The organism is Streptomyces sp. NPDC001941, from assembly GCF_040296945.1.
GTDB lineage: Bacteria > Actinomycetota > Actinomycetes > Streptomycetales > Streptomycetaceae > Streptomyces.
On the sequence record NZ_JBEOYE010000005.1, the window covers coordinates 1 to 57671 of the forward strand.

General features: G+C 72.6%; 49 protein-coding genes. 20 read left to right on the forward strand and 29 right to left on the reverse strand.

The genetic code is table 11. The annotated features are described in order from the left end of the window. Positions 1-47: 47 nt before the first annotated feature. The 5 genes from ABT160_RS06240 to ABT160_RS06260 all read right to left on the reverse strand — a co-directional run bounded on the left by ABT160_RS06240 (position 48) and on the right by ABT160_RS06260 (position 2841). Positions 48-410 (reverse strand): hypothetical protein, encoded by a 363-nt coding sequence (locus tag ABT160_RS06240; RefSeq protein WP_351644213.1) that lies wholly within the window; start codon positions 408-410, stop codon positions 48-50. Next, the gene (locus ABT160_RS06245; RefSeq protein WP_351644216.1) at positions 407-1087 is read right to left on the reverse strand and encodes an ABC transporter ATP-binding protein; all 681 of its coding nucleotides are present in this window, start codon (positions 1085-1087) and stop codon (positions 407-409) included. Before ABT160_RS06245 ends, ABT160_RS06240 begins: the two co-directional genes overlap by 4 nt. Then, entirely contained in the window at positions 1084-1608 is a 525-nt protein-coding gene (locus ABT160_RS06250; protein ID WP_351644218.1) for a PadR family transcriptional regulator, read from the reverse strand. The genes ABT160_RS06245 and ABT160_RS06250 overlap by 4 nt, the downstream gene beginning before the upstream one ends. Before the next feature lie 97 nt (positions 1609-1705). Then, positions 1706-1912: a type II toxin-antitoxin system antitoxin gene (locus ABT160_RS06255; protein ID WP_351644220.1), complete on the reverse strand. Its 207-nt coding sequence runs from the start codon at positions 1910-1912 to the stop codon at positions 1706-1708. Next, complete coding sequence (locus ABT160_RS06260; protein WP_351644222.1) at positions 1909-2841, reverse strand: SPFH domain-containing protein; 933 nt, start codon at positions 2839-2841, stop codon at positions 1909-1911. Before ABT160_RS06260 ends, ABT160_RS06255 begins: the two co-directional genes overlap by 4 nt. Positions 2842-3146: 305 nt before the next feature. On the opposite strand from ABT160_RS06260, the gene ABT160_RS06265 reads away from it, so the two are divergent. Then, complete coding sequence (locus ABT160_RS06265) at positions 3147-5459, forward strand: transglycosylase domain-containing protein (RefSeq protein WP_351644225.1); 2313 nt, start codon at positions 3147-3149, stop codon at positions 5457-5459. A 114-nt stretch (positions 5460-5573) separates the two neighbouring features. Here the strand turns inward: ABT160_RS06265 and ABT160_RS06270 are convergent, their stop codons facing one another. The 3 genes from ABT160_RS06270 to ABT160_RS06280 form a co-directional block, all read right to left on the reverse strand. Beyond that, on the reverse strand, positions 5574-7475 hold the full coding sequence (locus ABT160_RS06270) for a SpoIIE family protein phosphatase (RefSeq protein ID WP_351644227.1): 1902 nt from the start codon (positions 7473-7475) through the stop codon (positions 5574-5576). Between the two features lie 297 nt (positions 7476-7772). Next, positions 7773-8450 carry a cytidylyl-2-hydroxypropylphosphonate hydrolase gene (fomD, locus tag ABT160_RS06275; RefSeq protein ID WP_351644229.1) on the reverse strand — a complete coding sequence of 226 codons (678 nt, stop codon included), beginning with the start codon at positions 8448-8450 and terminating at the stop codon, positions 7773-7775. A gap of 95 nt (positions 8451-8545) precedes the next feature. Next, positions 8546-9940, reverse strand: a complete 1395-nt coding sequence (locus ABT160_RS06280; RefSeq protein WP_351644232.1) for a class II fumarate hydratase — start codon at positions 9938-9940, stop codon at positions 8546-8548. Positions 9941-10048: 108 nt separating this feature from the next. On the opposite strand from ABT160_RS06280, the gene ABT160_RS06285 reads away from it, so the two are divergent. Both ABT160_RS06285 and ABT160_RS06290 read left to right on the forward strand, forming a co-directional pair. Continuing rightward, complete coding sequence (locus tag ABT160_RS06285; RefSeq protein ID WP_351644234.1) at positions 10049-11572, forward strand: ricin-type beta-trefoil lectin domain protein; 1524 nt, start codon at positions 10049-10051, stop codon at positions 11570-11572. A gap of 90 nt (positions 11573-11662) precedes the next feature. Beyond that, positions 11663-12619: a trypsin-like serine peptidase gene (locus ABT160_RS06290; protein ID WP_351644236.1), complete on the forward strand. Its 957-nt coding sequence runs from the start codon at positions 11663-11665 to the stop codon at positions 12617-12619. Here ABT160_RS06290 and ABT160_RS06295 read toward each other — a convergent pair. From ABT160_RS06295 to ABT160_RS06305, 3 genes are all read right to left on the reverse strand, one after another. Further along, entirely contained in the window at positions 12559-14025 is a 1467-nt protein-coding gene (locus ABT160_RS06295) for a hypothetical protein (protein ID WP_351644239.1), read from the reverse strand. The genes ABT160_RS06290 and ABT160_RS06295 overlap by 61 nt on opposite strands. Positions 14026-14032: 7 nt before the next feature. Further along, positions 14033-15181, reverse strand: a complete 1149-nt coding sequence (locus tag ABT160_RS06300) for a hypothetical protein (RefSeq protein WP_351644242.1) — start codon at positions 15179-15181, stop codon at positions 14033-14035. 109 nt (positions 15182-15290) lie between these two features. Further along, positions 15291-16958, reverse strand: a complete 1668-nt coding sequence (locus ABT160_RS06305; protein WP_351644244.1) for a fumarate hydratase — start codon at positions 16956-16958, stop codon at positions 15291-15293. Positions 16959-17130: 172 nt separating this feature from the next. Between ABT160_RS06305 and ABT160_RS06310 the strand changes: the two genes are divergently transcribed. Together ABT160_RS06310 and ABT160_RS06315 are read left to right on the forward strand one after the other, a co-directional pair. Beyond that, positions 17131-17820: a DUF1707 SHOCT-like domain-containing protein gene (locus ABT160_RS06310; protein WP_351644246.1), complete on the forward strand. Its 690-nt coding sequence runs from the start codon at positions 17131-17133 to the stop codon at positions 17818-17820. Between the two features lie 158 nt (positions 17821-17978). Beyond that, positions 17979-18347: a WhiB family transcriptional regulator gene (locus ABT160_RS06315; protein WP_351644248.1), complete on the forward strand. Its 369-nt coding sequence runs from the start codon at positions 17979-17981 to the stop codon at positions 18345-18347. A 121-nt stretch (positions 18348-18468) separates the two neighbouring features. Here ABT160_RS06315 and glpX read toward each other — a convergent pair whose 3' ends face one another. Continuing rightward, complete coding sequence (gene glpX, locus ABT160_RS06320) at positions 18469-19500, reverse strand: class II fructose-bisphosphatase (protein ID WP_351644251.1); 1032 nt, start codon at positions 19498-19500, stop codon at positions 18469-18471. Positions 19501-19685: 185 nt separating this feature from the next. Between glpX and ABT160_RS06325 the strand changes: the two genes are divergently transcribed. Further along, complete coding sequence (locus ABT160_RS06325; protein ID WP_351644252.1) at positions 19686-20240, forward strand: DUF4245 domain-containing protein; 555 nt, start codon at positions 19686-19688, stop codon at positions 20238-20240. Between the two features lie 127 nt (positions 20241-20367). Here the strand turns inward: ABT160_RS06325 and ABT160_RS06330 are convergent, their stop codons facing one another. From ABT160_RS06330 to ABT160_RS06345, 4 genes are all read right to left on the reverse strand, one after another. Further along, on the reverse strand, positions 20368-20958 hold the full coding sequence (locus ABT160_RS06330) for a malonic semialdehyde reductase (protein ID WP_351644255.1): 591 nt from the start codon (positions 20956-20958) through the stop codon (positions 20368-20370). A 337-nt stretch (positions 20959-21295) separates the two neighbouring features. After that, positions 21296-21544: an exodeoxyribonuclease VII small subunit gene (locus ABT160_RS06335; protein ID WP_351644258.1), complete on the reverse strand. Its 249-nt coding sequence runs from the start codon at positions 21542-21544 to the stop codon at positions 21296-21298. A gap of 60 nt (positions 21545-21604) precedes the next feature. Next, positions 21605-22822, reverse strand: a complete 1218-nt coding sequence (xseA, locus tag ABT160_RS06340) for an exodeoxyribonuclease VII large subunit (protein ID WP_351644260.1) — start codon at positions 22820-22822, stop codon at positions 21605-21607. Positions 22823-22900: 78 nt separating this feature from the next. Further along, the gene (locus ABT160_RS06345; protein WP_351644263.1) at positions 22901-24307 is read right to left on the reverse strand and encodes an APC family permease; all 1407 of its coding nucleotides are present in this window, start codon (positions 24305-24307) and stop codon (positions 22901-22903) included. A gap of 53 nt (positions 24308-24360) precedes the next feature. On the opposite strand from ABT160_RS06345, the gene ABT160_RS06350 reads away from it, so the two are divergent. Beyond that, positions 24361-25350 carry a 4-hydroxy-3-methylbut-2-enyl diphosphate reductase gene (locus ABT160_RS06350; RefSeq protein ID WP_351644266.1) on the forward strand — a complete coding sequence of 330 codons (990 nt, stop codon included), beginning with the start codon at positions 24361-24363 and terminating at the stop codon, positions 25348-25350. A gap of 175 nt (positions 25351-25525) precedes the next feature. After that, a complete protein-coding gene (gene ppgK / locus ABT160_RS06355; RefSeq protein ID WP_351644686.1) occupies positions 25526-26266 on the forward strand; it encodes a polyphosphate--glucose phosphotransferase in 741 nt (246 codons plus the stop codon). Here ppgK and ABT160_RS06360 read toward each other — a convergent pair whose 3' ends face one another. Then, entirely contained in the window at positions 26267-26887 is a 621-nt protein-coding gene (locus ABT160_RS06360; RefSeq protein WP_351644268.1) for a DUF6542 domain-containing protein, read from the reverse strand. It lies immediately after the preceding gene. A 205-nt stretch (positions 26888-27092) separates the two neighbouring features. On the opposite strand from ABT160_RS06360, the gene ychF reads away from it, so the two are divergent. After that, positions 27093-28181, forward strand: coding sequence for a redox-regulated ATPase YchF (ychF, locus tag ABT160_RS06365; RefSeq protein WP_351644270.1), 1089 nt, complete (start codon positions 27093-27095; stop codon positions 28179-28181). A gap of 121 nt (positions 28182-28302) precedes the next feature. Here the strand turns inward: ychF and ABT160_RS06370 are convergent, their stop codons facing one another. The 5 genes from ABT160_RS06370 to ABT160_RS06390 all read right to left on the reverse strand — a co-directional run bounded on the left by ABT160_RS06370 (position 28303) and on the right by ABT160_RS06390 (position 34933). Further along, positions 28303-28884, reverse strand: a complete 582-nt coding sequence (locus tag ABT160_RS06370; protein ID WP_351644273.1) for a Uma2 family endonuclease — start codon at positions 28882-28884, stop codon at positions 28303-28305. 247 nt (positions 28885-29131) lie between these two features. After that, positions 29132-31012 (reverse strand): DNA/RNA helicase domain-containing protein, encoded by a 1881-nt coding sequence (locus ABT160_RS06375; RefSeq protein WP_351644276.1) that lies wholly within the window; start codon positions 31010-31012, stop codon positions 29132-29134. 110 nt (positions 31013-31122) lie between these two features. Continuing rightward, positions 31123-33180 carry a DNA/RNA helicase domain-containing protein gene (locus ABT160_RS06380; RefSeq protein WP_351644278.1) on the reverse strand — a complete coding sequence of 686 codons (2058 nt, stop codon included), beginning with the start codon at positions 33178-33180 and terminating at the stop codon, positions 31123-31125. Positions 33181-33344: 164 nt separating this feature from the next. Next, positions 33345-33473 (reverse strand): DUF6408 family protein, encoded by a 129-nt coding sequence (locus tag ABT160_RS06385; protein ID WP_351644280.1) that lies wholly within the window; start codon positions 33471-33473, stop codon positions 33345-33347. Positions 33474-33706: 233 nt separating this feature from the next. Next, positions 33707-34933 (reverse strand): MFS transporter, encoded by a 1227-nt coding sequence (locus tag ABT160_RS06390; RefSeq protein WP_351644282.1) that lies wholly within the window; start codon positions 34931-34933, stop codon positions 33707-33709. A 167-nt stretch (positions 34934-35100) separates the two neighbouring features. Here ABT160_RS06390 and ABT160_RS06395 point away from each other — a divergent pair, with 167 nt between their 5' ends. The 3 genes from ABT160_RS06395 (at position 35101) to ABT160_RS06405 (ending at position 38941) form a co-directional block, all read left to right on the forward strand. Continuing rightward, complete coding sequence (locus tag ABT160_RS06395; protein ID WP_351644285.1) at positions 35101-35607, forward strand: MarR family winged helix-turn-helix transcriptional regulator; 507 nt, start codon at positions 35101-35103, stop codon at positions 35605-35607. 322 nt (positions 35608-35929) lie between these two features. Continuing rightward, positions 35930-37504 carry a S8 family peptidase gene (locus tag ABT160_RS06400; protein WP_351644288.1) on the forward strand — a complete coding sequence of 525 codons (1575 nt, stop codon included), beginning with the start codon at positions 35930-35932 and terminating at the stop codon, positions 37502-37504. A gap of 273 nt (positions 37505-37777) precedes the next feature. Next, complete coding sequence (locus tag ABT160_RS06405; RefSeq protein WP_351644291.1) at positions 37778-38941, forward strand: DUF4190 domain-containing protein; 1164 nt, start codon at positions 37778-37780, stop codon at positions 38939-38941. A 98-nt stretch (positions 38942-39039) separates the two neighbouring features. Here ABT160_RS06405 and ABT160_RS06410 read toward each other — a convergent pair whose 3' ends face one another. Beyond that, positions 39040-40371, reverse strand: coding sequence for a glycoside hydrolase family 18 protein (locus tag ABT160_RS06410; protein ID WP_351644293.1), 1332 nt, complete (start codon positions 40369-40371; stop codon positions 39040-39042). Between the two features lie 268 nt (positions 40372-40639). On the opposite strand from ABT160_RS06410, the gene ABT160_RS06415 reads away from it, so the two are divergent. From ABT160_RS06415 to ABT160_RS06445, 7 genes are all read left to right on the forward strand, one after another. Beyond that, complete coding sequence (locus tag ABT160_RS06415; RefSeq protein ID WP_351644296.1) at positions 40640-41392, forward strand: GntR family transcriptional regulator; 753 nt, start codon at positions 40640-40642, stop codon at positions 41390-41392. Between the two features lie 228 nt (positions 41393-41620). Continuing rightward, complete coding sequence (locus tag ABT160_RS06420) at positions 41621-43321, forward strand: purine-cytosine permease family protein (RefSeq protein ID WP_351644299.1); 1701 nt, start codon at positions 41621-41623, stop codon at positions 43319-43321. A 236-nt stretch (positions 43322-43557) separates the two neighbouring features. Then, on the forward strand, positions 43558-43737 hold the full coding sequence (locus tag ABT160_RS06425; RefSeq protein ID WP_351644300.1) for an SPOR domain-containing protein: 180 nt from the start codon (positions 43558-43560) through the stop codon (positions 43735-43737). Positions 43738-43775: 38 nt separating this feature from the next. Further along, on the forward strand, positions 43776-44183 hold the full coding sequence (locus tag ABT160_RS06430; RefSeq protein WP_351644303.1) for a (deoxy)nucleoside triphosphate pyrophosphohydrolase: 408 nt from the start codon (positions 43776-43778) through the stop codon (positions 44181-44183). A 184-nt stretch (positions 44184-44367) separates the two neighbouring features. Then, positions 44368-44778 carry an ATP-binding protein gene (locus tag ABT160_RS06435; RefSeq protein ID WP_351644306.1) on the forward strand — a complete coding sequence of 137 codons (411 nt, stop codon included), beginning with the start codon at positions 44368-44370 and terminating at the stop codon, positions 44776-44778. A gap of 166 nt (positions 44779-44944) precedes the next feature. After that, complete coding sequence (locus ABT160_RS06440) at positions 44945-47485, forward strand: SpoIIE family protein phosphatase (RefSeq protein WP_351644308.1); 2541 nt, start codon at positions 44945-44947, stop codon at positions 47483-47485. 41 nt (positions 47486-47526) lie between these two features. Further along, positions 47527-48333: a putative protein N(5)-glutamine methyltransferase gene (locus ABT160_RS06445; protein WP_502984168.1), complete on the forward strand. Its 807-nt coding sequence runs from the start codon at positions 47527-47529 to the stop codon at positions 48331-48333. A 9-nt stretch (positions 48334-48342) separates the two neighbouring features. On the opposite strand, the gene ABT160_RS06450 is transcribed toward ABT160_RS06445, so the two are convergent. From ABT160_RS06450 to ABT160_RS06475, 6 genes are all read right to left on the reverse strand, one after another. Then, complete coding sequence (locus tag ABT160_RS06450) at positions 48343-49056, reverse strand: PspA/IM30 family protein (protein WP_351644311.1); 714 nt, start codon at positions 49054-49056, stop codon at positions 48343-48345. A gap of 70 nt (positions 49057-49126) precedes the next feature. Further along, on the reverse strand, positions 49127-51211 hold the full coding sequence (locus ABT160_RS06455; protein WP_351644314.1) for a TPM domain-containing protein: 2085 nt from the start codon (positions 51209-51211) through the stop codon (positions 49127-49129). Positions 51212-51295: 84 nt separating this feature from the next. Further along, positions 51296-52072: a succinate dehydrogenase/fumarate reductase iron-sulfur subunit gene (locus ABT160_RS06460; RefSeq protein WP_351644316.1), complete on the reverse strand. Its 777-nt coding sequence runs from the start codon at positions 52070-52072 to the stop codon at positions 51296-51298. After that, the gene (locus ABT160_RS06465) at positions 52069-54003 is read right to left on the reverse strand and encodes a fumarate reductase/succinate dehydrogenase flavoprotein subunit (protein ID WP_351644319.1); all 1935 of its coding nucleotides are present in this window, start codon (positions 54001-54003) and stop codon (positions 52069-52071) included. Before ABT160_RS06465 ends, ABT160_RS06460 begins: the two co-directional genes overlap by 4 nt. A gap of 58 nt (positions 54004-54061) precedes the next feature. Further along, positions 54062-54883, reverse strand: a complete 822-nt coding sequence (gene sdhC, locus ABT160_RS06470; RefSeq protein ID WP_351644322.1) for a succinate dehydrogenase subunit SdhC — start codon at positions 54881-54883, stop codon at positions 54062-54064. 32 nt (positions 54884-54915) lie between these two features. Continuing rightward, positions 54916-55143 (reverse strand): Rv0250c family protein, encoded by a 228-nt coding sequence (locus ABT160_RS06475; RefSeq protein ID WP_351644325.1) that lies wholly within the window; start codon positions 55141-55143, stop codon positions 54916-54918. Positions 55144-55417: 274 nt separating this feature from the next. Here ABT160_RS06475 and ABT160_RS06480 point away from each other — a divergent pair, with 274 nt between their 5' ends. Beyond that, the gene (locus ABT160_RS06480; protein WP_351644326.1) at positions 55418-57658 is read left to right on the forward strand and encodes an ABC transporter family substrate-binding protein; all 2241 of its coding nucleotides are present in this window, start codon (positions 55418-55420) and stop codon (positions 57656-57658) included. Positions 57659-57671: the final 13 nt, after the last annotated feature.

The following is a 57671-nucleotide window of genomic DNA, read 5'->3' on the forward strand; positions in this document are numbered from 1 at the left end:
TGGGGCCCCCGGGCCCCCCGCGGCGGCCGCGCCGCCCCGGGCCTCGCTTACCTGGGGGGGGGGGGGGGGGGGGGCGCCGGGCGGGGGGGGGGGGGGGGGGGGGCCCCCGCGGCGCCCACCACGGTGCCGTTGACCGTCTCGCCGCGGAACACCGTGTGCGCCTCGACGTAGCGGAAGGAGTGGTCCGAGCGCGGGGCCTCGTCGCCGCCGGTGTAGACGGCGCGGGCGTCGGTGCGGTCGCCGCGGTGCTGCTGGATCTGCGGCACCGAGGCGGCGACGAGCAGCACGGCGATGCCCAGGCCCGCGCCGAGCGCGGTGAGCAGGGTCCTGGTCCAGCCCTGGCGGCCGCCGGTCACGGCGAACCGGGCGCCCATCGACAGGTCGCGGGCCCAGGTGTTCAGCCGGTTCACGCCACGCCCGCCAGGTCGCGCACCGTACCGTCGCGCACCACGATCTCGCGGTCCGAGTAGGCGGCCACCCGCGCCTCGTGGGTGACCAGCACGACGGCCGCGCTGGTGTCCCGGGCCGCGTCCATCAGCAGCCGCATCACGCGCTCGCCGTTGAGCGAGTCCAGGGCGCCGGTGGGCTCGTCGGCGAAGACCACGCGCGGCTCGGTGACCAGGGCGCGGGCCACCGCGACGCGCTGGCCCTGGCCGCCGGAGACCTCGCCGGGCCGCTGGCGCGAGACGTCGTCGACCTCCAGGCGCTCCAGCCACTCCTTGGCCCTGCGCTCGGCCGGGCGGCGGCGCATGCCGTTCATCCGCAGCGGCAGCGCCACGTTCTCGGCGCAGGTCAGCTCGGGCACCAGCTGGCCGAACTGGAAGATGAAGCCGAAGTCGGTGCGGCGCAGCGAGCTGCGCTCGTGGTCGCCCATCGCCGACAGCTCGCGGCCGTCGTAGTCGATGCGCCCGGCGTCCGGGCGGACGATCCCGGCCATGCAGTGCAGCAGCGTGGACTTGCCGGAGCCCGAGGGGCCCATCACGGCGACGACCTCGCCCGCGCGTATGGAGAACGAGGCGCCGTTCAGCGCGGGCGTGTGCCCGTACGCCTTCTCGACGCCGGTCGCGCTCAGCAGCGGCCCGCTCACTTCGCCACCGCCCTGGCCAGGTCGTCCAGACGGGCCGCGGTCAGCTCCAGCCAGCGCAGGTCCGCCTCCAGGTGGAACAGCGCGTGGTCGCAGATGAGCTGGTCGGCCAGGTCGCCGGTCTGCTTGCGCTGGGTGAGCTCGCGCATCAGGCGCAGGTGCTCGGAGCGCTGGGTGTCCAGGAGTTCGGCGGCGCTGCGCCCGGTCAGCAGGGCGAGGACGACCTTGGTGTAGAGCGTGGACTGGAGGTACGGCTCCGGCTTCTCGGGCGCCCGCAGCCACTGCTCGACGTCGGTGACCCCGGCCTCGGTGATCGCGTACCGCTTGCGCTCGGGGCCGCCCCCGGCCTCCACCCCGTCGACCTCGACGAGCCCGTTCTTCAGCAGCCGGGACATGGTCGAGTAGACCTGCCCGTAGTGCAGGGGCCGGTCGTGCCCGAATTTCTCGTCGAAGGAGCGCTTGAGGTCGTAACCGTGGCGCGGGCCGGACTCGAGCAGGCCGAGGAGGGTGTGACCAATGGACATGCGCCCCACTGTACACGCGGTGTATAGCTGTACCGGTGGTACGGGGAGCGGGCCCCGGGAGCCCCAGGATCCCGCTCCCCGTACCGCGCCGTCCGCCCTACTCCGCCTTCGGCGGGCGCCCCCGCCGGGGGATCGGGCCGGTGCCGCCCGGCAGCCGGCCTGCGTCCGCGAGGGCCTTGCGCAGCAGGAACTCGATCTGGGCGTTGGCGCTGCGCAGGTCGTCGCCCGCCCAGCGCGCCAGCGCCTCGTACACCGCCGGGTCCAGCCGGAGCAGTACCTGCTTGCGCTCCTTGCGCTCGGTCACTGGTACAGCGTGCCCGTGTTCACGACCGGCTGGGCCGCGCGGTCACCGCAGAGCACGACCAACAGGTTGGACACCATCGCCGCCTTCCGTTCCGGGTCGAGCTCGACGACGTCCCGCTCCTCCAGCCGGACCAGCGCCGCCTCGACCATGCCGACCGCGCCGTCCACGATCTGCCGCCGCGCCGCCACGACCGCACCGGCCTGCTGGCGCTGGAGCATCGCGGAGGCGATCTCGGGAGCGTACGCGAGGTGCGTGAAGCGGGACTCGATGATCCGCACGCCGGCCGCCTTCACGCGGGCGTGCAGCTCCACCGCGAGCTTCTCGGTGATCTCCTCGGCGTTGCCGCGCAGCGAGAGGCCGTCCTCCTCGTGCGCGTCGTAGGGGTACTCGATCGCGATGTGCCGCACCGCCGCCTCGGTCTGGGTGGAGACGAACACCTGGAAGTCGTCCACGGCGAACATCGCCTGCGCGGTGTCCTCCACCTTCCACACCACCACGGCCGCCAGCTCGATCGGGTTGCCGTAGGCGTCGTTGACCTTCAGGACGGCCGTCTCGTGGTTGCGCACCCGGGTGGAGATCTTCGTGCGCGAGGTGAAGGGGTTCACCCAGCGCAGGCCGTCGGTGCGCACCGTGCCCCGGTAGCGGCCGAAGAGCTGGACCACCCGGGCCTCGCCCGGGGCCACCATGTTCAGCCCGCCCAGGGCGAACAGGGTGCCGACGCCCAGCAGGACGCCGACGACGACCAGGGCCGGGTTGCCGCCCGTGGCGCCGGTCACCACGAGGGCGACGCCGCCCGCGAGGCCCGCCAGGCCGAGCACCAGGGTCAGGGCGCCGCCCACGCTGCGCGCGGCGAATTCGCGGACCTCCGGATCGGGCATCACGGGCACGTCCGGGTCGGTCCGGTGGGCGTCGTGGCTGGTGGTGGGCATGAGGGCTCCCCGTTCCGCTCCGCGGCGGCCGGTTCGCCGCCGTCTCCACGACTCTAGCAAAGTGATATCACTTTTTTGAACGCGGCAACCCTCGGCCCTTTTCATGAGTCGGTTCCCTGAGAGACACACGAGTCGGTTCCCTGAGGGACGGGTGCTGATTCTCACGTCCGGAAAAGACCGGATCGGTTGTCCTTTGTCTGTACGGGCGGTGTTAGCTTGCTGAGCCGATCAGAGGGCGAGCACCAGCCGAAGGAAGCCGGACGACGGGTCCGGCGGACACACAGCGAGAGCGGAGCGGCGAAGAGATGGGTCGAGCGGACGACCGACGCGCCCGGCAGGGCGGGTCCCGCCGGGCGAAGAAGGACGGCGGAGGCATACGCCGCTTCTTCACCTGGAAGAAGCTGCTCGGCACCTTCTTCGTCTGCGCCCTGCTGGGCATGGGCGGCCTGTACGTCCTCTACCTGGTCACGCCCGTGCCCGAGGCCAACGCCCAGGCGCAGCTGGAGAGCAACGTCTACAAGTGGTCCGACGGCACCGTGCTCGCGCGCAGCGGCAAGGTGAACCGCGAGATCGTCGGCCTGGACAAGATCCCGCTGGAGGTCCAGCACACCTTCGTCGCCGCGGAGAACAAGACCTTCTACGACGACAGCGGCGTCGACGTGAAGGGCACCGCGCGCGGCGTCTGGAACACCCTCTCGGGCAAGGGCAAGCAGGGTGGCTCCACCATCACCCAGCAGTACGTCAAGAACTTCTACCTGAACCAGGACCAGACGGTCACCCGCAAGCTCAAGGAGCTGGTGATCTCGCTGAAGCTCGACAACGAGAGCAGCAAGCCCGAGATCCTGGCCGGGTACATCAACACCAGCTACTACGGCCGCGGCGCCTACGGCATCCAGGCCGCCGCCCAGGCGTACTACGGCGTCGACGCCGCCAAGCTCAGCGTCGCGCAGGGCGCGTACCTCGCCTCGCTGCTCCAGGCCCCCAGCCAGTACGACTGGGCCGTCGCCTCGGAGACCGGCAAGAAGCTGGTGACCGCCCGCTGGAACTACACGCTCGACAACATGGTCGAGATGAAGTGGCTGGACCCCGCCAAGCGCAAGGCGCTCACCAAGTTCCCGGTGCCGCACGCCCCGAAGGCCGCCCCCGGCATGGAGGGCCAGACCGGCTACCTGGTCGAGGCCGCCAACGAGGAGCTGGTCCGCTCCGGCGTCAGCGAGGAGCAGCTCAAGGCCGGCGGCTGGACCGTCACCCTGTCGATCGACAAGAAGCGCCAGGGCGACCTCACCAAGTCGGTCGAGGAGCAGCTGGAGAAGCGGCTGGACCGCAAGGGCGACAAGAAGGCCGCGACCGTGCAGGCGGGCGCCACCTCGGTCGACCCCAAGACCGGCCAGATCGTCGCCATGTACGGCGGCATCGGCGCCACCAAGCACTGGATCTCCAACGCCACGCGCCGCGACTACCAGCCCGCCTCGACCTTCAAGCCGGTCGTGTTCGCCTCCGCCCTGGAGAACGGCTCCAAGACGCAGGGCGGCGACAGGATCGGCCTGTCGACGATCTACGACGGCACCAGCAAGCGCCCGGTCGTCGGCAGCGACACCCCGTTCAACCCGGAGAACGAGGACGACGTCAGCTACGGCGACATCAACGTCCAGAAGGCCACCAACAAGTCGGTCAACTCGGTCTTCGCGCAGATGATCGTGGACGTCGGCCCGGACAAGGTGAAGGACACCGCGCTCAAGATGGGCATGCACGACGGCAAGGGCTGGCCCGAGCGGCCCGCCATGTCGCTGGGCACCATGGGCGCCTCGACCGTGGACATGGCCGGGGTGTACGCGACCCTCGACAACCACGGCAAGCTGGTCACCCCGACGATCGTGAAGAAGGCCGAGCACCGCTCCCGCGCGTACGCGCCCAAGCCGGCGATCGGCGGCCAGGTGCTCAACCGCGAGGTCGCCGACACGGTGACCAAGGCCATGCAGGGCGTCGTCACCTCCGGCTCGGCCACCAAGGCCGCCGGTGACTACCAGGCGGCGGGCAAGACCGGCACCTCCGAGAACAACCGCTCGGCCTGGTTCGCCGGCTACACCCCGGAACTGGTCACGGCCGTCGCCCTGTTCGGCGAGAAGCCGGACGGCACCGGCCAGGTCACCCTGTTCGACACCGTCGACAAGGGCCGCCGCGCCAACGGCGGCGGGGTGCCCGCGCAGATCTGGCAGCAGTACACCACCGGCGCGCTCGACGGCGGCTCCGACGCCGAGTTCGACCTGGAGGGCGTGGAGTCCGTGAACCCGGACCCGCAGCCGTCCACGTCCAACAGCCCCTCCCAGAAGCCCTCCCGCTCCACCGAGCCGGAGGACAAGGAGAGCGAGAAGCCGGAGGACAAGCCGAGCGGCAAGCCCAGCGGCAAGCCGAGCAACAGCAAGCCGCCGGTCGACCCGACCGACGGCGGCACCGGCACCGGGGGCCCGACCGACGGCGGTACGGGCGACGACGGCGGGACCGGGAACGACGGCGGCACGGGCCATGACGGCGGCACCGGGAACGACGGCGGAACCGGCGACAACGGCGGGACCGACGGCACCACCGGCGGCAAACCGAAACCGCCGCCCCAGCCCTGACGGCCTGAGCCCGACGGCCCGCGGCACGACGTGAAGTGAAGGTGGCCGGACCCCGCACGGGGTCCGGCCACCTTCACGTGCGCGTGCGCCGGACGCGGACCGGCGGCCCGGAGGTCAGGCGCGGGTCGGCAGCTCGAACCAGACGACCTTGCCGGTGGAGAGCCGGGTGGCGCCCCAGCGCCGGGCCAGCCGGTTGACCAGGAACAGCCCCCGGCCGCCCTCGTCGGTCTCCCGCGCCCTGCGCTGGCGCGGCAGCTGCGGGGAGTCGTCACCCACCTCACAGCGCAGCACGTCCGTACGCAGCAGCCGCAGCGTCACCGGCCGCTCCGCGTACCGCACCGCATTGGTCACCACCTCGCTCACCAGCAGCTCCACCGAGTCCGAGAGCTCCTCCAGGTCCCAGCGCGCCAGCGCCCGCCGCGCCAGGCGCCGGGCCCGGCCCGGCGCCGCGTCCTCCGGCTCCAGGAACCAGTACGCCACGTCACTGGGCGCGATCCCGTCGAACCGGGCCGCCAGCAGCGCGATGTCGTCGTCCCGGTCCCCGGGCCCCAGCATGTCCAGCACGTCGTCGCACAACGCCTCGAGCGGCGGCGAATGGTCCGGACCGGTCAGCTGCGCCGTCGCCGCGAGGCGCTCCCGCAGCTGCTCTATCCCCGTCCACACGTCCCGCAGCCGCGACTCCACCAGACCGTCGGTGTACAGCAGCAGCGTCGCCCCGGCCGGCGCGTCCAGCTCCACGGCCTCGAAGTCCACCCCGCCCACCCCGATCGGCGCGCCCGGCGGCACCCGCAGCACCTCCGCACGCCCGCCCAGGTGCAGCAGTATCGGCGGCGGATGCCCCGCGTTGGCGATCGTGATCCGGTGCGACACCGGGTCGTACACCGCGTACAAGCACGTCGCCATCCGGTCCTGGCCCAGCCGCTGCGCCTGCTCGTCCAGGTGGTGCAGCACCTCCTGCGGCGGCAGGTCGAGGCCCGCCAGGGTCTGCGCGGTGGTGCGCAGCTGGCCCATGATGGCGGCCGAGGTCATGGAGTGGCCCATCACGTCGCCCACCACCAGCGCCACCCGGCTGCCCGGCAGCGGGATCGCGTCGTACCAGTCCCCGCCCACCCGGGCCGTCTCGGCGGCCGGCAGGTAGCGCGAGGCCAGCCGCACGCCCGTCGGCTGCGGCAGCGAGTCGGGCAGCATGGTGCGCTGGAGCTCGTCGGCGATGTACGCCTCGCGGCCGTACAGCACCGCCTTGTCGATGCCCAGCGCGGTGTGCGTCGCCAACTGGGCGGCCACCAGGAGGTCGTTGGCCTCGAAGGCGGGCCGGTCGGTGCGCCGCAGGAAGACCGCCGCGCCGATCACCCGGCGCCGCCCGCGCAGCGGGGCCAGGATCGCGCGGTGCCCGCCCGGGACGGCGCGCTCCTCGCCGAGCAGCTCCGGCAGCGCCGCGCGGGCCGCCGCCGAGTCGCCGAAGACCGGGCGCACCCCGCGCAGCACCTCCGCCAGCGCCCCGCCGGCGCGGACCTCGCACAGTTCGGCGGCGGGCAGCACCTCGGCCTCCGCGTGGCTGAGCAGCAGCGGACCCGCCAGGCCCGAGCCGTCGGTGTCGTCCTCGCTCAGGCGCAGCCGGTCGGTGCGGCGCAGCCGCAGCACGAACGGGGACACCGGGCGCTCGTCGCCCACCGGGAGCGGGTCGCGCAGGTACACCAGGATCACGTCGGAGAACGTCGGCACGGTGGCCCGGCACAGCCCCAGCACGATCTCGTCCAGGTCTATCCCGCGGGCGATGCGCCGGGTGGCGGCGCCCACGAACCGCAGCCGGTCGCCCTCGCGCCGGGCGATCCCGGTGGGGTCCTGCTGGGGCGGCAGCGCGCCGGGTCCTGACCGGGGCGCGGCGGGTCCCGCGGGCGGCGTGAGCGCCGGGGCGACGGCCGACGGCGCGGCCGTCTCCCGCCGCGGCCGGGTGCGTTCCAGAGACCGGTCAGCCAGGGGCTGGCGGCCTTCGTGGGAGGTGGGGTGCTCCGTCACGCGTGAGGTTCCGTCCGTCCGGGCCGGTTGTGCGGTGCAATCGCTTCGTCATCCCGTATACCCGCTGCGCGGGCGGCCGTGACAGGGGAGTGCGGATCCGGGCGGACGTCCGTCACCGGTCCACCCCCCTCGTAGTTGACTAGCGGTCAGGTCCTGCTCGGCGCCCACCCGTTGGTGCGCCGCGGCCGTGCGGAGGACGATCCTACGTTTGCACCCCGGGGGCGCATCAAGGGTCTCACGGCCGGGGGCCGCCGCACCGGGTGACCGCCGCCGCCGTGCGGGCCGCCGGCCGGGGCGTCAGCCGGCCAGCCCGACGGCCGTGCGGTCCCAGTCGACGGGCAGCGCCGGCACGGTCCAGCGCGGGTCGGGGCGCCAGTCCTCCCAGCCGTCGCGGAACGGGCTGCCCCAGGCGCGTACGACGTCGAGGGCGGCCCGCCCGGCCTCCCGCACCCGCCCGGCCTGCTCGGGGCCGAGCAGCCCGGCGCGCTGCGCCTGGGCGAACTCGTCCTCGTCGCGCCAGGTCCAGCTGTGGTCCGGATAGACCGAGATGTCCAGGAAGTGGTCCTCGGAGTCCACGCCGCCGGCCCAACGGGTGCGCGGCTCCTCCAGGTTGACGTACCAGCTGCGGAAGGACCAGCCGCGCTCCCAGAACAGCCACACCGACCAGGGCTCGCCGGGCCGGGCCAGCTTGAGCACCCCGGTGCCGAACCAGGTCGAGCGGGCCGTGGTGCGGGCGGCCGTGTAGCGGGTGGCCAGCGGCTCCTCGTGGACCTGGGTGCCGTCGGCCATCACGGGCTTGACGCACTCGGTGCCGGGGGCCAGCCAGACGGCGAGCAGGTCGGGGGTGTCCCGGACGACGGTCACCGGGCGGGCGATGTGCACCCGGCCGTCGCCGCCGTTGGCCCGGTAGCGCCACAGGACGGGGGTCCCGGGGGCCCACTCCGTCGTCGCCTCGCTCGTCGTCTCCGCTGTCATGCGCAGATCTTAGGCGCGCGCCCGGCGCACCGCCGTGACGGAGAGCACGACGTGCGCCGGGCGCGCGCGGTGCTCCCCGTCACGTGCCCGGCTGCTCAGGGCCGGGTCATCCGCAGGACGTCCAGGGCCTCGTCGAGCTGCTCCAGGGTCAGCAGTCCACGCTCCACGTAGCCGTCCTCCAGCACGACCTCACGGATGGTCCGGCGCTGCGCAAGGGACTTCTTGGCCACCTTCGCGGCCTCCTCGTACCCGAGGTACTTGTTCAGCGGGGTGACCACCGAGGGGGAGGACTCGGCGTACTCGCGGGCGCGCTCGGCGTTGGCGGTGATCCCGTCGACCGTGCGGTCGGCGAGCAGGCGCGCGGCGTTGGCGAGCAGGCGTACGGACTCCAGCAGGTTCTTCGCCATCACCGGGAGCATCACGTTCAGCTCGAAGTTGCCCGCCGCGCCGGCCGTCGCGACCGTCAGGTCGTTCCCGGCGACCTGGGCGGCGACCATCAGCACGGCCTCCGGGATCACCGGGTTGACCTTGCCCGGCATGATCGAGGAGCCGGGCTGGAGGTCGGGCAGGTTGATCTCGGCGAGGCCGGTGCGCGGCCCGGAGGCCATCCAGCGCAGGTCGTTGGAGATCTTCGTCAGCGAGCCGGCGATCGTGCGCAGCTGTCCGCTGGTCTCCACCAGGCCGTCGCGCGCGCCCTGGGCCTCGAAGTGGTCGCGGGCCTCGGTCAGCGGCAGCCCGGTGGTGCGGGCCACCTCGGCGATCACGGCGGCGGAGAAGCCGGGCGGGGTGTTGATGCCGGTGCCCACGGCGGTGCCCCCGAGGGGGAGTTCGGCGAGCCGGGGGAGCGAGGCGCGCAGCCGCTCGGCGCCGTACCGCACCTGGGCCGCGTAGCCGCCGAACTCCTGGCCCAGGGTGACGGGCGTGGCGTCCATCAGGTGCGTACGGCCCGACTTGACGACCTCCGCGAACTCGGCCGACTTGCGCTCCAGGGCGGCGGCCAGGTGCTCCAGGGCGGGCACCAGGTCGCCGGTGACGGCGGCGGTCGCGGCGACGTGGATGGAGGAGGGGAAGACGTCGTTGGAGCTCTGCGAGGCGTTGACGTGGTCGTTGGGGTGCACCTCGCGGCCCAGCCGCTCGGTGGCCAGGGTGGCGATCACCTCGTTGGCGTTCATGTTGGAGGAGGTGCCCGAGCCGGTCTGGAAGACGTCGACGGGGAAGTGGTCGTCCCAGCGGCCTTCGGCGACCTCGCCGGCCGCCTCCCTGACCGCGTCCGCGAGGTCCGCGTCGAGCACCCCGAGCTCCGCGTTGACCGTGGCCGCGGCGGCCTTGATCCGGGCCAGTGCCTCGATGTGGGCGCGCTCCAGGCGCTGCCCGCTGATCGGGAAGTTCTCCACCGCCCGCTGGGTCTGGGCCCGCCACTTGGCGTCGGCGGGGACGCGCACCTCGCCCATGGAGTCGTGCTCGACCCGGTACTCACTCGTGTCAGTCATCGTCTTCGGACCTCCTGAAAAAGTTGAGCACTTGTCTTGTTCTGCCTATTCCCAAAGCCTCGTACCGGCCAGTAAAAACCGTGGGTAACCCCACTTCCAGGAGGCGCAATGGAGCGCACCAGGCACAGACTCCGTCGTACGCTGGCCGGCTTCGCCGCCACCGCCGCCGCCCTCGGCGGGCTCACCGCCGTCACCCCCGCGGCCCGGGCCGCCGCGCCCGCACCGGCCGCGGCCACCGCCCTGTCGCCCGAGCTCGAGGCGATCCGCGCCGCCGAGGCCACCAAGCTGTACGGCGACCCCGCCGTGCGCCCGATGGCCGACCGCAAGACCGGCCTCATCTCCCTGGGCGACAGCGAGATATCCGGCGAGGGAGTCGGCACGTACGAGTCGCCGACCAACGGCCCGACCAACTGGTGCCACCGCTCGCCCGACTCCGCCATCCACCGCACCGGCATCCCCGCGGACCTCACCTTCAACGTCGCCTGCTCCGGCGCGTACACCGGGAACATCAGGATCGGCGGCTCCAAGCAGTACGCCGACGAACTGGTGCAGAGCGACAGCCTCGCCATCAAGGCCCGCAACACCCGCATCAAGATGGTGCTGCTGGTCGCCGGGGCCAACGACGACCTCCAGTTCGGCCCGGTCATGACCGACTGCGTCACCCGCTACCTCACCCTCCAGGGCCCCTGCGAGCCCAAGTACGCGGGCGGCTGGCAGGCCCGCGTCGACGCCCTGGTGCCCAAGGTCGAGCAGACCGTGCGCGACCTGCGGACCGTGATGAGCGACGCCGGGTACGCCAACGGCGACTACAAGCTGGTGCTGATGGGCTACCCGAGCCCGATCGGCCCCGACTTCAAGGACAACCCGTCCTTCCCCGGCAAGCTCGCCTGCGGCGGCCTTGGCTACGACTCCGACACCGTGTGGGGCCGCAACACCGCGGTGCCCGCCTTCGAGCGCGGCATGCGCAAGGCCGCCCAGGAGACCGGCGCCGCCTACCTGGACAACTCCCGGCTCTTCCACGGCCACGAGGTCTGCATGGAGGACACCTGGGCGCGCGGCCTGTACATCGACCTGTCCAAGCCCGGCACACCGGACGAGAACTCGGTGCGCCAGTCCTTCCACCCCAACGCCCGCGGCCACGCCGCCTTCGCCTCCTGCCTGACCCAGCTGTACGACTCGGGGCTGGGGGAGGCCGGTTGCGCGGACGTCAACTCCTCCGGCACGCCCACGCTGTTCCCGCTCGCCTGGGACGACGCCTACCGCCCGCTCACCAACGCGGCCACCGGCACCTGCGTCGACGTCTCCGCGGCCACCTCCGCCAACGGCACCGCGGTGCTCGGCTGGGACTGCCACGGCGGGCGCAACCAGGGCTGGTGGTACGACTCCGCCCGCAGGACGCTGCACACCCAGCTGACCCAGGACCGCTGCCTGGACGTGCCCGGCGCCAAGTACCAGGCGGGCGCCGCGCTGATCGTGTGGAACTGCTCGGGCGCCGCCAACCAGCGGTTCCTGCGCCAGGACGGCACCCTGCGCCCGGCCGCCGCCACCGGCCTGTGCGCCACCCTGGCCGCGGCCAAGGACCCGCTGCGCCTCCAGCCCTGCGACGGCTCCGCCCGGCAGCGCTTCGCGTAGCGGGCCCGTCCACCGCGTCACCGCACGTCACGCACCCGAAAGGCCGCGCCCGGACTGCCGTCCGGTGCGCGGCCGCCTAGCTTCGGCGGTATGCAGATACCCGCACTCGCGCTGGCCGCCGCGGCGCTCTCCGCCGCCCTCCTCCCCACGGGCCCGGCCACGCCCGCCGCCTCGCTCGCGGCGCCGCCCGCGGCCCCCTCCGCCGCCGTCGCCCCCACCGCCGCCGACCAGGCCGCGGTGCGCGCGTACTGGACCCCGCGGCGGATGCGCGAGGCCGTCGAGGAGAGCGGGGGGCCGCTCTTCGAGGGGACGCCCGACGGGCGGCCCTGGCGCGGCGACCCGGGCGCGGTGCGGGGGATCGGGCGGCTGTTCATGGTGCTGCCCGACGACCGCAAGGCCACCTGCACCGCCGCCGTGGTCAGCGCCCCCAGCAAGGACGTCGTCGCCACCGCCGGCCACTGCGTGCACCTGAAGGCGGTCGGCGGCTTCATGAAGGCCCTGATGTTCGTCCCCGGCTTCGAGGACGGCAGGGCGCCCTACGGGCAGTACCCGGCCACCGCGGTGGGCATCGCCCCCGAGTGGGCCGCGCGCGAGGACCACGGGGCCGACTACGCGTTCCTGGGCCTGGCCGGGGACGAGCGGGGGCGGCACGTGCAGGACGTGGTCGGCGGGCGCCCGGCCGCCTTCGGCCCCGTACCGGGCCCCAAGACCGCGCTCGGCTACCCGTTCGCGCCCCCGTACGACGGCCGCACCCTGCAGTTCTGCGCGGGCGCCACCACCGCGGTGGCCGACCCGCGGATGCCCGGCGGCGAGCAGCTGCGGCCCTGCCGGATGACCAACGGCGCCAGCGGCGGCCCCTGGTACGCGCAGACCGCGTCCGGCGCGACCGTCCAGGCCGGGGTGACCAGCTCCCGGCCCGGGACGGCCGACTACGCGGACGCGGCCTGGGGCGCGATGTTCGACGGGCGGGCCCGCCGGCTGTACGACTACGTGGCGAAGACGCCGACCGTGAAGGCGAAGAAGAGCCCGATCAGCACCGGCCAGTAGAGGATCGTGGGCAGCAGGTTGTCCCGCCACTCCAGGGCGGGGATCTTCGCCTCGGAGCCGATGATGATGGCGTTGGCGAAGATGCCCATGATCACGATGTACTGGGAGATCGCGAAGAACTCCATGTAGGTGAGCGAGGTGTCGCCCGCGATCTCCCGGATCTGCGTCTGGTCCACCACCACCACGAGCAGCAGCGACACCGCGAACGAGATGGCCGTCCAGGTGGAGAAGCCGAACCGGGGGTTGCGGCGGTCGTCCTTGGTGTACACGAAGAGCGCCAGGAACATGATGGCCGAGATGAAGAACGACTGGAGCAGCTTGCCGGTCAGCGGCCCCGCGTAGCTGCGCGCGATGCCGACGTTGAAGTAGAGCTCGGGCGCCGAGAGGAACTTCCCGGTGTACGGCGTGACGCCGTACGTCATCGTGTAGTCGTGCTCCCCGTAGCTGTACCCGGTGTAGTACGGGGACCAGCCGGTGGAGACGATGTCCTGGTCCAGGCCCAGGGTGTCGTACCGCCAGGGCGGGTACGACGCGAAGTCCGGCACCAGCACCTCGTTCTCGAAGGCGCTCACCGTCCACATCCGCAGCCAGATGTTCTGCTTGTCCAGCGGGTACTTGGCGTAGCTGAAGTGCTGACGGAGCGTCAGGTTGAAGTGCCAGCCGCGCAGTTCCTGGCCCTCGGTGGTCTTCGTCTTGTAGACCTCGGTCATCTCGTAGCCGTCGGGTGCCTCCGGGAAGGTCACGCCCTTGCTGGTCTCCGGGACCCCCGGCTCGTACCGCTGCCAGACGTACCCGTTGACCTCCACCTCCTGCGGGTCGGAGAACTTCGCGCCCTGGATGAACAGCCCGGTCGGCAGCTGCCGCAGCTTCACCCCCGGCAGCTTCTTGTCCAGGTACTTCTGCGTCTGGCCCTGGCTGGTCAGCGGCGTGCCCACCATGGTGTCCAGGACCTTGTCCTTGGCGACGACCTGCCAGACGGCCACCGTGCCCACGCAGAAGACCACCGTCGCGGCCACCGCCATCAGCGCGCAGCGCCGCGCGGTGCGCAGGAAGGGCCGCAGCACCGCGGCCGACAGGAAGAGCGCGAACAGCACCGCGCTGACCACCAGCGGCGGCCAGCCGCTGCGCTGGGTGTGGCCGTGGTGGACGCTGCCGTCGGCGTAGTAGCGCACCGCGAAGACCGTCGTGGCGAGCGCGGAGAGGACGAGCAGGACCAGGTTCGCCCGCTCCCAGTTGCGCGCCCAGCGGGGCTGCGGACCGGCGGGACCGCGGTGCCCGGCGCCGCCCCCGCCCCCGTCACCGCCGGGCGGCCCGGGCGGCTCGGCGGGCGTCTCGACGGGCGGCTCGGGCGGCCTCAGGGCCTCCGGGGTCACGGGCGGCGGGGGAGTCGGCTCGGGCTGGGTCATCGGCCGATCACTCCGCCAGGCGGCCGGTCAGGTCCCGCGCCTCGCACTCCGCGAGCCCCCGCACGTCCAGCGCGACCAGCTGCTCCAGGGTGAGGCCGGTCAGCGCGTCCAGGCCCTCGCAGGCCGCGCGCCCCACCGGTCCGCCCGCCGGCGCGGGCGTGCCGGTCGGCTCGAACCGCCCGGCGGGCGGCGGCGGTACGGGGGAGGGCGAGGCCGACGACGGCCGCGGGAGACCGGGCACCGGCGCGTCGGCGGGCGCCGCGGCCGGGGGCTGGGCGGCCGGGGGCTGGGCGGGCGCCTGCGGCTGGACCGGGAACCACGGGTTCATCGCGGCGGGCGTCGCGGCCGGGCTCTGCGCCGGGGTGGCGGCCGGGGGCGCGTCCTTCTCGGTGGCCGACGGGGACGCGGAGGGGGAGGCGCTGGGGGAGGTGGTGGGCGAGGCGGACGGCTGCTTGGTCCACTCCTTCGGCCACTCGAACCTGGGCAGCGGGAACGGAAGGAACTGCTGCGCGATGCTGAAGCCGAGGCCGAAGAAGATGTCGGCGGCCAGGAACGACAGGTGCACCATCGTGGTGGCCGCGGTGTACATGAACTTCGCGATGTCCTGCTTCCGGCCCGCCTCCACCAGGTCCCGGTTGTCCGCCTTCAGCAGGGCGACCGTGGTGCCGATGTCCCGCCCGGCCGCCTTCGCCCGGGCCAGCGAGCCGCCGGGGATGATCGCGAGCAGGTTGTCCAGGCTGGCGTCGGCCTCCACGCGCGCCTTCTCCAGGCGCCCGCCGTCGTCCTCCCCGCCGACCACCATGGCCGCGAGCTCGGCGGTCTGCCCGGCGGCCCCGCCGAACTTGCCGACGTAGCGGAACCCGGAGGCCATCCGCTCGCGGTTGCGGAAGGGGTCGTCCTTCATGGTCAGCGGCTTGGACGGCGAGGTGCTGGGGGAGGGGGAGGTGCTCGGCGACGGGCTGGTGCTGGTGCCCGCCGGCGGTACCGGCTCGGGCGCCGGGCCCCACGGCCAGCCGGGCGCCGGTGACGGGGAGGAGGGCGCGGAGGAAGGGGGTGGCGAGGGGTCCTTGCCGGCGGCCGCCGCCACCGGCCCGAAGGCGAGCGCGCCGCACAGGGCGGTGCTGACTGCGGCGACGAGCGCCTTCTTCCTGAGCATGGCCCGGGTTCCTTCCGTACGGCGGCACGTGGAACCCACCCTCGGACACGCGAACACCCTCCGCAATCGCTGGACTGCGGAGGGTGAGCGAATGGGGGAGCGGCCGTGATCAGGCCAGGCCGGGGCCCCGCACCGGGATGTGAGTGAACGTCGGCTCCGGCGCCGGGTCCTGGAAGAAGTCGTTGCCCTTGTCGTCGACGACGACGAAGGCGGGGAAGTCCTCGACCTCGATCTTCCAGACCGCCTCCATGCCGAGCTCCTCGTACTCGACGACCTCGACCTTCTTGATGCAGTCCTGCGCCAGGCGGGCCGCGGGGCCGCCGATCGAGCCCAGGTAGAAGCCGCCGTGGCCGGCGCACGCGTCGGTGACCTGCTTCGAGCGGTTGCCCTTGGCCAGCATCACCTTCGAGCCGCCGGCCGCCTGGAACTGCTCGACGTAGGAGTCCATGCGCCCCGCCGTGGTCGGGCCGAAGGAGCCGGAGGCGTAGCCCTCGGGGGTCTTGGCCGGACCGGCGTAGTAGACCGGGTGGTCCTTGAGGTACTGCGGCATCTCCTCGCCCGCGTCCAGCCGCTCCTTGATCTTGGCGTGCGCGATGTCGCGCGCCACGACCAGCGGGCCGGACAGCGAGAGCCGGGTCTTCACCGGGTGCTTGGTGAGCTCGGCCAGGATGTCGTCCATCGGCTGGTTGAGGTCGATCCGCACGACCTCGCCCGCGTCCAGGTGCGTGTCCTCGGTCTCCGGCAGGAAGCGCGCCGGGTCGGTCTCCAGCTGCTCCAGGAAGACGCCCTCCGCGGTGATCTTCGCGACGGCCTGGCGGTCGGCCGAGCAGGAGACGGCGATGGCGACGGGCAGCGAGGCGCCGTGCCGGGGCAGCCGCACCACGCGCACGTCGTGGCAGAAGTACTTGCCGCCGAACTGCGCGCCGATGCCGATCCGCTGGGTGAGCTCGAAGACCTTCTGCTCCAGGTCCTGGTCGCGGAAGCCGTGGCCGGTCTCGGCGGAGCCCTCGGTGGGCAGCTCGTCCAGGTAGTGCGCGGAGGCGTACTTCGCGGTCTTCAGCGCGAACTCCGCGGAGGTGCCGCCGACGACGATCGCCAGGTGGTACGGCGGGCAGGCCGCGGTGCCCAGCGAGCGGATCTTCTCCTCCAGGAACTTCATCATGGAGGCCTCGTTCAGGACGGCCTTGGTCTCCTGGTAGAGGAAGGACTTGTTGGCCGAGCCGCCGCCCTTGGCCATGAAGAGGAACTTGTAGGCGCCGCCGTCGGTCGCGTACAGCTCGATCTGCGCGGGCAGGTTCGAGCCGGTGTTCTTCTCCTCCCACATGGTCACCGGGGCCATCTGGGAGTAGCGCAGGTTCAGCCTGGTGTACGCGTCGTAGACGCCCCGGCTCAGGGCCTCCTCGTCGCCGCCGCTGGTCAGCACGTTCTGCCCGCGCTTGCCCATGACGATCGCGGTGCCGGTGTCCTGGCACATGGGGAGCACGCCGGCGGCCGCGATGTTCGCGTTCTTCAGCAGGTCCAGCGCGACGAACTTGTCGTTGCCCGAGGCCTCCGGGTCGTCCACGATCCGGCGCAGCTGCGCCAGGTGCGCCGGGCGCAGGTAGTGCTGGATGTCGTGGATCGCCTCGGCGGCCAGCGCCCGCAGCGCCTCCGGCTCGACCTTGAGGAACGTACGGCCGTCGGCCTCGAAGGTGGAGACTCCCTCGGAGGTCACCAGGCGGTAGGGCGTGGTGTCCTCTCCCAGCGGCAGCAGGTCGGAGTACGCGAACTCTGGCATCAGTACGGCCATTCCTCACTCGGCGGACAGCGGCGCGGCCTCCGTCGGCAGCGCGCCCTCCAGCGTATGACGCCCGCGGCGGACCGCCCCGGTGAGGTAAGGCTCAGTTGACGCCACGCCCGCCGGGGACCACACCTAGTCGCGATCTATCGCGTTTCGCTAGGCTGGGAGGGTGGACCTCGAGAAGCACCCCCAGCAGCCGCAGCCGCCCGCCCCCGCGGACCGGAAGGGCTTCGCCGACCCCGCCGACACCATGCGGGCCTCGGACGCCGACCGGGACCGCGTCGCCGACATCCTCAGGGACGCCCTCGCCGAGGGGCGCCTCGACGCCGAGGAGCACGCCGAGCGCATCGACGGCGTGTACCGCGCCAAGACCCTCGGCGAGCTCGAACCGCTCGTACGGGACCTCCCGGCGGCCGGCTCCGCGCCCCGCCCGGCCCGGGCGTACGACCCCGCCGGGGAGCCCGGGTCCGGCCCGGGCGAGAACCTGGTCGCGGTCTTCTCCAGCTCCACCCGGCGCGGGCGGTGGCGGGTCGGGCAGCGCACCGGCGCCTTCGCGCTGTTCGGCAGCGTCGAGATCGACCTCACCGAGGCGATCTTCGCCCAGCGCGTCACCACCATCAATGCAACGTCGATCTTCGGGAACGTCGAGGTGCGGGTCCCCGAGAACATCTCGCTGCGCGGCAGCGGCAGCGGCGTCTTCGGCAATTTCGAGGTCGTCACGGCCGAGGCGGCCGATCCGGAGGCCCCCGTCGTCGTCGTGAACGGATATTCGGTCTTCGGGAACATCGAGGCGAAGCCGAAGCGCGGCAAGCGCATCGCCGACCTCCACGACCGCCTGCGCAAACACCTGCCGCACTGACCCCCGGGAGCCGGTCGACCGATGCTTTTCGGCCGATGGCGCATCGCGCGGAATTCCGCCCCTCGGACCCCTGTGCCACTCAGTGCATAGGCGCGCGTACAGCGGGTAGGGACTGCTGCATCGTCTCTCGCTCGCGAAGCCGTCGTCAGGAGTAGACCGTGCTGCAACTGCCGCATCAGCCCCTCCAGGTCGCCGCTGTTCCGACCCAGCGAATTCCCGCTCGGGAAGACCAGGCCGGACCCTGGCACACGGAGGCTGTGTGCCGCCGGGACGAGGCCGGGCTGTTCTTCGCCCCCTCCAAGGAGCCGACGGCCGCCCGGCTGTCGCGCGAGGAGGCCGCCAAACGGGTCTGCGCGAGGTGTCCGGTGATGGTCGAGTGCCGGGAGCACGCGCTGCTCCAGCCCGAGCCCTACGGGGTCTGGGGCGGGCTCACCGCCGCCGAGCGCCGTGTGGTCCTCGCCCGGCGCAGGCGCCGCGAGGTCGAGCTGCGCAAGGCCGCCGCGGACCGCGTCGCGGCCGCCGGATAGGGCCGTACGCTCCGTACCGTCGTCGCGGGCCGGTCCTCCCGGTCCGTACGGGAAGGGGCGCCCCCACCGCACATGGGGGCGCCCCTCTTCGTACCGCGCGTGCCGGTCGGCCGCCGGGCGGCTACTTGGCCCGGTCGAAGTCGATCTGGCTGTACGCGCGCAGCTTGGACAGCCGGTGCGTGGAGTCGATCTGGCGGATCGTGCCGGACTTGGACCGCATCACCAGGGACGAGGTGGTCGCCGTCTCGGCGCGGTAGCGCACTCCGCGCAGCAGCTCGCCGTCGGTGATGCCGGTGGCCACGAAGAACACGTTCTCGCCGGAGACCAGGTCGTTGGTCGACAGGACCCGGTCCAGGTCGTGTCCGGCGTCCAGCGCCCGCTGGCGCTCCTCGTCGTCCTTGGGCCACAGCTTGCCCTGGATCACGCCGCCCAGGCACTTGATGGCACAGGCCGAGATGATGCCCTCGGGGGTGCCGCCGACGCCCATCAGCAGGTCGACGCCGGTGCCCTCGCGCACGGCCATGATCGAGCCGGCCACGTCGCCGTCCGAGATGAACTTGATGCGCGCCCCGGTCTCGCGGATCTCCTTGATGATGCCCTCGTGGCGGGGGCGGTCCAGGATGACCACGGTGACGTCCTCGGGCGAGGAGTTCTTGGCCTTGGCGACCCGGCGGATGTTCACCGACGGCGGGGCCGTGATGTCCACGTAGTCGGCCGCCTCGGGGCCGGTGACCAGCTTGTCCATGTAGAAGACCGCGGACGGGTCGAACATGGTGCCGCGGTCGGCGGCGGCGAGCACCGCGATGGCGTTGGGCATGCCCTTGGCGGTCAGGGTGGTGCCGTCGATCGGGTCCACGGCGATGTCGCACTCGGCGCCGGTCCCGTCGCCGATGCGCTCCCCGTTGAACAGCATCGGGGCTTCGTCCTTCTCGCCCTCGCCGATGACGACGACGCCGTTCATCGAGACGGTGCTGACCAGGGTCCGCATGGCGCGCACGGCGGCGCCGTCGGCGCCGTTCTTGTCGCTGCGGCCGACCCAGCGGCCGGCGGCCATGGCCGCCGCCTCCGTGACGCGGACGAGTTCCAGGGCGAGGTTGCGGTCGGGGGCCTCGGGGGAGACCTCGAGCTCGGACGGCAGGTGATGCTCGGTCATCGGGGCGCACCTTTCTGTACGGCGACGGCCGGAAAGAAGAGAGGGTGCTGCGACTCTATCGGTACGTCGACATATTGAGCAGGGGGCCCCACGTATGAGCACCCGCTTTGGCAGGTCCCTGACGATATGGCCGGACGGGTGGGGGTCCCGGCGGAACCCCCTGTCCATGATGCGAACATGGGTCCGTGGCAGGTATGCGAGGCAAGCAGACGGTACGGGGGATGATCCAGTCGCTGGCGGTCATCCTGATCGCCGCGGGTGTGATGTATCTCTTCATCCCGCACGACGAGTCCAAGGATCCGGTCAAGCGCGTGGACTACCGGGTCGAACTCCTGACGGCGCAGCGCGCCGCGCCCTACCCGGTGGTGGCGCCGCACGGGCTGTCCCAGGACTGGAAGCCGACCTCGGTGCGCTACCGGGGCGACCAGGACAACGCCTGGCACCTGGCGTTCCTTGACCCGGACGAGCAGTACGTCGCGATCGAGCAGTCGACGTCGGCCAAGGCCGACGAGTTCGCCGGGCGGGTCAGCCAGGACGCCAAGAACACGGGCAAGACGCAGCAGGTGGGCGGCGAGACCTGGCAGCGCTGGGACGGCCCCAAGTACCGCGCCCTGGTGCGCACGGACAAGGGCGCGACCACCGTCGTGACGGGCACCGCCTCGTACGAGCGCCTCGGGGAGATGGCGCAGGCGCTGCGCTCGCAGGGCCCGACCGCGTCGGCCGCCCCGAAGCAGGCCTGACCCCGCCCGTACGGAGAGGGAACGCCGAGAGGCCCCGGACACCAGGTGGTGTCCGGGGCCTCTCGCGTGCGCGTCGGATGTCTCAGCCGTGCGAGCCGTCCCAGCCTTGCGAGTCGTCCCAGCCGTCTCAGACGGTGGTGATGACGTCCTCGTAGGCGAGGCGCGGGGAGCGCGGGAACCAGGCGTTCTCGCCCGGCTTGCCGATGTTGACGACCATCAGCGGGGTGTGGTCGTCGTCCAGGAACTCCTTCTGGACGCCGGCGAAGTCGAAGCCGGTCATCGGGCCCGCGGCCAGGCCGGCGGCCCGGATGCCGATGAGGAAGTACGCGGCCTGCAGGGTGGCGTTCATGCCGGCGGCCTGCTCGCGGACCGGGCGCTCCGAGAAGAAGGCGTCCTTGGCGGCGGGGAAGTGCGGGAAGAGCGCCGGGAGCTCCTCGTGGAACTCGTTGTCCGCGGAGAGGATCGCGACCAGCGGGGCGGCCTCGGTCTTCGGCTGGTTGCCCTCGGCCATGTGCTTCACCAGGCGCTGACGGGCCTCGGCGGAGCGGACCAGCGTGATGCGCAGCGGCGACTGGTTGAAGGCGGTCGGGCCGAACTTGACCAGGTCGTAGATCGCCTGGACCTGCTCCTCGGTCACCGGCTCGTCGGAGAAGGTGTTGGCGGTGCGGGCCTCGCGGAACAGGAGGTCCTGGGCGGCGGGGTCAAGAACGAGGGACATCTACGTACCTTCCAGGCTTTATGTGGGTCGCCGGTGCGGATCTGGCGACGTCGTCACCGTACGACATAGATAGATTAAGTTTCAACTAAAGGGGTCCGCGGGTGACCGGCCTCACAGGAGGCGCCGTGGTCACCGGGACCCCGCGGGCCGCCGTGCGCCACGGCGGTCCGGGTAGCGCAACACCGTCCCGCGGCGTCTTCTTCCTGGTCCCGGCAATGATCTGGTCAACAGAGACGGAGGGCGGGGTTCCGGACCGAAGCCCGGAACCCCGCCCTCCGGTCACGCCCTCGGGTCAGGCTCTCGGGAGGCAGGAGGAAGCAGGAGGAGCCAGGAGGGCCTACTCGTCCGCCTCGTCCTCCGCGTCCCCCTCCGCCAGCGCCGCGTCCAGGCGGGCCCGCGCCCCGTCCAGCCACCGCCGGCACACCTTCGCCAGCTCCTCGCCCCGCTCCCACAGCGCCAGCGACTCCTCCAGGGTGGTCCCGCCGGCCTCCAGCCGGCGCACCACCTCGATCAGCTCGTCGCGCGCCTGCTCGTACCCGAGGGTCCCCATCGCGCCCGACCCGCCGTCGTCGCCCTTGCCAGCCATCTCACTCACTCTCTTCGCGCTCACTCGACCCGACACCCGCTCCACCCAGGACCCGGGACCTCAGTCCCCGGTCCCCGACACCCGCACCCCGAACTCGCCCTCGGCCACCCGCGCCCGCAGCTCCTCGCCCTCGTCCACCTCGCCGGGCGCGCGCACCACGGCGCCGTCCCGGCGCTGGAGCACCGCGTACCCGCGCTCCAGGGTGGCCTTCGGCGACAGCGCCACCACCCGGGCCCGGGTGTGCGACAGCTCCGAGTCGGCCCGGTCCAGCAGATGGCCCAGGACCCGGCGGCCGCGCGCCACCAGGGCGTCCACCTCGGCCCCGCGCTCGTCGACCATCCGCCCCGGGTGCTCCATCACCGGACGGCCCAGCGCGTGCGCCAGGCCCCGCTCCTCGCGGTCGAGCAGCCCGCGCACCGTGCGCAGCGCCCGGTCCCGCAGCCCCTGCACCCGGTCCAGCTCCTCGCCCACGTCCGGCACGACCTTCTTGGCGGCGTCGGTCGGGGTGGAGGCCCGCAGGTCGGCGACCAGGTCCAGCAGCGGGGAGTCCGGCTCGTGCCCGATCGCGGACACCACGGGCGTACGGCAGTCGGCCACGGCCCGCACCAGCTGCTCGTCGGAGAACGGCAGCAGGTCCTCCACGCTGCCGCCGCCGCGCGCGACGACGATCACGTCGACCCCGGGCATCGCGTCGAGCTCCCGGACCGCCTGGACCACCTGCGGCACCGCGTGGACGCCCTGCACGGCGACGTTGCGCACCTCGAAGCGGACGGCGGGCCAGCGGCGCCTGGCGTTCTCCAGCACGTCCCGCTCGGCCGCCGAGGCGCGCCCGCAGACCAGCCCGATCAGCTGCGGCAGGAACGGCAGCGGCTTCTTGCGGTCCAGGGCGAACAGGCCCTCGGCGCCCAGCGTGCGCTTGAGCTGCTCCAGCCGGGCGAGCAGCTCGCCGATGCCGACGGGCTTGATCTCGGCGGCCCGCAGCGACAGCTGGCCGCGCGGCGCGTACCACTCGGGCTTGGCGTGCACGACGACGCGCGCGCCCTCGGACACCACGTCGGCCACGGCGTCGAACACCTGGCGGTAGCAGGTGACGCTCACCGAGATGTCGTACGAGGGGTCGCGCAGGGTCAGGAAGACCACCCCGGCCCCGGGGCGCCGGGACAGCTGGGTGATCTGCCCCTCCACCCACACGGCCCCGAGCCGGTCGATCCAGCCGCCGATGAGCCGGGACACCTCACCGACGGGCAGCGGGGCTTCCGCGGACGTGTTCAGAGCCATGCGAAGACCCTAGCGACCCGCACCGACAGCGGGCCCCGGCACGCGGCCCCGACAGCGGGACCCGGCACGCGGCCCCGGTCAGGCGCGTCCGGCGGTCCGCCGCGTCCCCTGCACCGCGAGCACCACCAGCCCCACCACCAGCCACACGCCGCCCACCACCTGCGCCGCGCCGGACGCCTTCGCCATCACCGCGACCAGGACCGCCGCGCCGACCACCGGGAGCAGCACGTGCGCCACCCAGCGGACCGGGCCCTCCCTGCGCCGTACCGCGTACCAGCCCACCACGCTCGCGTGCAGCAGCACGAAGGCCGTCAGGGCACCGATGTCGACCACCGACACCAGGTGGTCCATCCCGTCGTCCCTGCGGGCCGCCCAGACCGCCGCCACCAGGGTCACCACGGCCGCCAGCAGGATCGCCACCCGGGGCGTGCCCGAGTCCGTACGGGACAGCAGCTTCGGCAGCCTGCGCTCGCGCGCCATCGCGAACAGCAGCCGCCCGGCCGCCGCCTGCCCCGCCAGCGCCGCGAACGCCGCGCCGATCGCCTTGCTCACCGCCACCAGGTCGTGCAGCCACGACCCCACCGACGCCTCCACCGCGTCGTAGAACGCCGAGCCCTGCTTGCCCGGCTGGGCGGCCAGCTCCGCCGAGGAGACCGGCTCGAGCAGCGCCACCAGGTACGTCTGCGCCACGAACAGCGTCCCCGCGAGCACCAGGCAGAAGACCACCGCCCGCGCCACCTTCGCCGAACCGCCCGTGACCTCCTCGGCGAACGACGCGATCGCGTCGAAGCCCAGGTACGACAGCACGGCCACCGACACCGCGCCCAGCACCGCCGCCATCGAGAAGCCGGCGTCCCCGGTGAGCGGCGACAGCCAGTCCCGCCTGGCCCCGTCCCGTACGAGCACGACCAGCGCCGACACCACGAAGACCAGCAGCACGGCGATCTCCATCGCCAGCACCGCGAAGCCCACCCGGGCCGCCGCCCGTACGCCCCACAGGTTGAGCAGCGTGGTCAGCACCACCGCCAGCGCCGTCCACACCCAGCGGGACACCGACGGCACCAGCGCGTTCATCGCGATCCCCGCGAAGAGGTACGCCACCGCCGGGATCAGCAGGTAGTCCAGCATCGCCATCCAGCCCGCGACGAAGCCCGGCCCCTCGCCCAGGCCCTTGCGCGCGTACGCGAACACCGACCCGGCCTGCGGGGCGACCCGCACCATCTGCGCGTAGCTGAATGCGGTGAACGCCATCGCCACCGTGGCCACCGCGTAGACCAGCGCCACCGCGCCGTGCGACTTCGCGTCCAGCGTGCCGAAGACGCCGACCGGCGCCATCGGCGCGATGAACAGCAGCCCGTAGACCACCAGGTCACGGAAACCGAGCGTGCGCCGCAGCCCGTCCGCCGCCTCCTCCCGGCCGCCCCGGTCCCTCGTGCCCCGCGCGCCACCGGCCGCGCCCGTGCCCTCCGTCGTGCCCTTGGTCATGCGCCCAGTCTCGGCGGGACACCCGCCCTCCGCCTGTTCTGGGCGGCCTTACGATGGGGACCATGACTTCCTCCGCTCGCCGCCGTGTCCTGCTCGCCGCTCCCCGTGGCTACTGCGCGGGCGTGGACCGCGCCGTGATCGCCGTGGAGAAGGCCCTGGAGCAGTACGGGGCGCCGATCTACGTGCGGCACGAGATCGTCCACAACAAGTACGTCGTGCAGACCCTGGAGAAGAAGGGCGCGATCTTCGTCGAGCGGACGGCGGAGGTCCCCGAGGGCTCGATCGTGATGTTCTCGGCGCACGGCGTCGCGCCGGTCGTCCACGACGAGGCCGCGCGGGGCAAGCTGGCGACCATCGACGCCACCTGCCCGCTGGTCACCAAGGTGCACAAGGAAGCCGTCCGCTTCGCGAACGAGGACTTCGACATCCTGCTGATCGGCCACGAGGGCCACGAGGAGGTCATCGGCACCTCCGGCGAGGCCCCCGACCACATCCAGCTGGTCGACGGCCCCGGCGACGTGGCCAAGGTCGAGGTCCGCGACCCCTCCAGGGTCGTCTGGCTCTCCCAGACCACGCTCTCCGTCGACGAGACGATGGAGACGGTCGACGCGCTCAAGGAGAAGTTCCCGCAGCTCATCTCGCCGCCCAGCGACGACATCTGCTACGCCACGCAGAACCGCCAGCTGGCCGTGAAGCAGATGGGCGCCGAGGCGGACCTGGTCATCGTGGTCGGCTCGCGCAACTCCTCCAACTCCGTCCGCCTGGTCGAGGTCGCCAAGCAGGCCGGCGCCCGCGCCGCGTACCTGGTGGACTTCGCCGCCGAGATCGACGAGGCCTGGCTCCAGGGCGTCACCACGGTCGGCGTCACCTCCGGCGCCTCGGTGCCCGAGGTGCTGGTCGAGGAGGTCCTGGAGTACCTGACCGGGCACGGCTACGAGGACGTCGAGATCGTGAAGGCGGCCGAGGAGTCGATCACCTTCTCGCTCCCCAAGGAGCTGCGCCGCGACCTGCGCGCCGAGGCGAAGGCGCTCGCCGAGGGCTGACGGGACGGCCGCCGGGGGCTGACGGGCGGCGCGTGGGGGCTGACGGGGGGCGCCGTCGTGCTGAGGGGCCGCCGGTGGGTCGCCGTACACCGGTGGGCCGCCGGTCCGATACGCCGGTGGGCCGCCGGTACGCCTGTGCGGCACCGCCCCGCGCCGTACGGTGGATGCCATGAACCTGAACGTGTTCGGAGTGGACATCGGCGGCTCGGGGATCAAGGGCGCCCCCGTGGACCTGGAGCGCGGCGACCTGGCGGAGCCGCGCCACAAGGTGCTCACCCCGCAGCCGGCCACGCCCGACGACGTCGCGGACAGCGTCGCCGAGGTCGTGCGCAACTTCGGCTGGTCCGGCCCGGTGGGCGTGACGTTCCCCGGCGTGGTCACGCACAACACCGTCCGCACCGCCGCGAACGTCGCCAAGGACTGGGTGGGCGTCGACGCCTCCGCCCTGCTCGGCGAGCGGCTGGGCGGGATGCCGGTGACGGTGCTCAACGACGCGGACGCGGCCGGCGTGGCCGAGATGTCGTTCGGCGCGGGCCGGGGCCGCAAGGGCACGGTCGTCCTGCTGACCTTCGGTACGGGCATCGGCAGCGCGGTCTTCATCGACGGCCGCCTGGTGCCCAACACCGAGCTGGGCCACCTGGAGCTGAACGGCCACGAGGCGGAGAAGCGCGCCTCCACGAAGGCCAAGGACGACGAGGACCTGAGCTGGCCGCACTGGGCCCGCCGGGTGCAGAAGTACCTGGCGCACGTGGAGATGCTGCTGTCGCCCGAGCTGTTCATCATCGGCGGCGGGGTGAGCCGCAAGGCGGACAGGTTCCTGCCGCTGATCGAGGGCGTGGACGCGGAGGTCGTCCCGGCGGAGCTGCAGAACAACGCGGGGATCGTGGGCGCGGCGATGGCGGCGGCCGGCCGCTGATCAGGCCTGGGGCCGCCGGGGTGCCACGCGCACGGCGGCGGCCTTGGCCGACTGCTGCTTGCCGTTCTGCTGCTTCCCGTTCTTCACCGGCGTACGGCGCTGGCGCCGGCTCATCAGCCGTACCTTGCGCACGCAGGTGATGAGGCCGGCCACCAGCGTGCCGCCGTACAGCCACCCGGCGTGCACGGCCAGCGCGGTCACCACGGCCATCGCCTGGCCGCCGAAGCCGCCGGTGCCGCCCGCGACGGGCACGATGCCCACGGCGAAGGCGATGGGCACGCTGATCGGCGCGGTGACCAGGTCCGCCGACCGCACCCACAGCGCGGTCGCCGCGCTGACCGGCAGGAACAGCAGCCCGTACACCAGGGGCGCGCCGTCGAACAGCAGCCAGTCCAGGCAGCCGAGCGCGAGCATCGCGGCCGAGGCGAAGAGCCCGGCCCCGAGCCCGGTCAGCCGGGGACTGGGCAGCCGCCGCAGGGCGAGCACCACCGGCGGTACGGGGCGCCCGCGCCGGGGCGCCGCGCGGTACACGGCGGCGCCGTCGACGAGCGCGCCCTGGGGGGCGAGGGGGCCCTTGGGCCGCTGCCGGGGCTGGGGGGGACTGGTCCTGTGCTGCTCCACCCTGACAACGTAGGTTGCCGACAGGGATGATCACGTCACGGGACACGCGCTTTGGACGAGCTTGCCGATCAGTTCGACCGGTAACCGCCCCCGGGCGGTCGGCCGGGCCGCGTTCGCCCGCCCCGCCGACACGCCCGTAAACTGGGCCGTCGTCCACCGGCTGGCGTCCGTCCAGTCCCCGCCTCCCCGTCAGGAAGTCGCCAACGTGTCGCTCACGATCGGAATCGTCGGTCTGCCGAATGTCGGCAAGTCGACCCTGTTCAACGCCCTGACCAAGAACGACGTGCTGGCGGCCAACTACCCGTTCGCGACGATCGAGCCGAACGTGGGCGTCGTCGGCGTCCCCGACCCGCGCCTGGACAAGCTGGCCGGGATCTTCGGCTCGCAGCGCGTGCTGCCCGCCACGGTCGACTTCGTCGACATCGCCGGCATCGTCCGCGGCGCGAGCGAGGGTGAGGGCCTGGGCAACAAGTTCCTGGCGAACATCCGCGAGTCCGACGCGATCTGCCAGGTCATCCGCGCCTTCAAGGACGAGAACGTCGTGCACGTCGACGGCAAGGTCTCGCCGAAGGACGACATCGAGACGATCAACACCGAGCTGATCCTCGCCGACCTCCAGACGATCGAGAAGGTCCTCCCGCGCCTGCAGAAGGAGTCGCGGATCAAGAAGGACGTGGCGCCGAAGGTGGCGGCGGTCGAGGCGGTCAAGGAGATCCTGGAGCGCGGCGACACCCTCTTCTCGCAGGGCTACGTCCAGGGCACGGAGAAGACCGAGCTCCTGCACGACCTGCACCTGCTCACCACCAAGCCGTTCCTCTACGTCTTCAACGTGGACGAGGACGAGCTGACGGACGACGCCTTCAAGGCCGCGCAGCGCGCCCTGGTGGCCCCGGCCGAGGCGATCTTCCTGAACGCCAAGCTGGAGGCCGACCTCGCCGAGCTCGACGACGAGGACGCCATGGAGCTCCTCCAGTCGGTCGGCGCCGAGGAGCCCGGCCTGGCCACCCTCGCCCGCGTCGGCTTCGACACCCTGGGCCTCCAGACCTACCTGACGGCGGGCCCGAAGGAGTCCCGCGCCTGGACCATCAAGAAGGGCGCGACGGCCCCGGAGGCGGCGGGCGTCATCCACACGGACTTCCAGAAGGGCTTCATCAAGGCGGAGGTCATCTCCTTCGAGGACCTGGTCGCCACGGGCTCGGTCGCCGACGCCCGCTCCGCGGGCAAGGCCCGGATGGAGGGCAAGGAGTACGTGATGCAGGACGGGGACGTGGTGGAGTTCCGGTTCAACGTGTAGCGACGCCCATACTGTGCGTTAACTAATTGGTCAAACGTGCAGGCCAGGAGGGTCGGACTCTGTCGAGTCCGACCTCTTCTGTATTCCCGTGCCGACTTGGTGCTGACTTGGAATCGCGGTGTCAGGCCGACTGGCCCGGTGCCAGCTTGTCCAGATCGAGGCTGATCTCGAATGGCAGGGGTCGCTGGAGCGTGTGGCGGAAGATCCCTGCCGGCGCGTACGAGCTGGTCGGCTCGTCGAGCTCGTAGACGTGCACGGCGGGGACGGTGTCCTCGTCCTCGATGCACCAGTAGTGCCGGATGCCGGCCTCGGCGTACTTGCGAAGCTTGACGGTCCGGTCGCGGTGGGCAGATTCCGGCGAGACGACCTCGACGACGAGTTGGACATCTTCGGGAGCGAACCAGGTGCAGTCAGGGTCGTACGGGGCGGTGGTCACCACGAGGTCCGGTTCCGGGCGGTTCCGGGCATCGAGGCGGATGGTCATCTCCCGGCCGACCCTGAAGCCCGCTGGGGCCTGCGCCCTGAGGGCCAATGTGATGTCGGTGACGATCTCTCCGTGCCACCAGCGCTGGGGCGACATCATGAATACGAGGGCTCCGTCGATCAGCTCGGTGTGGCGCGGTGCTTCCGGGAGGCGGTCCAAGTCCTCCGCGAACCAGCCTTCCGCGCGCGGCGGGCGCATCCAGTCGGGCAGTGCGGTCATGGCTTCACGGTAGCGGTCAGCAGCTCAGGCTGGGGAGCAGACGATCTCAGCCGGATGATTTTCGGCAACTTTCCACGCTGCAACCAGCCACCTGCCCAGCATCCGGTCATGAGCGACTCATCGGTTCAGATCGCCACGGTGGTCATTTCCGTGGGGGCTCTCGTCTTCTCGACGTTCCGGTTCCGCATCTGAGGCGCGTTCGTACGAAGGAAGGGCCCTGCTCGACGAGCGGGGCCCTTCCCGTGCGTCAGGCCGGGGTGAGGGACGAATCCGCTCCTGCCAGTTCCCGGAGCTTCTCGCGCGTCTCGGGGTCGGTCGAGTACACGATCGTCCCGATCATTCCCCGGGTCAGCAGCACCTTGTAGGTGTTGCGGATCAGTCGGTTCACGTCCGCGTCCGGGGTCGACTTCTTGAAGACGGGGTCCTTGGACGCGGTGCGGTCGGTGACCCAGTGGTCGTCGCGCCAGACCAGGTCGGGGCCGATGACCACACCGGACCAGTCGTACTCGAAGCCCTGCGCCGTGTACACGCACCCCACCTGTCCGAAGCCGGCCGGGTCGGTCGCCCACAAGGCGGCGGGCGGTGCGCCGCCGACCGCGCGGTCACCGTAGACGTTCCAGGGACGCTCCCAGTCCCCGATGACGACGTCCGCGGGCAGTTCCTGGCCCGCCGCGACCTTCTTCGTCCACTTCCAGCAGTAGCCGGCCGACATGCGCGCGCTGTACCCCTGGGACTGCCGCTCCTCCAGCAGGAACTCCATTTCCCGGGGGCTGTTCGCGACCAGGAGCCGCATCTTGTCGTCGGGCTCCCAGACGACCGGACCGCCGGTCTCGAGGCCCAGCATCCTCACCACCCACCTCAGGTAGGCGTCGCTGCCACCGCAGCGGAACTGGCTGTCCAGGGCCACCACGTGACAGTCGAGGCCCTTCTTCGCGGCCGCGGCCTCGATCTCCGCGACCGTTCCCATCTCGCCCGGCCGCACGACCTGGTGCTCGTCCAGCAGGAAGACGGGTACGCGCGCCGCGTCGATCAGTTCGTCGACCTGGGGCTTGCCGGTGCGGTTCGCGGCCGAGGTGTAGCGGTTGGCCGAGGTCTCCCGCATGCGGTGGGCCTCGTCGCAGAGGAGTACGTCGAGGCTGTTGCGCTCGGCGGTCATGAAGCTGTTGAAGTACTTGAAGAGGTCCTGGACCTCGCGCTTGCGCGCGCCCGCGACCTTCCGCATCGTCGTGGTGAACGAGCTGGACCCGGTGGCGTGGAGTGCAGTGACCCCCTGCCGGTACAGCTCTCCGAGGAGCGACAAGGCGATCACGCTCTTGCCGGTGCCGGGCCCGCCCGTGACGATCACGACCTCCTTGTGGTCGGCCTGCTTGGCCCGCCGCACGGCGTTGAGGACCTTGCGGTACGCGACCTGCTGCTCGTCCAGGAGCACGAACTGCTCGCGCTCCCGCACCTCCTGGGCGGCCAGTGCCATGAGCTGCTTGGACGGTCCGACCTTGCCCTGGAGGAGTTCGTCCGCCGCCCGGGCTCCCGAAGCGGGCCCCAGCTTGGAGCGCAGGAAGTCGATGAACTCGCCGCGCCTCTGCCCGATGAAGAGCCGTCCCCGTTCGTCCTGTTCGGTCGCGAAGAGACCGCCGACGCCGAACTCGGTGGCGTTGTGCAGGTACGCCGCGCCGCTGATGCGCTCCGGGTGTTCGGCCACGGCCCCGTTGAAGGAGACCAGGTAGTCGCAGTACCCGCGTACCTGGTCGGCGGGGTTCAGAACGGCTCGTTTGTAACCGTCCAGGCGGCATAGGGACGGGTCGTCGTCGTCCGGTTCGGCGCTGCTCCACTGCTTGAGTTCCACCACGACGTACGACGGTTGTCCGGTCCTGGGGTGCACCCCTGCCAGCACGGCGTCGGCCCGCTTGCTGTTCAGCGGCAGTCCGTACTCGAGCAGCATCTCGACCTGGCCGAGGCCCGCGTCCGTGAGCGCGCTCGCGAGTACCGGAATGCTCCGCTCCCACGAGCGCACCTCGGACGTGCCGGGCCGGTGCCCGTGCACGTGCACGAACTGCTCCGTCAGGCGGAAGAAGAGCGCCCCGGAGAGGCACTCGGCGGCGACTGCGGTGGCGGAGTCGCGGAACAGCAAGGGATGCTCCCGGGCAGCACGAAGGGACTCGTGCGGGTGGGGGCATGTCCGTGATGACTCCGCCGGGCGGAGCGGAAGCCCGGCGGGCCGCAACTACGACGGGATCAAGGCTACCCGGGGCGCTTGTTGACGGCAGGTGGCAGCTGCGGCCCCTCGGCGGTGAGGGCCGGCCGGGCACCGTCGTAGTGCTGCATGCCGATCGTTCCGGGGATGAGCCGGCGCAGGGCGTTGTGGGTGTCCGGGTCGACCGCGTGGACCACGGTGCCGATGACACCGCGGGTGAGGAGCACGTGGTAGGCGTTGCGGACGCACCGGTCGACGGTGTCGTCGTCGACCTTGCTGTGGAAGGCCGGGTCGTGCGAGGCGCTTCGGTCGACCACGAACTTGCCGTTCTCGAAGCGCAGGTCGGGGCCGATGATCACGCCGTTCCAGTCGTACTCGAAGGTCTGGGCCGTGTAGACGCAGCCGATCTGTCCGATGCCGCGGTGGTCGGTGGCCCAGTGGTCCGACGGGGGAGCGTGCGGCACGTCGTGGTCGGGTTTCACGTTCCACGGCTTGCGCCAGCCGTGGATGTCGACGTCGTCGACCAGTTGCCCGTCCTCCCCCGGATTGCTCCACGGCCAGCAGAAGCCCGCCGTGACGCGCGCGGTCGTCCTCGCCTCGTGACGGTCCTCGATGAACTGGTGCAGTTGCTCGGGGGAGTCGGCGACCGCCAGCGTCATCCGGCCGTCGGGCTGCCAGCCGACCGGGTCCGTTGCCGTGCCGAGACCCAACAACTGCTGCACCCACCCCTGGTACTGCTTGCTGCCGCCCGCGCGGAACGTCCCGTTCAGGTCGATGACCTCCACCACGTGACCGTTCTCCTCCGCGAGCGCCTTGAGGTAGGCGGCCGTACCCACTTCGTCGGGGCGGATCGACTGGTGGTCGTCGAGGAGGAAGATCGGTACCTTGGCCGCCCGCATCAGCTCGGTCGCCTGCGGCCTGTCGTCGTCCCTGAGCTCCCGGGGCATCCACTGGTGCGTCGAACTGCGGCGCATGCGGTGGGCCTCGTCGCAGATCAGGACGTCGATCCCGTCGGGAGGGACGTCGGTGAAGCTGTTGAAGTACCGGTACAGCTTCTGGGCCGCCCGGGTCTTCTCCGCCACCTGCCCGCGTCTGGCCTTGTCGATCATGGCCTTGCGCAGGGTCTCGGTGTACGCGTGGGACCCGCTGGCCAGGACGGCCTCGCGGCCCTTGAGGCCCAGCTCGCGCTGCAGCTCCAGCGCGATGGCGCTCTTCCCGCTGCCCGGGCCGCCCCGGAGGACGTACACGCGCTTGGGCCCGGGGTCGGGAACCGGGAGGTGGGCGGCTTCGGGGTCGTAGAACAGCCCGACCTCGTAGTCGCTGCGAGGTGCTGTCTTCTCCAGGTGCCGAGTGATCCGGTCGAACGCGACGTACTGCTCGTCGAGCAGCGTGAGACCGCCTCCGACGACCGAACGCTGGCGGGCGACGTCGGTGACCTTGAGAAGCGGCTTCCGGCGGGACCGCGCCAGCGCGTCGGCGGCACGCTTCCCGGACGCCGAGGTGAACTTGCCGGTGAGAGCCCTCTCGAACCGGGCGAGGTCGGTCACCGTGTAGAGGAAGCCGTGCTCGGTCTCGGGGAGGTTGAACAGCGGTTCCACGTCCTCGTCCCGGGCGTTGTGGAGCAGCGCCATTCCCGTCAGGCTGTCCTCGCCCTCCTGAAGGTGGGACAGGTAGCGCATCATGTACTCGCAGTAGCGCTGCACCTGTCGCACCGGATGGAGCTTGTTCTTGCCGAATCCGAGGTCGACGGCGATGGGGCACCGCGGATCGACCGTGGCCCGGCGCACCTGCTTCAGTTCGATCGCGAGGTAGCTGTCGGCACCGGAGCCGGGACGCTGGCCGCAGAGCACGAGGTCGACGGCCGAGTTGGTGTGCGGCAGGTCGACCTCGACCTGGATCTCCACCTCCCCCAGCCCCTTCGCCAGCAGAGCGCGGACGACCACGGGGATGCTGTTCTCCCAGGAGGCCACATCTCCCTTGTCGGGCTGTCTCCCCTTGAGCCGGAGGTGTTCGTCGATCAGCCGCTCGGTGAGGGGCAGGTGCGTCGAGCCGGCCGGGGCGGTGAGGAGTTCACCGAGCTCGGCTGCTGAGAGTTGGAGGAGCACGAAGGAATCCCGGGCACGAGTGGGCTCGTGCGGGTGGGGGCGTGTCCTTCGATGCCCCGGTCGGAGGGGCGGAAGCCCGTCGGGCCGCAATGACGATGCGCAGATTAGCCTGCGCCGTCCACGGAGTGAGGGCGGGCCCCCGGAGGCCCGCCCTCCGCCCCGGCTCAGCCGAGGCGGTGCACCACGACCTGCGCCACGGCCCACAGGAGGTTGGAGCCGAAGCCCCCCGCGATGCCCACCAGGACGTCGCGGTACCAGTTGCGGCGCTTGGGCGTGTACTCGACGACAGACATACGGACTGCCCTTTCGGTTGCTGACGGCCACACGGCCGGGCGACTCCCGCCGGGAGCACACCGTTGGCCCGTGTCGTCGAACCGAGAGGAACTGTCTGTCCGTTCGTCGCGCCGCGCACATCCTCCGGGAAGGACAAGCGGTGCGGCCACACGCTAACCCACCGCTGGTCGGATGGGCCACGTAGTTGATCCCTTCCGGCCCCTCCGCCGCCGAGTACCGGCCATCGCGCCCCTCAGCCCATCACCACCCCCGCCACCGCCGGCCCGAACGCCCCGCCCAGTTGGTAGGCCAGGTTCAGCAGGCCCAGGGCCGTCGGGCGGTCCTGGGGCGGGGCGGAGTGGGCGGCGTAGAGCGAGAGGGTGCCGTTGCCCGCCGTCGTGGCGAAGACCGCCAGGGCCGCGGCCGGGAGGAGCAGGGCCGGCCAGGGGGTGAGGGCGGTGAGGAGCGGGGCCAGGGCGCCCAGGGTGAGCAGGAGCGCGATCACCCGGGTGCGGGGGAGGCGGGACGAGGCGGCGGCGAGGAGCCAGGAGAGCAGGGAGCCCGTGGCCAGGGCGAGGAGCTGGGCCGTGCCGATCGTCGCCGTCGACCAGTCCGTACGGTCCCGCAGCAGCTGGGGGATCGTGAACAGCAGCGTGAAGTACGACGTCGACAGCGCCATCGCCAGCAGCGCCGAGGTGACGAACGTGCGGTTGGTGATGACCGCGAGGGGGACGAAGCCGTCGCGCGCGCGGCGGACGTGGGCCGTCAGGAGCGCCGCCGTGACCAGCGCGGCCGCGAGCGCCGGCAGCGGGTAGTGGGCCAGGAAGACCAGCGAGGTGGCCGCCAGGGTGAGGAGTGCGGCGCCCCTGGTGTCGAAGGGGGTGGGGGAGGCGGGGCGCGGCGCCGTGCGGGACCAGGCCAGGACCGGCGGGAGCGCGAGCAGGGCCAGGGCGGAGACCGCCAGGGACAGCCGCCAGGACACCGTCGCGTTCAGGGAGCCGAGCAGCGGGCCCGCCGCGCCCAGGATGCCGAAGCCCGCCGTGATCACGCCCATCCTGCGCGCCGTCCCCGCCAGGCTCATCGCCGACGTCACCAGGCCCGCGCCGCCCATCGCCTGCGCCGCGCGGCCCGCCATCAGCAGCGGCAGCCACGGCGCCAGCGCCACCAGCAGGGTGCCCGCCGCCACCAGGGCGCCGCTGGTGCGCAGTGCGGCGCCGAGGCCCCGGCGGCGCAGCAGGTTCGCCATCAGCGGGGTGCCGACCGCCATCGCCCAGGCGAAGGCCTGCACCAGCCAGGTGGCCTGCGTCGTACGGATGTCCAGGGCGTCGGCCAGCTCCGGGAGGATCAGTACCGGGCTGTTCGCGCTCAGCGCCACCGGGGTGGCGAGCAGGGCCAGCCAGAGGACCGGCGGGCCGGCGGCGGCCTCGGGTGCCGGTGAGCCGGTCGCGCCGGGGGCCTGGTGGCGGGTGGGCAGGGGCATGGGTGCCCTCCGTGAGGTGGGGGTCCGTAAGCACTGTCTCAACGTTGATTGTCTTAATGCTGAGATAGTTTTGACGTGTCAGATGGAAGCAGGCTCGACCTTTCAGCGTCAAGTGTCTTAACGTTGAGATGTCGGGAGAGTGTGCAGCGGGGTGAGGAGCAGCAGTCGTGAGTGACGCCGTCGACGCCATCGTCGGGCAGTGGGAGGCCGAGCGCCCCGACCTCGCCGACCACCTCTGGCCCGTCCACCTCCTCGCCCGGGTCCAGCGCCTGGCCCGCGCCGTGGAGAAGAACTGCAAGGCCACCGCCGCCCGGCACGGTCTCGAGTACGGGGAGTTCGACGTCCTCACCACGCTCAAGCGCTCCGGGCCGCCCTACCAGCTGACCGCCGGGGCCTTCCTCAAGGCCGCCATGGTCACCTCCGGCGCCATCACCAACCGCATCGACAAGATGGAGGCCAAGGGGCTCGTCGAGCGGGTGCGCGAGGGTAGCGACCGGCGCACCGTGCAGATCCGGCTCACCGAGCACGGCTCCACCCTGATCGACGCCGCCATGGCCGAACACCTCGCCGCGTACGAGGAGTTGCTCGCCGGCGTCGACCGCGACACCGTCGAGCGCACCGCCCGCGGGCTGCGCGAGATCAGCGAGGCGCTGGGGGACACCTCCATCGTCTGACGCCCGCCCTCGGGCGCTCCGGGTCGCTCCCGGCCGCCCGGGGCCCGGGCCACCCTCGGGCGCTCCGGGGAGGTCCGGCCCGAACTTCCGCATTTTCCTGACGTTTCGTCATGTTGCTTGGCCGGTAACGGACTTGGCCCCGTATGGCGATCACATGTCGCCGTGTCACGGCAACCCCCGCACCCTTGTGGGTTCCCCAAGGATCGGTCAAGCTTCCGACGGCGCCGGAGCCCGGCAGTGATGCCCTCATTGTCATGCCCGCGTCGATCTGTGCGCGATTCCCCCACAGCAACGCACCACCAATGAGGAGGAGATCCCTCACATGCCAGTGATGCGTACTTCGCGGCGAAGAATGTCCGTCGCCGGCGCGATCGCCGTCACCGCCCTCACGCTCGGCACCGTCTCCGCGCTGCCGGCCTCGGCGGCGCCCGCGGCGGCCGAGGGCGTCGTCCAGAACCTGGGCGCCCCCGGTTCCGTGCCGGGCAGCTTCATCGTCACCCTCAAGGGCTCGGCGCCCGACGCGGAGACCGCGGCGGGCCGGGCCATCCCGGCCCGGTTCGGCGCGAAGATCGAGCGGACCTACACGGCCGCCCTCAACGGCTACAGCGTCGAGGTGTCCGAGGCCCGGGCGAAGAAGCTGGCCGCCGACCCGGCCGTGGCCTCCGTCGTGCAGAACCGCACCCTCACCATCAGCGGCACCCAGCCCAACCCGCCCTCGTGGGGCCTGGACCGCATCGACCAGCGCAACCTGCCGCTGAACCAGAGCTACACGTACCCGGACACCGCCGGTGACGGCGTCACCGCCTACATCATCGACACCGGCGTCCGCATCACCCACCAGGACTTCGGCGGGCGCGCGTCCTACGGCTACGACGCGATCGACAACGACAACACCGCCCAGGACGGCAACGGCCACGGCACCCACGTCGCCGCCAACGTCGCGGGCAACAGCTACGGCGTGGCCAAGAAGGCGAAGATCGTCGCCGTCCGCGTGCTCAACAACCAGGGCTCGGGCACCACCGCGCAGGTGGTCGCCGGCATCGACTGGGTGACCCGGAACGCGGTCAAGCCGGCCGTCGCCAACATGAGCCTGGGCGGCGGCGCGGACACCGCCCTCGACACCGCGGTGCGCAACTCGATCGCCTCCGGCGTCACGTACGGCGTCGCGGCGGGCAACGACAACGCCAACGCGTCCAACTACTCGCCGGCCCGCGTCGCCGAGGCGATCACCGTCGGCTCGACGACCAGCACGGACGCCCGCTCCAGCTTCTCCAACTACGGCGCCGCGCTGGACCTCTTCGCGCCGGGCTCGTCCATCACCTCGGCGTGGAACACCAGCGACACCGCCACCAACACCATCTCCGGCACCTCGATGGCAACGCCCCACGTGGTCGGCGCCGCCGCGCTCTACCTGAGCACCAACCGGACGGCCACCCCGGCGCAGGTCTCCACCGCGCTGACCACCGCGGCCACGCCGAACGTGGTCACCAGCCCCGGCACCGGCTCCCCGAACCGCCTGCTCTACGTGGGCACGGGCGACACCCCGCCGCCCGGCAAGCGCTTCGAGAACACCGCCGACTACGCGATCAACGACAACGCCACGGTCGAGTCCCCGATCACGGTCAGCGGCGTCGCGGGCAACGCGCCGGCCGGTCTCCAGGTGCCGGTGAACATCGTCCACACGTACATCGGCGACCTCCAGGTCCAGCTGATCGCGCCGGACGGGTCCGCGTACACGCTGAAGGCCTTCGGCACCGGCGGCAGCTCGGACAACATCAACACCACGTACACCGTCAACGCCTCCTCCGAGGTCGCCAACGGCACGTGGAAGCTCCGGGTCACCGACAACGCCCGGCTGGACACGGGCCGGATCGACTCCTGGGCCCTGCAGTTCTAGCCCCGCGGTCCTAGCACCGCGCGGCTAGCCGGGACCGCGCGGTCCCGGGTGGAATCCCGGGGGCCGGGTCCCCGGACCCGGACCCCGGGTGCGTGAGAGAAGCACGGACACCTTGCGAGGGTGTGCACCGACGGGAGGGGCGGCCGCCGTGGAGCGGTCGCCCCTTTCGTGTCGCGATGTCGGACCCGTCGCGTACGATGCCGCGAACCGCACACCCGTTCGCACGCGATCTTGTTCGTGCCGCGTCGGACCCCGACAGGAGCCCCGCACCCCGTGGAACCGAACCACCAGGGCTGGCCGCCGCCCCAGCCCCCGTACGGCACGCCCCAGCAGCCGCCGTACGGACCGCCCTTCCCGCCGTACGGGACGCCCCCGCGGCCGCCCCTCAACGGGCTCTCCGTCGCCTCGCTGGTCCTCGGCCTCGTCTGCTGCCTGCCCCCGCTGGGCCTGGTCCTGGGGATCGTGGCCCTGGTCCAGATCAAGCGCCGCGGCCAGCGGGGCAGGGGCATGGCGGTGGCGGGCGTGGTGCTGTCCTCGGTCGGCACCCTGCTCCTGGGGCTCTTCCTGATCTCGGGGGCGGCCTCCGACTTCTGGGGCGGCTTCCGGGACGCCGTCGACCAGGGGCCGGGCAACCGCTCCGTCACCGACCTGCGCAAGGGCGACTGCTACAAGATGTCCGGCGGGCTCGCGGAGCGCGAGGTGGACCGCGTCTCCGTCGTCGACTGCGCCGAGCGGCACGACGGCGAGGTGACGGGCTCCTTCCCGCTGGAGGGGTACGACGCGTGGCCCGGCCGGCAGCGCATCGAGCAGGTCGCCGAGGAGCGCTGCGAGAAGCTCAACGGCGGCTACGCGATGGACACCTGGGCGGTCCCCGAGGACGCGTGGACCTACTACTACCTGCCGAGCCGGACCTCCTGGCGGCTCGGCGACCACAAGGTGACCTGCTCCATGGCCAGCGAGAAGGGCGACCTCAAGGGCTCGCTGCGGGCCGACTCCACGACGCTGGACGCGCAGCAGGCCGCCTACCTCAAGGCCGTGAACCGGGTCGACGCGGTCCTCGGCGAGCAGCCCGACGAGGACGCGGACGAGGACCTCGCCGGGGCGAAGGCGTGGGCAGGGAAGGTCACCGCCGCCCTGGAGACCTCGGCGGGGGAGCTGCGCGGGGTGCCGTGGAGCGCCGCCGCGAAGAAGCCCGCCACGGACGTGGCCGGGCAGCTGGAGCGGGCCAGGGCGCACTGGGCGCGGGCCCAGGGCGCCGCGGACGCGGACGCCTACTGGGACGCGTACGACCCGGGCTTCGACGCCCTGCCGCCGGACCTGGGCGCGGCGGCGAGGAAGGCCCTGGGGCTGCGCACCGAGCCGCAGGGCGGTTCGTCGACGCAGGAGCCGGGGACCCGGCCGGGCGGATCGCCCCCCGCCGGGCGCAAGGAGGTCTGAGGGGGCGGTACGGGGGCCTTGAGGGCCGGTACGGAGGTCTGAGGCGGTACGGGGACGCGGAGAGGGGACGGCGCGGGGTCCGGGCGCGCCCCCGGTCGTCAGCGGCCGCCGAGCCCCCGGTCCACCGCCGTGATCAGCTCCCCGTCCGGGGTGTCCCCGTCCAGGGACCAGAACATGGCGCCGCCCAGGCCCTTGGCGCGCACGTACGCCGACTTGGTGGCGAGCACCCACGGGTCGTCGTACGTCCAGAGCGTGGTGCCGTCGAAGAGCCACGCGTGGCCGTTGCGCAGGTCGCGGTGGACCTTGTACGTCCCCGACGCGGCCAGCTTCTTCAGGGCCTTGTAGTCCTCGTAGCCGTTCGCCCAGGTCGCCGGGGCGGGGCCGGAGGCGGGCTGCCCCAGGCCGTCGCCGCCGCCCTGCACGCCGGTCCAGCCCTGGCCGTAGAAGGGCATGCCGACGACGAGCTTGCGGGCGGGGGCGCCGCGCCGCTCCCACTCGCGCACGGTCTGGTCGACGCTGAAGTCGTTCCGTGCGAACAGGGCCGACTGCTGGGCGGTCCTGGCCTCGCCCGAGACGTGGAAGTCGTAGCCCTGGAGGTTCACGAAGTCGAAGTCCCGCATGATCTTGGCGACTTCGAAGCCCGCGTCGATCTTCGCGGGGGCGGTCGGCACGAAGGCGCTCAGCTCGTAGTGCTTGCGCTGCTTCTTGCCGTACGCGTCGATCTGGGTGCGGAACTCCCGTACCAGCGCGGTGAAGTTCTTCTTGTCCTCGGGGCGGTACTTGGTGTCGGTGTCGCCCGCCGAGCCCGGCCACTCCCAGTCGATGTCGATGCCGTCGAAGAGCCCGGCCGCCGCGCCGGCGCCGCCGCGCGCGCCGTCGACGGGCAGGTCGCCCTTGAGGTACAGGTCGAGGCAGGAGGAGACCAGCGCCTTGCGGGAGGCCGGGGTGAGGGCCGCGTCCGAGAAGTTGGTGGACCAGCTCCAGCCGCCGAGCGAGATCATCACCTTGAGGCCGGGGTGCTTGGCCTTGAGCTCGCGCAGCTGGTTGAAGTTGCCCGCCAGCGCCTGCTCGCCGGTGTCGGCGACCCCGTCCACGGAGTCCTCCGCGCCGACCGGGCGGGCGTAGTCGGCCCAGGCGTCGGCCTCGCCGGGCACGTTGCCGGTGAAGCACTTGCCCTCCGGACTGACGTTGCCGAAGGCGTAGTTGATGTGGGTGAGCTTGGCGGCGGTGCCGCTGGTGTCCAGGTCCTTGACCTGGAAGTCCCGCCCGTAGATCCCCCATTGGGTGAAGTAGCCGACGCGCTTGTACGCGGGGCGGTGGTCGCCCTGCCCGCCGTGGCCGCCGGTCGCGCCCGCCGCCGGGGCGAGGGTCGCCAGCAGGGCGAGGGAGCTGGCGCCGACGGCCAGCGCGGAGAGTGTTCTTCGACGCATGGGGCTCATTCCTGTGGGTGGAGTGCGCGGTGCGTGAGTACGGAGGGAAGTTATTGGTCTGGACCATTTTGGTCAAGGAATTCTGCGGAATCGGGGCCGTGGCGGGGTGAGTTGACGAAAGGTCAGTCGGTGTCCGAAACGCCATACCCCCGCCCAGCTCCTGGGTAAAGCCAAATCATCACTTCGGGTGAAACCTTGGCCCACGCTTGCGGGCGACAACCCTCGGTTGCCAGGCTGTAGCTGTCTGTCAACCTGATGGGAGTGGCCCGTGACATTCGGTGAGCAGCCCGCCTATCTGCGCGTCGCGAGCGATCTCCGGGAGAAGATCGCCAACGGCTCGCTGCCGCCGCACACCCGGCTCCCCTCCCAGGCGCGCATCCGCGAGGAGTACGGGGTGTCGGACACGGTCGCCCTGGAGGCGCGGAAGGTCCTGATGGCCGAGGGCCTGGTGGAGGGCCGCTCGGGGTCGGGGACCTATGTGCGCGAGCGCCCGGTGCCGCGCCGCATCGCCCGCTCCGGGTACCGGCCCGCCTCCGGCGCCAGCCCGTTCCGCCAGGAGCAGGCCGAGGAGGGCTCGCGCGGCACCTGGGAGTCCGGCAGCGAGCAGGAGGAGGCCGGCGAGGAGGTCGCCGCCCGGCTCGGCATCAAGCCGGGCGACCGGGTGATGCGCACGCGGTACGTGTTCCGGGACGCGGGGGAGCCGATGATGCTCTCCACCTCCTGGGAGCCGCTCGCGGTGACGGGGCGCACGCCGGTGATGCTGCCCGAGGAGGGCCCGCTGGGCGGCTGCGGGGTCGTGGAGCGGATGGCCGCGATCGACGTCGTCGTGGACAACGTGGTCGAGGAGGTCGGCGCCCGCCCGGGCCTGGCCGAGGAGCTGCTGGTGCTCGGCGGGGTGCCGGGGCACGTGGTGATGGTGGTGGAGCGGACGTACTACGCGTCGGGGCGGGCGGTCGAGACGGCCGACGTGGTGGTCCCGGCCGACCGCTACCGGATCGCCTACCACCTGCCGGTGCGCTGAGCGCCGGACGGACGCCCCCGGTCCCGCCCGCCCCGCGGGTACCGGGAGTCCGCGCCCGCCGGCGCGCGCCCGGTCAGCGGACACCCCGTCCGGCCCGTGTGACCGGGTCTTAACGCCCGGCCGGGTGACGTAACCCGGGGGCAACGACGCGTGGTGAGCCGCCGTCACCTGCGGCTCCTACCTTCCTCGTCCGTACCGCAACCGGTTCGGACGACGACAGGAACCCTCATGACGGACACGGTCACCCGCGAGAGCGAGGCCCCCCGGCCGGACGGGCCGCCGCCCCGGCGCAGCTACGCCAAGCTCGCCGCCGACGAGAGCCGCGAGGACTTCTCCCTGCGGTACGCGCCGCACTCCTTCCGGCGCTGGTCGCCGACGATGGTCGCGTCCACCGCGCTGGGCGGCATCGCCTACCTGGCCGACTTCGCGATCGGCGCCTCCATCGTCTTCACCTACGGCTTCACCAGCGGGCTCGCCTCGATCCTCACCGCCGCGGCCATCATCTTCGTCACCGGCATCCCGATCGCCCGGGCCTGCGCGAAGTACGGCCTCGACATGGACCTGGTCACCCGGGGCGCGGGCTTCGGCTACTTCGGCTCCACGCTGACCTCGCTGATCTACGCGTCCTTCACCTTCATCTTCTTCGCGCTCGAAGGCTCGATCATGGCCCAGGCCATGCACCAGGCCGTCGGGCTGCCGGTGCAGATCGGCTACCTGCTGACCACGTTGATCGTGATCCCGATCGTCTTCCGGGGCATGGGCGCGCTCGCCAAGGTGCAGGCGTGGACCCAGCCCGTCTGGCTGATCGGGATGGTGCTGCCGTTCCTGGTGCTCGCCTTCGAGGCCCCGGACGCCTGGGGCGCGTTCACCTCCTTCGGCGGTACGGAGGGGGCCGGCGCGGGCTTCTCCTGGATCGGCTTCGGCCTGGGCACGGGCGTGGCGCTCTCGCTGATCGCGCAGATCGGCGAACAGGCCGACTACCTGCGCTTCATGCCGGCCAAGACCGAGCAGAACCGGCGCCGCTGGAACCTGGCGGTGCTCGCGGCCGGGCCCGGCTGGGTGATCATCGGCGCGGCCAAGCAGCTGGGCGGCGCGTTCCTGGCGTTCGTCGCCCTGGAGGCGGTCGGCAAGACCCACGCGCTGGAGCCGATCGCCCCGCAGATCGAGGCGCTCAAGCCGTGGCTCGGCTCGGTGGCGCTGCCCGCCGCCGCGCTGTTCGTGATCGTCTCCCAGGTCAAGATCAACGTGACCAACGCCTACAGCGGCTCGCTGTCCTGGTCCAACTTCTTCTCCCGGGTGACCCACCGCCACCCGGGCCGGGTCTGGTACATCTTCCTCAACCTCGCCATCGCGCTGACGCTGATGGAGATGAACATGTTCGCGGCCCTGAACAAGCTGCTCGGCTTCTACTCCAACGTGGGCATCGCCTGGATCGCGGCGGTCGCCGCCGACCTGGTCATCAACAAGCGGCTGGGCTGGTCGCCGCCGTACATCGAGTTCAAGCGGGCGTACCTGTACGCGGTGAACCCGGCCGGGTTCGGCGCCATGGTGGTCGCCTCCACCGTCTCGATCCTCGCCTTCTTCGGGGTGTTCGGCCGCTACCCGGAGGCCTTCTCCACCTTCATCGCCGCCGGGCTCGCGCTGGTGCTCTGCCCGCTGATCGCGTGGGGCACCAAGGGGCGCTACTACCTGGCCCGCCCCAACCCGGTGAACGGCCCGGGCGCCGTGGTCGCCGACGTCACCGCCACCCATGAGTGCGCGGTCTGCGACACGGCGTACGAACTGCCCGACATCGCCGACTGCCCGGTGCACGCGGGGCCGGTCTGCTCGCTGTGCTGCTCGCTGGACGCGGAGTGCGGCGACGCCTGCCGCAAGGCCCCGGCGGGGGAGCCGCTGCTGCTTCCGCTGCCCACGGTCAGGCCGCACTGAACCCTTGCGCCACAAGGCCCCCAGGGGGGGCGCGCCGAACGGGCGCGCCCCCTTTCGCTGCGCTCGATTCGCGCCTGGTTTTGGCCGGATGGGTACCTCTTGGTGAAAAGGCGTATCCGCTGAGTGAAGGTCAGGCGTAAGGTCGGGCATATGCGGACTGCGGTTTCAGCGCATCGGCCGGTCCCGGCGGCCGCGAGGCGCGCGCCGGTCCCGCCGCTCTCGGAGGGAGAAGCGTGATGGACGACGGTGGCGCCCCGCTCCCCTGGCAGGTCATCAGGCAGGACGACAACGGCAACCGCTACCGCGTCGGGCGGTACGCGACCGAGGGCGAAGCGCAGAAGATCGTCGACAGCCTCGACTCCCGCGGGCACAAGCAGCTGTACTGGGTGGAGCGCATCGGGCTGCCCACCCGCTGAATCCGGGCCCGCCCGCCTCCTCGGCTACGCTCCGGCGCATGGACGAACGCGTGGTGGTGGCCGGTGCCGTGTACGACCGGGGGCGCCTGCTCGCCGCGCGCCGCACCGCGCCGCCCGAGCTGGCCGGCCGCTGGGAGCTGCCCGGCGGCAAGGTGGAGCCGGGGGAGAGCCCGGAGCAGGCGCTGGTGCGCGAGCTGCGCGAGGAGCTGGGCGTGGAGGCCGCGCCCGAGGAGCGCGTGCCCGGCGAGTGGCCGGTCGGCAAGGGGTACGTGCTGCGGGCCTGGCTGACCCGGCTGGTGGCGGGCGAGCCCGCGCCCCTGGAGGGCCACGACGAGCTGCGCTGGCTGGCCCCCGGCGAACTGGACTCGGTGGACTGGCTGGAGCAGGACCGCCCGGCGGTGGCCTGGGCGGCGGAGCGCCTGGCGGCACGCGGCGGCACCGGCTGAGGGAGGTCCCCCTCCCGGGGTGTCCGGCGTCACCGGCGCGGGGGCATTGTGTGGGGCGTGTGGCCTACTCCGTACGCCTTTCGTACCACCGTGCACCAGCTGTGGCGATAGCCCGCCTCGGATATCGGGTATGTGCTGATTAACCCCCCGAAAATGGACGTGGGTCTGCTGCTGGTCTGGGGAAGTGATCGGCGTGATCGACACCGAAGGCGAGTGCGCCGAGTGGACCTTTCCTGCTGAGCCCAACGCGGTGCGCACCGCGCGGCACGCGGTCCGCGACACCCTGCGCGCCTGGGGCCTGGACGCCGCCGTCGGCGACGTGACCGTGCTCCTGGTCAGCGAACTCGTCACCAACTCCCTGCGGTACGCCTCCGGGCCCATCGGCGTCCGGCTGGTCCGCCGGGGCCGGAGACCGGGGCACCTCCTGGTGGAGGTGTCCGATCCGCTTCCGGACCCGCCCACCGCGCGGGTGGCCGGACCCGACGACGAGGGCGGCCGCGGGATCCAGCTGGTCGCGGGCTCGGCGCGGCGCTGGGGGACCCGGCGTGACGGATCCGGCAAGACCGTGTGGTTCGAGCTGGCCCTCCCTGGTTAGAAGTCTGGAGGGACAACGATCACCGCCGGGCTCGACGGCCCGGGCCGAGCCGACCGGACGCGACCGAGACCGTGCTGTGATCGGGAACGTCGTGCCGCCGGGGGCCGCAGTGCTGAATACTGCGGGCATGGCCGGTCCGGTGCGGTGAGCTGGAGGGGACGGTCGCGTGAGCGAGATACCTGAGACGGCGAACAGGGTCGTGTGGCAGAGCAGCCCGCCCGGCTCCATCTACGACTACATCAAGGTCGCGTCGTTCTCGATCGGCCCGGACGGGCTGGTCGACCAGTGGAGCAGTCGTGCCGTCGAACTGTTCGGCATCCCCGCGGAGCAGGTCAGGGGCAAGGACCCGGTCGAGGCGTTCATGCCCGCCGAACTGCGCGCCCGCGGCCACCAGAAGGTCGCCGAGATCCTCGACGGGCGCGAGTGGACGGGCCTGGTCCCCTTCCGGCTGCCCGGCGAGCGGGACCCGGGCGGCCTCGCCGAGGTGTACGTGATGCCCAGCGAGACGGCGGGCGGGGAGCGGGCCGCCCTCTGCATCGTCGTCGACGTACGGGCCCTGCGCCGGATCGAGACCGACCTCGCCTCCTCCCAGGCGATTTTCGGTCAATCTCCCTTCGGGTTCATCCTCTTCGGCACCGACCTCACCGTGCAGCGCGCCAACCAGCGCTTCGCCACCGTCTTCGGCGGCAGCCCCGACCAGCACCAGGGCCGCACCGTCCACGACTACCTGCCCCGCTCCGAGGCCGACCGGATGGCCGCCGCCCTGCGCCGCGTCCTGGAGACCGGCGAGTCGGTCACCGACCTCCAGCTGGTCGGCGAACCGCCCGGCACCGGACCCGGCGAGCGCCGCCACTGGTCCATCAACCTCTACCGGGTGCACGGCGGCACCGGCCGCCCCATCGGCGTCGCCGGACTCGGCACCGACGTCACCCGCCGCCAGGTCGCCGCCCGCGAGGCCGCCAGCGCCCGCCGCAACCTGGCCCTGCTCAACGAGGCCGGGGCCCGCATCGGCACCTCCCTCGACCTGGAGACCACCGCGCGCGAACTGCTCGACGTCGCCGTCCCCGGCTTCTGCGACATCGCCTCCGTCGACCTCTACCAGGCGCTCCTGACCGGCGAGGAGGCCCCGCCCGGGCGCGCCGACGGCAGCGCCGAACTGCGCCGGGTCGCCTTCGCCAGCGCCGTCGCCGACGTCCCGCTCGGCGACGACATCACCACCGGCGGCTGCGAGGCGGGCCCCGTCCAGGTCGGCGCCGTGCACCGCTACTCCTTCAACTCCGCCTGCGCCGGCGCCCTGCGCACCGGACGCGTCCAGGTGCCCGACCCCGTCGAGGGCGCCCTGGTGCAGTCCACGCTCGCCGTGCCGATGGTCGCCCACGACACGGTCGTCGGCCTCGCCCGGTTCTCCCGCACCAAGGGCAGCGAGCCGTTCGGCGAGCGCGACCGGGCCCTCGCCGTGGAGCTGGCCTCCCGGGCCGCCGTCTGCATCGACAACGCCCGGCTCTACCGCAGGGAGCACGAGCGGGCCCTGATCCTCCAGCGCAGCCTGCTGCCCCCGGGCGACCCGGAGGCCGCCGGGCTCGACATCGCCTGCCGCTACCTCCCCGGCAACACCGCCACCGAGGTCGGCGGCGACTGGTTCGACGTCATCCAGCTGCCCGGCCACCGCACCGCCCTGGTCGTCGGCGACGTGATGGGCCGCGGCCTGCGCGCCGCCGTCGCCATGGGCGAACTGCGCACCGCCGTGCGCACCCTGGCCCTGCTCGATCTGGAGCCCGCCGAGGTGCTCTCCGCGCTCGACGAGATCGCCCGCGGCCTGGGCAACCCGCTCGGCGCCCAGCAGGCGTCCCGCGGCGCCCCCAAGACCCGCGGCCCCGAACTCTCCGAGGTCTACCTCGCCACCTGCGTCTACGCCGTGTACGACGCGGTGACCCGGCGCTGCACCTTCGCCAACGCCGGCCACCTGCCGCCCGTCCTGGTCGAGCCCGGCGAGGAGGCCCTGCTCCTCGACGTACCGCCCGGGATGCCGCTCGGGGTGGGCGGCGAGCCCTTCGAGGAGGTCGAGGTCGAGCTGCCCGAGGGCGCCCTGCTCGCCCTCTACACCGACGGGCTCGTCGAGTCCCGCGACCACCCCCTCGACGAGGGCCTGCGGGCCTTCCGCAGCGCCCTGACCGACCCGGCCCGGCCGCTGGAAGACGTCTGCGACCACGTCCTCTCCACCCTGGACACCCGGCACGGCGAGGACGACATCGCGCTGCTGATGGCCCGCGTCCAGGGGCTGCCCGCCGAGGCCGTCGGCGACTGGCGGCTGCCGCGCGAGCCCCGCTCGGTCGGCCGGGCCCGCGAACTGGCCCGCGCCCAGCTGCTCACCTGGGACCTCGAACCGCTCGTGGACACCGTGGAACTCCTGGTCAGTGAACTCGTCACCAACGCCCTGCGGTACGGCGAGGGCGAGATCCGGCTCCGGCTGCTGCGCGAGCGCACCCTGGTCTGCGAGGTGTGGGACGCCGGCCTGGTGCAGCCCCGGCGGCGCCGGGCCCGGGACACCGACGAGGGCGGGCGCGGGCTCCAGCTGGTCGGGCTGCTCAGCGCGGCCTGGGGATCGCGGCGCACGCACCGGGGCAAGACCGTATGGTTTGAGCTCGCCCTGCCGGACGGGGACGCGAACGCCGAACCGACGGTCGAGCAGTTGCTGAGCATGTTCTGAGCCGGATCCCCGCCGGGCGCCCGATGCGTGAAAGGTCCTCGTTGCCTGTTCCCTCCGAGCGTGCTCCGTCTCCCGACGAGGTCGCCGCCGCCCTGCGCGCCGCCGGGTGCGTCTTCGCCGAGGACGAGGCGGAGCTGGTCCTGGCCACCGCGCGCACCCCGGGCGAGGTGGCCGGGATGGTCGCCCGGCGGGCCCGGGGCCACCCCCTCGAACACGTCCTCGGCTGGGCCGGGTTCGGGGGCGTCCGGATCGCCCTCGACCCCGGGGTGTTCGTGCCCCGCAGGCGCACCGAGTTCCTGGTGGAGCGGGCCGCCGCGCTGGCCGGACCGGAGCCCGTGGCCCTGGACCTGTGCTGCGGCTCCGGCGCCCTCGGCGCGGCCCTGGCCCACGCGCTCGGCGGCGGCGTCGCGCTGCACGCGGCCGACGTCGACCCGGCGGCGGTGGCCTGCGCCCGCCGCAACCTCGCCCCGCTCGGCGGGCAGGTGTACGCGGGCGACCTGTACGCGCCGCTGCCGGCGGGGCTGCGGGGGCGGGTGGACGTGCTCCTGGCCAACGTGCCGTACGTCCCCACCGACGAGATCCCGCTGCTCCCGGCCGAGGCCCGGGTCCACGAGGCCCGGGTCGCCCTGGACGGCGGCGCCGACGGTCTCGACGTGCTGCGCCGGGTGGCGGCCGGGGCGCCCGAGTGGCTGGTGCCCGGCGGGGCGCTGCTCTTCGAGACCAGCGAGCGGCAGGTGGAGGGGGCGCTCGCGGTGGTGGGGGCTGCGGGGCTGCGGGGGGAGGCGGTGGCGGACGAGGAGCGGTACGCCACCGTGGTGGTGGCCCGGTTGCCCGGAGGGCGTGCCTGAGGCCCGGGGCTACTTGTCCTTCAGGGCCGCCAGGCGTGCTTCCACCTCCGCGCCGTCGCCCAGGGCGTCGAGCTGCTCGAACTGGGCGTCCAGGGAGGACGCGGCCAGTTCCTGCTTGCCCAGGGCCCTGGCCTCCTCGCGGCGGACCTTGTCCTCGAAGCGGCTCAGCTCGCTCGTCGGGTCCAGGACGTCGATGTTCTTCACCGCGTCCATCATCTGGTTCTGCGCCTGCGCCGACTTCGCGCGGGCCACCAGCTCGTCGCGCTTGGCGCCCAGCTCCGAGAGCTTGGCCTTCATCTGGTCCAGGCCCGCCTTGAGCTTGTCCACCACCTCGGTCTGCGCGGCGATCGTCGGCTCGGCCGTGCGCGCCTCCTTCTCCGACTGGAGCTGGCGGCCCAGCGCGACCTTGGCCAGGTTGTCGAACTTGTCCGCGTCCGCCGTCTGCCCGGCCGCCCGCAGCTCGTCCGCCTTGCGGCTGGCCGCCAGCGCCTTGCCGCCCCACTCCGAGGCCGCCGCCACGTCCTCCTGGTGGTCCTGTTCGAGCAGGCGCAGGTTGCCGATGGTGGAGGCCACCGCCTGCTCCGCCTCCGTGATGTTGTTCGAGTAGTCGCGGATCAGCTGGTCCAGCATCTTCTGCGGGTCCTCGGCCTGGTCGAGGAGGGCGTTGATGTTGGCCTTCGCGAGCTGGGTCACGCGGCCGAGGATGGTCTGCTTGCTGCTCATGGTCGCTGCTCTCCTTGCACGGTCCGGGGGACGGGGACGGGGATGGGGACGGGGTTGGTGGGGGTCAGGGTCAGAAGCGGCCCCCGCCGCCCAGGCGGCCGCGGGTGCCGCCGCCGCCGAAGCTGCCCGGGCCGCCCCCGAAGCCGCCGCCCCCGCCCCTGCCGTAACCTCCGCCTCCGCCACCGCCGTTACCGAAGAGGCCGCCGAGGATGATGCCGCCGAGCACCGCCCCGCCGAGCCCGCCGCCCCCGCCTGCCGGTGGCCCGCCGCCCGGGCCGTACGGGTTCCCGTACCGCCGCACGTCCTGCTCGGCCAGCGACTGGGCCTGCCGGGCCAGTGCGTCCGCCTGCTGCGCCTGCGCCAGCGCGCCCTGCGGGTCGTTCCCGGCCGCCAGCTCCCGCGCCCGCTCCACCCGGCGCTGCGCCTCGGCGAGCCGGGTGCGGGCCTCGCTGCCCACGGCGCCCCGGTGCGTGGTGATGTAGTCGGCGGCGGCGCCGACGGCCGAGCGGGCCGTGAGCATCGCCTGCTCGTACAGCACCGAGGCCCGCCGCGCCCCCGACTCCTGCTCCCGGGCGCCCGCCAGCGCCTCGTCCAGCGCGGTGTCGGCCTCCTCGACCCGGCGCAGCGCGTCGATCGGGTCGTACCGCCCGGCCGCCATCTCGCGGCGCACCTCGGCGAGGACCGACTCGGCGCGGGCGACCCGCCCCTGGAGGTCCGCCGTGGACACCCCGGACGCGGTGGCCCCGACCAGGCCGCGCGCGTCGGCGAGGTCGGTCTCGGTCTCGGTGAGGGCCGCGGGCAGCCTGCCCGCCGCCTCGGCCAGCTCGGCGGCCCGCCGGTCCACGGCCTCCACCAGGCGCCCGGCCTGGTCGACCGCGCCCTCGGCGGCCCGTACGGAGACGGCGGCGCCGCTCGTGTCGCCGCGGTCCAGGTCCTGGCGGGCCCGGTTGAGGTTGGCGGTGGCGAACACCAGCCGGTCCTCGGCCTGTTCGACGTCGGCCAGGACGGGGGCGGCGGCCGACTCCGCGTACCGCTCGCGCATCGCGGCCAGGGCCGACCGCGCGCCGCCCATCCGGGCGTTGAGCGCGCGGAAGGCGGTCTCGGCGGTGGTCAGGGCCTGCGGGGCGGTGCGCTCCAGGGCCCGCAGCCGGTCGAAGGCCTCGGACTCGGCGTCCAGGCGGCGGTCGGCCTCGGCGCACCGGGCCAGGATCTCGTCGAGCATCCGCCGCCGGGTGGCGTCGTCCTCGGGGAAGGCGTCGTCGAGCTGCTGGCGCAGCCGGAAGGCGGCGGTGAGCTCGTCCTTGGCGTAGGCGACGGCCTCGGTGAAGGGCCGGGCCGCTTCCTCGCCGAACTGCGCGGTGGCGAAGCCCAGTTCCTCCTGGCTGGTGCGCAGCGCGTCGTCCACGTCGACGAGCGACCGCTTGGCCCTGGAGTCCAGTTCGGGCAGCGGTACGAGCCCCGCGTCCGGCCCGCCCCAGCCCTGGCCCCGCCCCTGCTGCCGGGGCGGCGCGCCGGGGCCGCGCTTCCTGCGCCTGCTGTACGCGTACGCGGCGACCGCGCCCGCCCCGCCCACGGCCACCACCGGGAGCACCAGGTCGGAGGCGGTGCCGCCGCCGTCGCTTCCGCCGGGGTTCGCGTCGCCGGGGGTGATGGTGGGGGTGGGCACCGGCTGTCCGGTGAGGACGGCGCCGAAGCCGTTCGCCGCGCCGATCGCGGCGCCCGCCCAGTCGTTCTGCCGCAGTGCGGGCTCGATCGCGGTGGTGGCCACCTGGTCGAGCTGGGCCTGGGTGAGGCCGGAGCCGGGGTCGGCGGTGTAGGCGTACTGGCGGTCGCGGGTGGCGACGGCCAGCAGTACGTCGTTGGTGCCCAGGCCGTTGCGGGTGGCGGTGGCGTCCGCCCAGGACTGGGCGGAGCGGCCGGAGAAGTCGCGTACGTACGCCACGAACAGCTGGACGCGGCGGTCGTCGTACAGCGCGTCAAGGGCCCGCTCCACGGTGCCGCGGCGGTCGCCGAGGGCGCCGACCCGGTCCGTGACCTGGCCCTGCCGGGACAGCGCGACCGGGTCCTCGGCGAGGGCGCCGGGGGCTGCGGGCACGATCAGCCACCAGGCCGCCGCGAGGGCGGTGAGGAGGCCCCGGAAGGGTATGTGCGTCACATTTCGGAGGCTATGTCCGTCCGGGGAGCCGCGCGACCGGGCAGGGGGCGCCGGAGTGGCGCCGCCACTGCCCGCCCGCGGGCGCTACGCCGACCCCTCCCGGCGCCTGATCTTGTTCCCCAGCCACACCAGCGGGTCGTACTTGCGGTCCGCGGCGCGCTCCTTCAGGGGGATCAGCGCGTTGTCCGTGATCCTGATGTGCTCGGGGCACACCTCCGTGCAGCACTTCGTGATGTTGCAGAAGCCCAGGCCGTGCTCGTCCTGCGCGGTGCGCTTGCGGTCCAGGCCGGTGTCCGAGGCCGCGTCCAGCGGGTGCATGTCCAGCTCGGCCACCCGCATCAGGAAGCGCGGCCCCGCGAACGCGCCCTTGTTCTCCTCGTGGTCGCGCACCACGTGGCAGGTGTCCTGGCACAGGAAGCACTCGATGCACTTGCGGAACTCCTGCGAGCGGTCCACGTCGACCTGCTGCATCCGGTACTCGCCGGGCCCCAGGTCCGCCGGGGGCACGAACGAGGGGACCTCGCGCGCCTTGGCGTAGTTGAAGGACACGTCCGTCACCAGGTCCCGTACCACCGGGAACGCCCGCAGCGGGGTGACGGTGATCGTCTCCGCGTGGTCGAAGACCGACATCCGGGTCATGCACATCAGCCGCGGCCTGCCGTTGATCTCGGCGCTGCACGAACCGCACTTGCCCGCCTTGCAGTTCCAGCGCACCGCCAGGTCGGGCGCCTGGGTGGCCTGCAGCCGGTGGATGATGTCGAGCACCACCTCGCCGTCGTTGACCTCGACCGAGAAGTCGTTCAGACCGCCGCCGTCGGCGTCTCCCCGCCACACCCGGAACCGGGCCTCGTACGTGCTCACTCGTAGAGCTCCTCTTCGGCGAGGTACTTGACCAGCTCCTCCTTCTCGAAGAGGGCGAGCAGGTCCGGACGGATGGGCTCGGTCTCCCTGCGGTCGAGGCGGATCTGGCCGCGCACCGGGTCGGTGGCCGCGAGCCCCCCGGTGGGGTCGGCCAGGGAGCACAGCAGGTTCACCCGGCGCCAGGAGCGCTCCATCGCCGGGCGGTCCTCCCGGGTGTGGCCGCCGCGGCTCTCGGTGCGCTCCAGGGCGGCCCGTGCCACGCACTCGCTGACCAGCAGCATGTTGCGCAGGTCGAGGGCCAGGTGCCAGCCCGGGTTGAACTGGCGGTGGCCCTCCACCCCGGCCCGCCGGGCCCGCACCCGCAGGTCCGCGAGCCGCTCCAGGGCCTGCTCCATCTCGGCCTCGCGGCGGATGATGCCGACCAGGTCGTTCATGGTCTGCTGGAGTTCCTGGTGCAGGGTGTACGGGTTCTCCGGTGGCCGCCCCTCCTCGTGCAGCGGCCCCTCCGCGCTGAACGGGCGCAGAGCCTCGGCGGCGGCGGTGTCGATCTGGGCCTCGTCCGCCCCTGGCCGGTCGGCGAGGGAGGCGGCGTACCCGGCGGCGTGGAGACCGGCGCGGCGGCCGAACACCAGCAGGTCGGAGAGGGAGTTGCCGCCGAGCCGGTTGGAGCCGTGCATGCCGCCCGCGACCTCGCCGGCCGCGAAGAGGCCGGGCACGCCGACCGCGGCGGCGGTGTCGGAGTCGACCGCGACGCCGCCCATCACGTAGTGGCAGGTCGGGCCCACCTCCATCGCCTCGGCGGTGATGTCCACGTCCGCCAGCTCCTTGAACTGGTGGTGCATGGACGGCAGCCGGCGGCGGATCACCTCGGCGGGCATCCGGGTCGACACGTCGAGGAAGACCCCGCCGTGCGGGGAGCCCCGGCCCGCCTTCACCTCGGAGTTGATGGCCCGGGCGACCTCGTCGCGGGGGAGCAGCTCCGGCGGGCGGCGGTTGTGGTCGGGGTCCTCGTACCAGCGGTCGCCCTCCTCCTCCGACTCGGCGTACTTCTCCTTGAAGACGTCCGGGACGTAGTCGAACATGAACCGCTCGCCGTCGGAGTTGCGCAGCACCCCGCCGTCGCCGCGCACCGACTCGGTGACCAGGATGCCCTTGACCGAGGGCGGCCAGACCATGCCGGTGGGGTGGAACTGCACGAACTCCATGTTCACCAGCGGGGCCCCGGCGAGCAGCGCCAGCGCGTGCCCGTCGCCGGTGTACTCCCAGGAGTTGGAGGTCACCTTGAAGGACTTGCCGATGCCGCCGGTGGCCAGCACGACGGCGGGGGCCTCCAGGACGAAGAAGCGGCCGGACTCGCGCTCGTAGCAGAAGACCCCGCTGACCCGGTCGCCGTCCTTGAGCACGCGGGTGACGGTGCACTCCTGGAAGACCTTCAACCCGGCCTCGTAGTCGCCGAGTTCCTCCTTGTCGCGCTGCTGGAGGGAGACGATCTTCTGCTGGAGGGTGCGGATCAGCTCCAGGCCGGTGCGGTCGCCGACGTGCGCCAGGCGCGGGTACTCGTGCCCACCGAAGTTGCGCTGGGAGATCCGGCCGTCCTTCGTGCGGTCGAACAGGGCGCCCCAGGTCTCCAGTTCCCACACCCGGTCGGGTGCCTCGCGGGCGTGCAGCTCGGCCATCCGCCACTGGTTGAGGAACTTGCCGCCGCGCATGGTGTCGCGGAAGTGCACCTGCCAGTCGTCACCGGAGTTGACGTTGCCCATGGCGGCGGCGATGCCGCCCTCCGCCATCACGGTGTGGGCCTTGCCGAACAGGGACTTGCAGATCACGGCGGTGCGGGCGCCCCGCTCGCGGGCCTCGATGGCGGCGCGCAGGCCGGCGCCGCCCGCGCCGACCACCACGACGTCCCACTGCTGCCGTTCGAGCTGTGTCATCGAGCACCTTTCCTGGTCGGGGCGGCCGCGGGCCCGCTCGCGGTGGCGCCGGGCCCGTTCAGAACAGCCTCGGGTCGTCGAAGGCGCCGCTGGCGAGCAGGTAGACGTAGAAGTCCGCGACCGCGACCGAGATCAACGAGGCCCAGGCGAGCAGCATGTGACGGGCATTCAGCGTCCCGACCCAGCCCCAGAGCCGGTAGCGCACCGGGTGCTTGGAGAAGTGCCGCAGGCGTCCGCCGATGACGTGCCGGCAGGAGTGGCAGGACAGGGTGTACGCCCAGATCAGCACGATGTTGACGAGGAAGACGAGGGTGCCGAGCCCGGCGTGCCCCCACTCGTAGTCCGCGTTCCGGAAGGAGAGCACGGTGTCGTACGTGAGGATCCCGGCGACCACCAGCGCGAGGTAGAAGAAGTACCGGTGGGCGTTCTGCAGGACCAGCGGGAAGCGGGTCTCGCCGGAGTACTTCTGGTGCGGCTCGGCGACCGCGCAGGCCGGGGGCGAGGCCCAGAAGCCCCGGTAGTAGGCCTTGCGGTAGTAGTAGCAGGTCAGCCGGAAGCCCAGCGGGAAGACCAGGATCAGCAGCGCGGGGGACAGGCCCCACCAGCTGCCGAACAGCTCCCAGTTGGGGCCGGAGCGCATCGGCCGGCAGTTCTCCGCCAGGCAGGGCGAGTAGAACGGCGACACGTAGGGCGCCGCGTAGTAGTGGGCGTTGGCGAAGGCCCGCCAGGTCGAGTAGACGATGAAGGCGAGCAGGCCCGCGGCGGTGCCGGCGGGCGCCAGCCACCAGCGGTCGGTGCGCAGGTGGCGGGGTGCGATGGCGGCGCGCGAGGCGTCGTGCACCCCGGTCCTGGGGTGGGGCGGTTCGGTCTCCGTGGCCAATGAGGTCTCCTCGGGGCTTCGGTGCCGGTCGCTCAGGGTGCGTGCCGGTCGCTCGCGCCCAGACCCTCGTCGTCCGCGTCCGCCCAGAGGGAGCGGTCGTAGGGGGCGTCGGGGATGGTCACCAGGTCGGGGCGTCCGGGCGGGCTGTCCGCGGGGGCGCCGTCCCGCTGGCGCGCGAGGCTCTGCTCCAGCCGTCCGACCGTGCGGACCAGGTCGTCGAGGCAGCGCTTGACCGCCGTCAAATCGTCCTGAACGGACATGACTTGCCCTCACTTCCGCGGTCGCGGGTGGCAACGTTCATGCGCCTGCGAGTGTCGCGCGTCACTTCACGGATGGGAAGGGCGCGGACCCGATTCCCGGCGCGCGGCCCCCGCGCGCGCTCCCCGGGGCGGTTGGGCCGCACGGGTGGGGTTTGGCGACGCCCCCGCCGTGTCTGCGCTCCCGGGGGACGCGGGTCGCCTTCAGTGGAGGCGCGATACCCAATAGGTGTGATCATCAATAAATTCCACAAACCGGGACGAAGAGGTACAAGACATGCACCGGACGCTCCGCTCCGTCGCGTTCCTCACCAGTGGTGTGCTGGCCGTGTCCGTACTGGCCGGGTGCGGCTCGGGCAGCGGGGACGCCGACACCTCGGGGGCCGCCCCGGACACCGCCCCCGCCGGGCGCGACCAGGTGGCCGAGGGCGGCACCCTGAACTGGGCCGTGGACGCCATGCCGACCACGCTCAACGCCTTCCAGGCCGACGCCGACGCGGCGACCGCCCGGGTGGCCGGAGCCGTCCTGCCCGCGCTCTTCACCCTGGACGAGCGGGGCCGCCCGCAGCGCAACGAGGACTACCTGGAGTCCGCCGAGGTCGTCGAGACCGAGCCCAAGCAGGTCGTCCTGTACAAGCTCAACCAGCAGGCGGTGTGGAGCGACGGCCGCGAGATCGGCGCCCCCGACTTCGTCGCCCAGTGGCGCGCCCTCAGCGGCCGCGACTCCGCCTACTGGACCGCCCGCAACGCCGGGTACGAGCGCATCGAGAAGATCGAGCGCGGCGCCAACGACCTGGAGGTCCGGGTCACCTTCAACAAGCCCTACGGCGACTGGCGGGCGCTCTTCACCCCGCTGTACCCGAAGGACGTCATGGGCTCCCCGGACACCTTCAACGACGGCGCCCGCACCAAGCTCGGCTCCTCCGCGGGCCCCTTCCGGCTGCGCGCCGTCGACGCCAAGGGCGGCAGCGTCTCGCTGGTCCGCAACCCCCGCTGGTGGGGCCGCCCCGCCAAGCTCGACGGCCTGGTCCTGCGCGCCGTACCGCGCGCGCAGCGCCCCGCCGCCCTCGCCGCGGGCACCGTCGACCTGGCCGAGATCGACCGCCCCGCCGCCGAGCGCATCGCCCTGGCCGAGCGGGACAAGGGCGCCGGCAAGGCCCTCACCCACGGCCCCGGCGCCGCCCTGACCCCGGCTGCCGCACTGCGCTCCTGGGCGTTGGCGCACGGCTCCGACGAGGAGCTCGCCGAGACCGTCCAGGCCGCCCGGGCCAGGACGCGCAAGGCCATCGCCACCTACGGCAGCGAGCAGCGGGCCCTGAGCGGCTACGCCGTGCGCAGGTCCCTGGAGCCGGCCTGGACCCAGCTGGCCCTCAACGGGGAGTCGGGCCCCCTCGCCGACGAGCGGGTGCGCCGCGCCGTGGCCCGCGCCCTGGACCGCGCCGAGCTGGCCCGCACCGTCCTGGTCCCGCTCGGCCTGCCCGCCGCCCCGGTCGACAGCCACCTGGCGCTGGCCGGACAGGACGGGTACGCCGATGGCAGCGAGGCGCTCGGCTCCCAGGACACCACCGAGGCCCGGGCGCTGCTCTCGGACGCGGGCTGGACGACGGGCGGGGCCCGCACCCCGGCCGGGGCCGCGGCCGGCGGCACCGCCTCGCCCAAGGCCCGCGCCAAGAAGGTGTCCGAGGAGGGCGCCTCCGACGAGGGCACGTACATCGTCGGCGACGACAAGCCGGGCGAGCCGCGCATCGGCGGCCACGGCCCGGAGAACGGCACCAACATCCTGGCCCCCGCCCCGGCCGCCGCGCTTCAGGAGCTGGCCGTGCTCCAGCAGGCCGAGTCGCTGTCCCGGGACGCCGCCGACGGCGACGACGCGCCCAGGGCCAAGGCCGAGAAGAAGCCGGAGAAGGGCGTCGCCGGGGCCTACGCCCCGCGCGGCACCGCGGCGCCGGGCGGCGCGGCGGGCCCGCTCGGCAAGGACGGCCGGCCGCTGAGCCTGCGCTTCGTGCTGCCCTCGGGCCCGGGCTCCGAGGCGCTGCGCACGGTCGGCGACAAGATCGCGCAGATGCTGGACCGGGTCGGCATCCGCACCGAGATGGTCAGGGTGTCCGACGACAGCTACTTCAAGGACCACGTCGCCTCCGGCGAGTACGACCTGGCCCTGTACTCCTGGCCCGGCACCGCCTACCCGGCCACCGACGCCCGGCCGATCTTCGCCAAGCCCGAGCCCGCCACCGACGGCTCGCTCCTGGTCGAGCAGAACTACACCCGGGTCGGCACCGACCGCATCGACCAGCTCTTCGCCCAGGCCGCCTCCGAGCTGGACGAGGATGCCTCGCGGGAACTGATGCGCGAGGCCGACGCCCGGATCTGGGCCGCGGCCGGCTCCATCCCCCTCTACCAGCGCCCGCAGCTGGTGGCGGCCAAGCCGTCGGTGGTGAACGCCGGGGCCTTCGGCTTCGCCACCCCGATCTACCAGGACATGGGGTTCAAGAAGAAGGCGGAGGCCGCGAAGAAGTAGCCGGGGCCGCGGC

Bases quoted from the DNA above. Each gene is read 5' to 3' on its own strand.
- ABT160_RS06250 (WP_351644218.1), bottom strand. From the start codon at position 1,608: ATGTCCATTGGTCACACCCTCCTCGGCCTGCTCGAGTCCGGCCCGCGC.
- ABT160_RS06260 (WP_351644222.1), bottom strand. From the start codon at position 2,841: ATGCCCACCACCAGCCACGACGCCCACCGGACCGACCCGGACGTGCCC.
- ABT160_RS06265 (WP_351644225.1), top strand. From the start codon at position 3,147: ATGGGTCGAGCGGACGACCGACGCGCCCGGCAGGGCGGGTCCCGCCGG.
- fomD (WP_351644229.1), bottom strand. From the start codon at position 8,450: ATGACAGCGGAGACGACGAGCGAGGCGACGACGGAGTGGGCCCCCGGG.
- ABT160_RS06280 (WP_351644232.1), bottom strand. From the start codon at position 9,940: ATGACTGACACGAGTGAGTACCGGGTCGAGCACGACTCCATGGGCGAG.
- ABT160_RS06285 (WP_351644234.1), top strand. From the start codon at position 10,049: ATGGAGCGCACCAGGCACAGACTCCGTCGTACGCTGGCCGGCTTCGCC.
- ABT160_RS06290 (WP_351644236.1), top strand. From the start codon at position 11,663: ATGCAGATACCCGCACTCGCGCTGGCCGCCGCGGCGCTCTCCGCCGCC.
- ABT160_RS06295 (WP_351644239.1), bottom strand. From the start codon at position 14,025: ATGACCCAGCCCGAGCCGACTCCCCCGCCGCCCGTGACCCCGGAGGCC.
- ABT160_RS06300 (WP_351644242.1), bottom strand. From the start codon at position 15,181: ATGCTCAGGAAGAAGGCGCTCGTCGCCGCAGTCAGCACCGCCCTGTGC.
- ABT160_RS06305 (WP_351644244.1), bottom strand. From the start codon at position 16,958: ATGCCAGAGTTCGCGTACTCCGACCTGCTGCCGCTGGGAGAGGACACC.
- glpX (WP_351644251.1), bottom strand. From the start codon at position 19,500: ATGACCGAGCATCACCTGCCGTCCGAGCTCGAGGTCTCCCCCGAGGCC.
- ABT160_RS06330 (WP_351644255.1), bottom strand. From the start codon at position 20,958: ATGTCCCTCGTTCTTGACCCCGCCGCCCAGGACCTCCTGTTCCGCGAG.
- ABT160_RS06335 (WP_351644258.1), bottom strand. From the start codon at position 21,544: ATGGCTGGCAAGGGCGACGACGGCGGGTCGGGCGCGATGGGGACCCTC.
- xseA (WP_351644260.1), bottom strand. From the start codon at position 22,822: ATGGCTCTGAACACGTCCGCGGAAGCCCCGCTGCCCGTCGGTGAGGTG.
- ABT160_RS06345 (WP_351644263.1), bottom strand. From the start codon at position 24,307: ATGACCAAGGGCACGACGGAGGGCACGGGCGCGGCCGGTGGCGCGCGG.
- ABT160_RS06350 (WP_351644266.1), top strand. From the start codon at position 24,361: ATGGGGACCATGACTTCCTCCGCTCGCCGCCGTGTCCTGCTCGCCGCT.
- ABT160_RS06370 (WP_351644273.1), bottom strand. From the start codon at position 28,884: ATGACCGCACTGCCCGACTGGATGCGCCCGCCGCGCGCGGAAGGCTGG.
- ABT160_RS06385 (WP_351644280.1), bottom strand. From the start codon at position 33,473: ATGTCTGTCGTCGAGTACACGCCCAAGCGCCGCAACTGGTACCGCGAC.
- ABT160_RS06390 (WP_351644282.1), bottom strand. From the start codon at position 34,933: ATGCCCCTGCCCACCCGCCACCAGGCCCCCGGCGCGACCGGCTCACCG.
- ABT160_RS06400 (WP_351644288.1), top strand. From the start codon at position 35,930: ATGCCAGTGATGCGTACTTCGCGGCGAAGAATGTCCGTCGCCGGCGCG.
- ABT160_RS06410 (WP_351644293.1), bottom strand. From the start codon at position 40,371: ATGCGTCGAAGAACACTCTCCGCGCTGGCCGTCGGCGCCAGCTCCCTC.
- ABT160_RS06420 (WP_351644299.1), top strand. From the start codon at position 41,621: ATGACGGACACGGTCACCCGCGAGAGCGAGGCCCCCCGGCCGGACGGG.
- ABT160_RS06425 (WP_351644300.1), top strand. From the start codon at position 43,558: ATGGACGACGGTGGCGCCCCGCTCCCCTGGCAGGTCATCAGGCAGGAC.
- ABT160_RS06430 (WP_351644303.1), top strand. From the start codon at position 43,776: ATGGACGAACGCGTGGTGGTGGCCGGTGCCGTGTACGACCGGGGGCGC.
- ABT160_RS06450 (WP_351644311.1), bottom strand. From the start codon at position 49,056: ATGAGCAGCAAGCAGACCATCCTCGGCCGCGTGACCCAGCTCGCGAAG.
- ABT160_RS06465 (WP_351644319.1), bottom strand. From the start codon at position 54,003: ATGACACAGCTCGAACGGCAGCAGTGGGACGTCGTGGTGGTCGGCGCG.
- ABT160_RS06475 (WP_351644325.1), bottom strand. From the start codon at position 55,143: ATGTCCGTTCAGGACGATTTGACGGCGGTCAAGCGCTGCCTCGACGAC.
- ABT160_RS06480 (WP_351644326.1), top strand. From the start codon at position 55,418: ATGCACCGGACGCTCCGCTCCGTCGCGTTCCTCACCAGTGGTGTGCTG.